We start from the raw sequence: 57,671 nt of genomic DNA on the forward strand, positions 1-57,671 counted from the left end.
TTAAAGCGGAAGCTTACATTTTGACGAAAGATGAAGGAGGTCGTCATACGCCCTTTTTCACGAATTATCGTCCTCAGTTTTACTTTCGTACCACAGATGTTACGGGTATTGTGACGCTTCCAGAAGGGACAGAAATGGTTATGCCCGGTGATAATGTTGCAATGGATGTGTCCCTGATTGTTCCGATAGCCATGGAAGAGAAGCTTCGTTTTGCTATTCGTGAAGGTGGTCGTACTGTTGGTGCCGGTATCGTTTCTAAAATCATTGAATAAATAATGCTTGTTGAAAGGTTCCCAAAGGTGTTTTAGTTTTAAGAGTTAGGGGTATAGCTCAGTTGGTAGAGCGGCGGTCTCCAAAACCGCAGGTCGCGGGTTCAAGTCCTGCTGCCCCTGCCAAAGGGGAGTGGAATTTTAAATGTTAGGGGGCGAATCTTACTGTCTTTTTCGCTTTTTTTTATCTAGGGCTTGTTTTTTTGTGAGTGAAACGCTATTGAATAAGAAGTAGAGAAATTGCATCAGTCTGGAAGTTGGCTTTTGCATTTTTTTCGTATTTATTTTTTGGATAACACACAATAGGACTATATAAAACATAATAGGACTAAAAGAGAGTGTAATAGGCTAGAGAGAGTATAGTGTGACGAAGGTATCTAAAACCAATCCAATTGCCTTTTTGAAGCAGGTTTATGCAGAAACAGTTAAAGTAAAGTGGCCTACCCGTCGCGAGACAGTTATTTCTACTGTTATGGTTTTGTTGGTGACGGCATTAGCTTCAGCTTTCTTTTTTATTGTGGATCAGGTTATGCATTTTAGTGTTTGGCGGGTTATTGATCTTCTGAAATATCTTTTTGGTTGAGAATGTAAGGAAGTGTGACTGTGGCGGCTCGTTGGTATATTGTTCAGGCATATTCAAATTTTGAAAAGAAAGTAGCGGAAGCTATTGATAAGGAGTCGAAGCAAAAAGGGCTTGATCATCTATTTGAAAAGATTTTTGTTCCAACGGAGCGTGTTGTAGAAGTTCGTCGTGGACGCAAAGTTGATACTGAACGGAAATTTTTTCCTGGTTATGTTCTTGTTCGTGCTGAATTAACTGATGAGGTTTATCATCTTATTAAGAATACGCCTAAAGTGACAGGTTTTTTAGGATCGGATGCGCGTCCTGTTCCCATTTCTGATCGAGAGGTTGAGCAAATTCTCAAACAAGTTCAGGAAGGGGTTGAATCTCCGAAGTCTTCTGTGTTGTTTGAGGTTGGAGAGCAAGTTCGCGTTGCTGATGGTCCTTTTGTTTCGTTTAATGGAATCGTTCAAGAGGTTGAAGAAGAGCGCTCTCGTCTTAAGGTTGAGGTGCTCATTTTTGGGCGTCCTACGCCTGTTGATTTGGAATTTGGTCAGGTTGAAAAACTCTGATGAGACTTAGAGTAGTTTTAATTACTTTAAGGAAGGAGTGGGAGGTGATTTATGGCTTTTGTCGGCTTAATGACCCGAACCACATGGCTGCAGCGGGTAGCAAGCAAGATAAATTGTTAGCATCCCGGTGAATTTGAAGGCAGATTATTATGGCAAAAAAAAGTATAGGTCAACTCAAGTTGCAGGTTCCTGCAGGGGCTGCTACTCCATCTCCACCGATTGGTCCAGCTCTTGGGCAACGTGGTATTAATATCATGGAATTTTGTAAAGCGTTTAATGCGGCGACACAAGAAATGGAAAAGGGCGCACCAATTCCAGTTGTTATTACGTATTACCAAGATAAGTCTTTCACGTTTTCTCTCAAGACACCTCCTGTGTCATTCTTTTTAAAGAAAGAAGCGCAGCTGAAATCTGGTTCAAAAGAGCCTGGCAAAGTGTCTGTAGGGAGCATCTCTCGCGATAAAATTCGTTTGATTGCAGAATCAAAGATGAAAGATCTTAATGCGAATGACATTGAGGCAGCAATGCGTATGGTTGAGGGTTCTGCGCGCTCAATGGGCTTAGAAGTGGTGGGCTAATATTATGGCAAAAGTAGCAAAGAGAATAAAAAATATCCGAAAAGATATTGATTTTAATGAACTTTACGCTTTAAAAGATGCTGTTTCAATGGTTAAGGAGCGTGCCGTAGCTAAGTTTGATGAAACAATTGAAATTTCAATGAACTTGGGTGTTGATCCTCGTCATGCTGATCAGATGGTTCGAGGTGTTGCTCATTTGCCGAATGGTACGGGACGAAATATTCGTGTCGCCGTTTTTGCTCGTGGAGATAAGGCTGAGGAAGCTAAGGCTGCTGGAGCTGATATTGTAGGGGCAGAAGATTTGTTTGAAAGCATTAATGGGGGAGTGATTAACTTTGATCGTTGTATTGCAACACCAGACATGATGCCCCTCGTTGGTCGTCTTGGTAAGATTCTTGGTCCGCGGAGTTTGATGCCAAATCCAAAAGTTGGGACTGTGACACTTGATGTTGCCAGTGCTGTCAAAGCTTCTAAAGGTGGTGCTGTCGAGTTTCGCGTTGAAAAAGCTGGTATTGTGCATGCTGGTATTGGAAAGGCTTCTTTTGGCGTTGAAAAAATCGTAGAAAATATTAAAGCCTTTGCAAGTGCAGTTATAAAAGCAAAACCGCAAGGCGCAAAAGGTGAGTATATTAAGCGCGTTGCTGTTTCTTCAACGATGGGGGTTGGTGTTAAAGTTGATCCAGCAACGGTTCGTTCAGAGTCAGTATAAGCTTATTGATAATTTTTTTGAGGTAAGTGACGATCAAAATTATATTTTAGATGTCGGTTTTGTCCGGCATTTAGCCATCTAAGCTTTATAGAGCTTAGGTTGTACCGGGAGAAATTCCGGAATATCCTGTCCGAGATTGTAGGTGATGTTTTAAGCATCTTAATCAAAAAAAGCCTGCATGAGACTGGGGTAAAAAACTGAGAGTTAAAAGACTTAAAGGGTTTGAGCCAGGGTTGCCTTTGAACGCTGTGCGTGAAAAAGGGGACAGGATCCTCATCGGTAATGTAAGTATTTTATGTTATCAAAGGTAACCAACAGGTTTGTTTAAAAATAAATCTGTTAAATGGAGAGAGACAGTGAATAGAGCGGAAAAACGCGAATTTGTTACATGGCTTAACGAGGCTTTTCAAAAGTCTGGTTCTGTTGTTGTTGCACATTATTCCGGTCTGACAGTTTCACAGATGAACGATTTGCGTTCGAAAATGGGTGAAGCTGGCGGTGCCGTTAAAGTCGCCAAAAACCGTCTTGCTAAAATCGCTCTTCAGGGCACGGAATCTGAATCGATAATGGGTTTGTTTACAGGACAAACACTTATTGCTTATTCAGAAGATCCAATCACAGCACCGAAGGTTGCTGTTGATTTTGCAAAAAGCAATGACAAATTTGTCATCCTTGGCGGTTCAATGGGGGCAACAAGTTTAACTGTAGATGCTGTGAAGTCATTGGCTTCATTGCCTTCATTAAACGAGTTGCGGGCAAAACTTGTGGGTATGATTTCTACTCCTGCAACCCGTATTGCACAGGTTGTTAATGCACCTGGTGGACAAATTGCACGTGTCATTAGCGCATATGCTCAGGAGGATAAGGCGGCTTAAGGCTGTTTATTCACGTTGATGGAAGAGCTTTCATGCTTTTCTGTTTTTTTTGAATAAGTTTTAATAATGGTTTGAATCTTTTAACTAAAGGAATTTTAAAATGGCTGATCTAGCGAAGATCGTAGAAGACCTTTCTAATCTAACTCTTTTGGAAGCTGCTGAGCTTTCTAAGTTACTTGAAGAAAAGTGGGGTGTTTCGGCTGCTGCTCCTGTAGCTGTCGCAGCTGTTGCTGGTGCTGCTGCTCCAGCTGCTGAAGAAAAAACAGAATTTGATGTTATTCTTGTTGAGGGTGGCGCACAGAAGATTAATGTGATTAAGGAAGTTCGTGCTCTTACTGGACTTGGTCTTAAAGAAGCGAAAGATCTTGTTGAAGGAGCACCGAAACCTATTAAAGAAGGCGCTTCTAAAGAAGAGGCAGAAAAAATTAAATCTCAACTTGAAGCTGCTGGTGCTAAAGTTGAACTTAAATAAAGTTAATTTTATCGGCGGACATTTATGTTCGCCGATTTTCTTTCTCTAAAAAGAGAAAAAGTAATGAGTAAAAAAACCTTTTGCCAAAGGTTTAATCGCAATAGTGGGTATAGGGTTTGGCACCCATCCCTTATTATAGCGTCAAGTCGATGAAAGGCTTGTTTTGGTGGGGAAAGTTAACGATGCTCATTATTGGGTGTCAAGTGAACTGGTCTGCATATGCAGGTTAATGATATAAGGCTTTCAAGGTTGGTCTACCTTGAAGAGTAACAATCAAGGAGCGACGATGGCTCAGACTCACGCAATGATGTCTCAATTCAATGGTCGTAAGCGGGTACGCAAATTTTTTGGTAAGATTCCTGAAGTAGCAGAGATGCCGAATCTTATTGAAGTTCAAAAAGCGTCATATGATCAGTTTCTCATGGTTGAGGAACCGAAGGGTGGACGACCAGATGAAGGTTTGCAAGCTGTTTTTAAATCGGTATTTCCCATTTCCGATTTTTCTGGTACAGCTATGCTTGAGTTTGTTGGTTATGAATTTGATTTACCCAAATTTGATGTTGAAGAATGTCGTCAACGTGATTTAACTTATGCAGCTCCATTGAAGGTGATATTGCGTTTGATTGTTTTTGATGTTGATGAGGATACTGGCTCCAAAGATATCAAAGACATTAAAGAGCAGGGCGTTTATATGGGCGATATGCCTTTAATGACCGCCAACGGTACCTTTATTGTTAATGGTACGGAGCGTGTTATTGTTTCTCAGATGCATCGTTCTCCTGGTGTCTTTTTTGATCATGATAAGGGCAAATCCCATTCATCGGGAAAGCTTCTTTTTGCGGCTCGTGTTATTCCATATCGTGGTTCTTGGCTGGATATTGAATTTGATGCTAAGGACATCATCTATGCGCGTATTGATCGGCGGCGCAAGATACCTGTTACCAGTCTGTTAATGGCATTAGGTATGGATGCCTCAGATATTTTGTCGACGTTTTATGACAAAGTGACTTATGAGCGTGATGGAGAAGGATGGCGTGTTCCTTATTCTGTTGATCGCTTTAAAGGAATGAAGCTCATTTCTGACCTTATAGATGCAGATAGTGGTGAAGTTGTTGCGGAAGCTGGTAAAAAACTAACAGTTCGTACTGCGAAGTCTTTGGCAGAAAAAGGACTCAAGTCGGTTAAAGTTAATGAAGATGATTTATTAGGGTGTTATCTTGCTGAAGATATCGTCAATTACGAGACAGGTGAGATTTACCTTGAAGCCGGCGATGAAATTGACGAAAAAGTATTAAAGATTTTGCTTGATGTTAGCGCTGATCAAATCAATATCCTTGATATTGATCACATGAATATTGGTGCCTATATCCGCAATACTTTAAAAGTGGATAAAAATGAAAGTCGACAGGATGCATTGTTTGATATTTACCGAGTAATGCGTCCAGGTGAGCCCCCAACAATCGATACAGCGGAAGCAATGTTTCATTCATTGTTTTTTGACCCAGAGCGTTATGATCTTTCAGCCGTTGGACGTGTTAAGATGAATTTGCGTATGGATCTTGATTGTCCAGATACCGTTCGCGTTTTACGTCAAGAGGATATTCTTGCTGTTGTTAAGATGTTGGTTGAATTGCGTGATGGTCGTGGTGAAATTGATGATATTGATAATCTGGGTAATCGTCGTGTTCGTTCCGTTGGGGAGTTGATGGAGAATCAATATCGCATTGGTTTGCTGCGTATGGAGCGTGCGATAAAAGAGCGTATGTCATCAGTTGAAATTGATACAGTTATGCCGCAGGATTTAATCAATGCAAAACCTGCTGCTGCAGCTGTTCGCGAGTTTTTTGGGTCTTCACAATTGTCGCAATTTATGGATCAAACCAATCCATTGTCGGAAATCACCCATAAGCGCCGTCTTTCTGCTCTTGGTCCAGGGGGATTGACTCGTGAGCGTGCGGGGTTTGAAGTTCGTGACGTTCATCCTACGCATTATGGTCGTATTTGTCCGATTGAAACACCAGAAGGTCCTAATATCGGCCTCATTAACTCCTTAGCAACATTTGCGCGGGTTAACAAATATGGCTTCATTGAAAGCCCGTATCGTAAAATTATTGATGGTAAAGTCACCAAAGAGGTTATTTATCTTTCAGCGATGGAAGAAGCAAAGCATTATGTTGCTCAAGCGAATTCTTCATTAGATAGTGAAGGCCGTTTTATAGAAGAGTTTGTTGTTTGTCGTCATGCTGGTGAAGTTTTAATGGCACCGCGTGATCATGTTGATTTGATGGATGTTTCACCAAAACAGTTGGTTTCTGTGGCAGCCGCGCTTATTCCGTTTTTGGAAAATGATGATGCGAATCGTGCGCTTATGGGATCGAACATGCAGCGTCAAGCTGTTCCTCTTGTACGCGCTGAAGCGCCATTTGTTGGTACGGGAATGGAATCCGTTGTTGCACGCGATTCAGGAGCAGCGGTGAGCGCAAAACGGAGTGGTATTGTTGATCAAGTGGATGCGACCCGTATTGTTATTCGCGCAACAGAAGATTTAGATCCTTCAAAATCAGGCGTTGATATTTATCGTTTACAAAAATTTCAGCGTTCTAATCAGTCCACTTGTATTAATCAACGCCCTCTTGTGCATGTCGGTGATCGGGTAGAAAAGGGGGATATCATTGCAGATGGTCCATCCACGGATCTTGGTGATTTGGCTCTTGGGCGGAATGTTCTTGTCGCTTTTATGCCTTGGAATGGATACAACTATGAAGATTCCATTTTGTTGTCTGAGCGCATTGTTGCCGATGATGTGTTTACTTCAATTCATATTGAGGAGTTTGAAGTTGCTGCGCGTGATACAAAACTTGGGCCTGAGGAAATTACCCGCGATATTCCAAACGTTGCGGAAGAAGCCTTAAGGAATCTTGACGAAGCTGGCATTATTTATATTGGTGCTGAAGTTCAACCAGGTGATATTTTGGTTGGAAAGATTACACCAAAGGGTGAAAGCCCCATGACGCCAGAAGAAAAGCTTCTACGTGCAATTTTTGGTGAAAAGGCATCAGATGTTCGTGACACTTCTATGCGTATGCCTCCTGGGACGTTTGGTACTGTTGTTGAGGTTCGCGTTTTTAATCGCCATGGGGTGGAAAAAGATGAACGTGCTATGGCCATTGAACGTGAAGAAATTGAGCGTTTAGCAAAAGATCGTGATGATGAACAGTCGATTCTTGATCGAAATGTTTATGCGCGTCTTACCGATATGTTAACAGGTAAAGTCGCTGTAGAAGGTCCGAAAGGCTTTTCGGAGAGCAAAAAGCTTGATAGTACGGTAATGGGACGTTATCCACGTTCGCAGTGGTGGCAATTTGCTGTTGAGGATGAAAAGCTTCAAAATGAAATTGAAGCTTTGCGCAAGCAATACGATGAATCAAAAGAAGCATTACAACGTCGCTTTATGGATAAAGTTGAAAAGGTCCAAAGAGGTGATGAAATGCCTCCTGGTGTCATGAAAATGGTAAAGGTTTTTGTGGCTGTAAAACGCAAAATCCAACCCGGTGATAAGATGGCGGGACGTCATGGGAATAAGGGTGTTGTCTCACGTATTCTACCTGTAGAAGATATGCCATTTCTTGAAGATGGAACGCATGCAGATATTGTTTTAAATCCCCTTGGTGTGCCAAGTCGTATGAATGTTGGGCAAATTCTTGAGACGCACCTTGGTTGGGCATGTGCCGGAATGGGCAAAAAGATTGGTGATTTGTTAGAATTATATCAAGAGACTGGTGATATACTTCCTTTACGTCAACGTATTGAAAATCTTATGCCTGATGATAATCATAATGAACCTGTGCGTCAGTATGATAACGAAAGTCTTTACAAATTGGCACTTCAGATGAAGAAAGGAGTTTCAATTGCAACGCCTGTTTTTGATGGAGCCCATGAGTCTGATATCAATATGATGCTGGAAGATGCTGGTCTAGATAGTTCAGGGCAGGTTACGCTTTATGATGGTCGTACGGGAGAACCCTTTGATCGTCCAGTAACAGTAGGGTATATTTACATGTTGAAATTGCATCATCTTGTTGATGATAAGATTCACGCACGTTCTATTGGTCCCTACTCACTTGTTACACAGCAGCCATTGGGAGGTAAGGCACAGTTTGGTGGTCAACGTTTTGGTGAAATGGAGGTTTGGGCTCTTGAAGCTTATGGTGCTGCATATACTTTGCAGGAGATGTTGACAGTAAAATCGGATGATGTCGCTGGTCGGACGAAAGTCTATGAAGCGATTGTGCGTGGTGATGATACATTTGAAGCTGGAATACCTGAGAGCTTTAATGTGTTGGTTAAAGAAATGCGTTCACTCGCTCTTAATGTAGAGCTTGATGATGCGCGTGAACTTATTGCACAGCGTGTTTTATCTGATACGGCAGAACAATAATCCAAGGAGCGCACGAGAAAAAGGTTGCGCTCTGGTTATTTTAAGAGGCTCAATAACCTTATTTAGGGTCATACAGATCATTTTTAAAAGTAAATGTATTTTAGAGAAGATCTGTTATAAAATGAATGAGATATTACAACAGGTTCTAAGAATCTTTGAAGGAGAACAGCATGAACCACGAGGTCATGAATCTTTTCAATCCTCAAGCGCCAGCGCAAACATTTGACTCTATTCGTATTTCGATTGCGAGTCCGGAGAAAATTTTGTCTTGGTCGTATGGTGAGATTAAGAAGCCTGAGACTATTAATTATCGGACTTTTAAACCAGAGCGTGATGGTCTTTTTTGTGCACGTATATTTGGCCCGATTAAAGACTATGAATGTTTATGCGGTAAATATAAACGCATGAAATATAAGGGGATTATTTGTGAAAAATGTGGTGTGGAAGTTACTCTTTCGCGTGTACGTCGTGAACGTATGGGGCACATTGAGCTTGCAGCACCTGTTGCGCATATATGGTTCCTTAAATCGTTACCAGGCCGTATTTCTACACTCTTAGATTTAACTTTAAAAGATATTGAACGTGTTCTTTATTTTGAAAATTATATTGTAACCGAGCCAGGGTTGACATCTCTTAAACTCCATCAGCTTCTTTCTGAAGAAGAATATATGCTTGCGATTGATGAGTTTGGAGAAGATCAGTTTACAGCGATGATTGGCGCTGAAGCTATTTACGAACTTTTAGCAAGTATGGAACTCGATAAAATCGCTAATGATTTGCGTCTTGAGTTGTCTGAGACAACTTCGGAATTAAAGCAAAAAAAGTTGATTAAGCGGCTTAAGATCGTTGAGAATTTTCTTGAATCTGGGAATAAACCAGAATGGATGATTATGAAAACAATTCCGGTTATTCCACCGGATTTACGTCCATTGGTTCCGCTTGATGGTGGACGTTTTGCAACATCAGATCTCAATGATCTTTATCGGCGGGTTATCAATCGTAATAATCGTTTGAAACGGTTAATTGAATTACGTGCTCCTGGGATTATTGTACGTAATGAAAAACGTATGGTGCAAGAAGCTGTTGATGCATTGTTTGATAACGGACGACGTGGGCGTGTGATTACGGGGGCCAATAAACGTCCATTAAAATCTCTTTCAGATATGTTAAAGGGTAAGCAGGGCCGTTTCCGTCAAAACCTACTTGGAAAACGTGTTGATTACTCGGGGCGTTCTGTTATTGTGACAGGTCCTGAATTAAAATTACATCAATGTGGTTTGCCTAAAAAAATGGCCCTTGAATTATTTAAGCCCTTTATTTATGCGCGCCTTGATGCAAAAGGATATTCTTCAACTGTAAAACAAGCAAAAAAGCTTGTTGAGAAAGAACATCCAGAAGTTTGGGATATTTTGGATGAAGTTATTCGTGAACATCCTGTTTTACTCAATCGTGCGCCAACATTGCACCGTTTAGGAATTCAAGCTTTTGAACCTGTCTTGATTGAAGGCAAAGCTATTCAGCTTCATCCATTGGTATGTACTGCTTTTAATGCGGACTTTGATGGAGATCAAATGGCGGTTCACGTTCCGCTTTCTCTTGAAGCACAGCTTGAAGCTCGTGTTTTGATGATGTCAACCAATAACATTCTTCATCCAGCGAATGGTGCCCCGATTATTGTTCCCTCACAGGATATGGTTCTTGGTCTTTATTATCTTTCGATTGTTTCCGAAAAAGAACCCGGTGAAGGAATGGCTTTTTCTGATATAGGTGAGCTTCATTATGCCTTGGAAAATAAGGTCGTAACGCTTCATACGAAGATTAAAGGCCGTGTTAAGAATATTGGCAAGGATGGAAAAGAAGTTGCTAAACTTTATGATACGACACCTGGTCGCTTGATTATCGGTGAGCTTTTGCCCAAAAATCCTAATATCTCATTTGATATTGTCAATCAAGAAATGACAAAAAAGAATATTTCTAAAATGATTGATCATGTTTATCGTCACTGTGGACAAAAAGAGACGGTTATTTTTTGTGACCGTATTATGCAGCTTGGTTTTTCTTATGCTTGTCGTGCAGGAATTTCATTCGGGAAGGATGATATGGTTATTCCTGACAGTAAATCACGTTTGGTTGCAGAAACAGAAGCTTTGGCGAAGGAATACGAACAGCAATATAATGATGGTTTGATTACACAAGGTGAAAAATACAATAAGGTTGTAGATGCTTGGGGTAAATGTACAGACCGTGTTGCGGATGAAATGATGAAACGAATTCAAGCCGTCGATTTTGATCCTAAAACTGGTCGTCAACGGCCCATGAATTCAATCTATATGATGTCGCATTCTGGGGCTCGTGGCTCTGCGAACCAGATGAGACAATTGGCTGGTATGCGTGGATTAATGGCAAAACCATCGGGTGAAATTATTGAAACACCTATTATTTCAAATTTTAAAGAAGGTCTAACTGTTAACGAGTACTTTAACTCTACACATGGTGCGCGTAAAGGCCTTGCTGATACTGCGTTAAAAACGGCGAACTCTGGTTATCTCACACGGCGTCTTGTTGATGTTGCACAGGATGCTATTATTTCAGCCGTTGATTGTGGTACAGCAAAAGGGCTTACGATGCAGCCAATTGTTGATGCAGGACAAATTGTTGCTTCTCTTGGGCAAAGAATTCTTGGTCGTACAGCCCTTGTTGATATTTTACATCCTGTCTCTGGAGAGGTTATTCTTGAAGGTGGAGCGATGATTGAGGAGGCTGATGTCGCAAAGATTGAAGAAGCCGGAATTCAATCTGTTCAAATTCGTTCTGCTTTAACATGTGAAACACGTCTTGGTGTTTGTGCAAAATGCTATGGTCGTGATTTGGCGCGTGGAACACCTGTTAATCAGGGAGAAGCCGTTGGTGTTATTGCCGCTCAATCCATTGGTGAGCCAGGAACGCAGCTTACAATGCGTACTTTCCACTTAGGAGGAACAGCACAGGTTGTTGATTCATCGTATTTAGAGGCATCTTATGAAGGTACGGTGGAGATTCGTAATCGTAATGTGGTTCGTAACTCTGAAGGTCATTTGGTTGTTATGGGGCGTAATATGGCTATCCTTATCAAGGATGAGTTAGGAAAAGAACGTGTTGTGCATCGTGTTAGCTATGGTGCGCATATTTTTGTTGATGATGGTGATGTGGTTAAACGCGGACAGCGTATAGCAGAATGGGATCCTTATACACGTCCAGTTTTAACGGAAGTTGAAGGTTATGTGGGTTTTGAAGATATGGTTGATGGTTTATCAGTTACTGAAACAGCTGATGAATCTACGGGGATTACGAAACGTTTGGTGATTGATTGGCGTGCTAATCCACGTGGTGCGGAGCTCAAACCGGCTATTATTATTCACGCAGATAAAGAAGGTAAGTCCATTGCTAAGTTGTATAAGGGAGGTGAAGCCCGTTATATGATGTCAGTGGAGACTATTCTTTCTGTTGAGCTTGGTGCCCATGTTAAAGCTGGTGATGTTATTGCTCGTTTGCCAATGGAAAGTGCCAAGACAAAAGATATTACAGGTGGTTTACCACGGGTGGCAGAGCTTTTTGAAGCGCGTCGTCCAAAGGATCATGCGATTATTGCTGAAGTCAGTGGTACAATTCGCTTTGGTCGTGGTTATAAGAATAAACGCCGTATTATCATTGAACCAAATGATGAAACTCTTGAGCCAGTAGAATATTTGATCCCAAAAGGTAAGTTATTTCACTTTCAAGAAGGTGATCAAATTGAAAAAGGGGATTATATCCTTGATGGAAATCCTGCCCCTCATGATATTTTAGCGATTAAGGGTGTTGAAGCCTTGGCATCTTACCTTGTTAATGAGATTCAGGAGGTTTATCGCTTGCAGGGGGTTCTTATCAATGACAAGCATATTGAAGTGATTGTTCGTCAAATGTTGCAAAAGGTTGAAATTACTGAATCTGGAGATTCTGGTTATATTCCAGGTGATAATGTTGATCGTATTGAACTTGATGAAATCAATGATAATTTAATTGCAGAAGGAAAGAAGCCTGCATCTGGTAATCCTATTCTTCTTGGAATTACAAAAGCTTCTCTTCAAACGCCTTCTTTCATTTCGGCGGCATCATTTCAGGAAACAACACGCGTTCTTACTGAAGCGGCGGTTTCTGGCAAAATTGATACTTTACAAGGACTTAAAGAGAACGTTATTGTCGGTCGTCTTATTCCTGCTGGTACAGGTGGCACGATTTCTCAAATCCGTCGTATTGCTGCAGTTCGTGATGATTTGATTGTAGATGAGCAGCGTAAATCTAGTAATAACGAAGTGGCCAAGGCTATGTTGACAAATATGTCAGCCGAAACTATGGCTGAATAATTAAAAAAAAACCGTCACATAATATGAAAACGTCTGAATAGGAAGTTCAGACGTTTTTTTTATCTCGAAAAGTAGAAGCTACATATTTTACTGAAAATGTAATCATAAAAAAATTAAAAGATGCTTTTTTCAAGAAAAAAAGAGGATTGTCTATAATTAAAATAACAACTAGCTTAGAATTTTAAGAAAATTTTTTGATTGATATTTTCTGCAAAGATTTAAAAGGTCTTATGATGAGAATCCATGTCTTTATATTATTAGAGAGCGGGGAAGGTAGAGGATAGGGTGCTTACTAACGTTTTATAAAAACAGGTATATTTCTTATAATGATGCGGTTTATGAAAACAAAATGATAAAATGTATGAATATTATTCAATTAGAGTATTGACGTGTGGGTTTTCAATAACAGATCGGATTTTGCTTTATTATGAAGAAGAAGGTTTTTTTTATTCCTTTTCGGCGAGGAAGTATACGGCTTTATACAAACGGATTGCATAAGTTAAAAACAAATACTACCTGCTAAAAGAACTAAATTTTCATTGTTTGAAATATCTAAAATGTTGGCTATGGCTGAGATTCACCTGATGATGAGAAAAAGCTTAAGCAGTTAATTGCAGGAATTCATAAATATGAAATTTATTTCATCTATTTTTAGATAATTTTCTTTCTATTAAAAGAGATAAGTTGTGCTATCCTAACGGGTGGATGGTCTTTAACACTGCGTGAAATGTGTAAGTCATTTGAAGAAATAGAGCATGCACATACAACAGCAAATTTGTTCTTGTCGTATGTTGTCCTTGATAAGCAAAAAATATTTTTCATTAAAGAAAGTAAAGATAATGGCAATTTCTCCCATGAGTATTTTTCAATCTATTTTATCGCGAAAGTCAATTCGCGCTTTTACTGACCAGCCCGTTAGTTTGGAAACAATCCAAGAAATCTTAAAACTTGCAGCACGCGCACCATCTGGAACAAATATTCAGCCATGGCAAGTGATTGTGCTTACAGGAAGTATATTACAGAAAATAGGGCAAGATCTTTCACAGCTTGTACTTTCAGGTGTAAAAGGAGAGCGTGCATATCATTATTATCCACGTCAATGGCGTGAACCTTATCTTTCAAGGCGTCGAAAAGTTGGTTTGGACCTTTATCAGAGTCTTGGAATTCAAAAAGATGATGAAGAAAAAATGCTTCATCAAAAGGCGCGGAATTTTTTATTTTTCGATGCACCTGTAGGGCTTTTATTTACAATGGATCACGACATGGAAATGGGGAGTTGGCTTGATTTGGGTATGTTTATGCAGACTATTATGTTAGCAGCACGTGGATTTGGATTAGATACTTGCCCCCAAGCAGCTTTTGCTGATTATCATAAACAGATTCGTGCACTTTTATCGATCCCTTCTGATCGTCATATTATCTGTGGTATGGCACTTGGTTATCGCGATATGAATGCTCCCGAAAATAATTTCGAGACAGAACGAGAACCGTTAGAAAACTTTGTACGCTTCATTGAAGCGTATCCATAAAATATTTTGTGTAATTAATTATACGTTTTGAATGATTTGCGGCATTATAAGAAATATTTCCGGTAAGAATCTCACATTCTTATTAGATTCTAGTCTTGCATATTAATACTTATTTTACTACGTTTGGAAAGCTAGATGACTCTAGGAGTATTGTTCATTTTAAAGGTTGACTATGGAAAGCACTATAGAAAGAAAGTGTTGGGTGGTAGCAAGAAGAGCGACGTTTGTGTTTATTGCTGTTATTTTTTTAGTTTATCTCATAATTTGATTTTAGATAGGATAGACGTTATAAAAAGCGTATGCTCAAACCATATACAGTTTTGAGGTGATGCGTGTTTTTATCTGTTTTTGAACTTTTTAAAATTGGGATTGGTCCTTCTAGCTCACACACGATGGGCCCGATGGTGGCTGCCAATATGTTTTTGCAAAAGATTCGAGATTTTTCTCAATTATCCGATATTCAAGTTTCCCGTATACGAGTTTATCTCTACGGTTCTTTAGCTTTTACGGGTATTGGTCATGCGACAGATAGGGCTATTGTGTTAGGACTTTTAGGAGAAAAAGCTTCTACTGTTGATCCTAATAATATGGAATTTCTGTTAGAAAAAGTTATTCGTGAAAAAAAAGTGCAACCAGAAGACCATCCCGCTTATCAGTTTAATTTGCAAAGTGATCTTATTTTTGAACGAAAAGAAATCTTACCTGGACATACGAATGGACTTGCATTTGAGGGACTTGATACGGGTGGGAATATTCTGTTACGACAGATTTATTATTCTATCGGAGGTGGCTTTGTTGTGACTGAGGATGAATTAAGCCATATGAATGGTGAGACACAACCAGAAGCATTTGAGGTACCATATCCCTTTGATTCTGCTCGTACAATGCTATCAATGGCAGAAAGATCCGGACTTTCGATTGCTGAAATGAAGCGCTTAAATGAAGAAACAAAGATTGAACGTTCTTCTCTAGACGCAGGACTTGATGAAATTTTTTTAGCGATGACAAATTGCATTGATAGAGGTCTTTCACAAGAAGGTGAGCTACCTGGTGGACTACGTGTTCAAAGGCGTGCTAAAAAGCTACATAAAACGCTTTTGGAAAATCAAAAGAAGAATTTCAATTACCCACTTTGGGCAAATGATTGGCTTTCGGTATATGCTATGGCAGTCAATGAGGAAAATGCAGCCGGTGGTCGTGTTGTTACAGCTCCAACAAATGGGGCCGCTGGTGTTGTTCCTGCAGTTTTGCGTTACTATCTTCAGTTTAATGATAATTCAGATCAAGAGGGAATACATAATTTTCTATTGACGGCAGCAGCTATTGGTGGTGTTATCAAACATAATGCATCTATTTCTGGTGCAGAAGTTGGGTGTCAAGGTGAAGTTGGAACGGCATCTTCAATGGCCGCAGCGGGGTTGACCGCAGCATTAGGGGGAACGCCGGCTCAAATTGAAAATGCAGCGGAAATTGCGCTTGAGCATCATTTGGGAATGACGTGTGATCCGGTTGCGGGTCTTGTACAAGTTCCTTGTATTGAGCGTAATGCAATGGGAGCGGTTAAGGCAGTAACGGCTTCTTCTCTTGCATTATATGGTGATGGGAAACATTTTGTTTCTCTTGATGCTTGTATAGAAACAATGCGTCAAACGGGTTATGATATGAGTGAACACTATAAAGAAACAAGTAAAGGTGGTCTCGCAGTTAATGCGATATCTTGTTAAGAGCTGGGATATTTTTCAATCCATAACTGGACATGTTGGGGAAGGATCACATTTCTTACTTCCTAAGAAAGCTTATGTCTTTTGTGGCTTATAAATCAAAATTCAAATTTAATTTAGCAGTATGCTTAAGATAAATTTGAGGCGAGTTTGTGCTTTCTGAACGAGTAATAGCTTTTGCCGCAAGATTGGAAGGAAAGTATTGCTTATATCTGTTTGATTTTTCTTTGAAATGGAAAAAAAGTCTCATTAGAAAAAATAAAGAAGTGTTGAGTAAAATAAACGATCAATCTATCATTACTTTTTAGCTGGATTTTATAGTTTTTAAAAGTAGAGATCTTTTGGACAGCCGATATGGTAAAAAAACACCTTGAAAAGAAACTCTAATTTGCAATGATTAAAGGGGATCTTAGAAAATCTTATTCTCTAACTTTTATTTAAAATTTTGTACCGGAAAAAATTAAAATAAATAGTAGTATATATATTAAAAATATTTATCAAAATTGTTATGAAGAATAGAATGCAGATAATAGGACATTATCGTGTTGCTCATTCATAAATTTGTTTTAAACGAAGATTGCGATACCATTAAAGAACGCGATAAACAAAAGTGTGAGATAATGCATAATCTTCATTATTTAAAGGACACCGCTTTAGGTACTTTCATAAAGGTGTAAAGCTTAATTAAAAGAAGACAGCGAGGCTTGGGATTTAAAAATTCATATTTTTCTAAAATTAAGTTTTCTGTCTGTTTTAGAGCTTATACAAGCAGAAATATGCAATACTTTTTCTTCTATCTGGCATATAAAAGTTGCAACAGAAGAAAAAACATTAAATTACCTGAATATGTATATCAAACATGTGATTACTTTGGATTTGGATATTGATTTATAGGCAATAGAAAAAGCACAGCCTCTCTTAGGAAAACAACTCCATAAAACAGAAAATCTACTAGTAATAAATTGAAGAGAAAAGGCTGCTTTTTATAAAAAACTTTGCCTAACAACACATAACATATTTGATTTTGAGTATATTTATTTTTATAGGTATTCGTACACATTCATTGCATTATAGTTGTGATAATTAGATTGAAATTGATTTATGAATAATCCCTGTTGAAGGTGTAAAAGGTTGATGTGATGCTAAAGAAGAATTCCGTATATTTTTATCATTAGAAGCAATGAAAATAATTAAAAAGTCTGTTGCATCTCTAAAAGTAAATTAAATTTTTCATCTCATTGTCCTATTTCACTTGCTATTATATCAAGGCATATAAAAAATAAATTATCATTATAAATTAAAATCGTATAGAAATTGTACCATGATATTTAATCTGATAATTTCTTCTACATTTTTTATAGATAGTCTTTGTATTTTTAAATTTTGTTTATTGAAAGAAATAAAAGGACTTAGATTATTTTTTACAGCGTTTATGTTGTGAGAAAATCATTATTAAGAGAGATTTTCTTTATTGCACTTTTACAATAACCTTTAAAGAGTAATAAGCTTGCATCCCATGTATGGTTCATTTTTTTATCAGAAAGATATCAAGGACAATTTCTGCCACTAACTCAAAAAGCGGAAAAAATTCGGTATTCTTTGTGTCTTAAAAAAATAGTTTGATTGGAATCCTGAAGATATTAGATAATTTAAAAAGCCATCAACATAACGCCTAAAAATTAAGAAAGAAATATGTTTATCAAAGGACTTTTTAAGATTTTAGACAATGGTGCAAGAATAAAATAATTCTTTTGGAAAAGATTTGTAGAATTAAATATTTGTTGCTCCTAGACGGATTTTAATAGGTACATTACCAGTTTGACTCGCAACACGCAAATGAATGCGTACAGGAGGCATCATGAGACGACGATTGCGCATTGTTTGGCAAATGAGAAGATTAACAAGGGATTTTGTATCTAATGCAGTTGAATTATATTTTAAACCAGTAAGTTTTGCTGCAGCATCATGAAGGGAACGCAATGAAAGAAGGGATGATTGCTTCAATAATTTTTCTTTTTCATAAAATAAAGCAAAAGCATTATCTGTCATAATACTATCCTTAACGCAGAATTTAAAAACTTTTAGTAGGCTACAGTATAGCAGTTAAAATTTGCTTTCTTTAATGTAGAACAAGCATCAAATGCTGCTTTTTTTGATTGAAATCCTGTAAATCTGGCTCGGTAATAGCGCTGCCCATTTTTTTCAAACAGTTGCATATGTGAAGAGGCGTTCTTTAAAGTAGAAAAAGCTGTATCTTTTGCTTTTAAAAGAAGAGTATGTGCCTGTGCTTTACTAGGAAGAGAACCAATTTGGATAGCCCATCCGGCATTTGTGGATAAAGAGGCGTTAACAATTTTATGAGTCTCAACCGGTATAGCTTTTTGAGGGTTGGGTATTGGTACAATAACCCTATTTACAGCCGTTATTGCGACATTGGAGTTTTTAGGTTGTTCTGCAAATGCTGTCAACATAGTTGAAATTTCATCGTCAAAATCACTTGAATCAGTTTTAATGGTCGGTATAGGAGTCTTTGCGCCAGTGGGTAAGTGATAGCGTACAGAAGCTATTAAACGTTCCCCACTTTTCATTTGGCTTGCTTTGGGCAAATATTGATTTAATAAGCTGGCCATGTGCTCGTCACGTGCTGTAGATGATTTACCTCCCATAACAACAGCAACAATAGAGCGGCCCTCAAGACGCATCGAAGTTGCTAAATTAGAACCTGACATTTGTGTATACCCTGTTTTAATTCCATCGACACCTTTCATTATTTTAACGAGTTTATTGTGGCTGTTAATTGTATGTCCACGGAAATTAAAACTTTTTATTTTGAATAACTTATATTGTTTGGGAAAATGTTTACGAAGAGCTAATGACAAAGTGGCGATATCTCGTGCTGTAGAATAATTGTGTACATCTGGAAGCCCTGAAGCATTGGCAAAGTGTGTATGTTTCATGCCAAGTTTACGTGCTTTTGCGGTCATCATTCGAGCGAATTTTTTTTCACTTCCTCCAAGATATTCTGCAATGGCTGTAGCAACATCATTTGCTGATCTTGTAATGAGCGCTTTAGCGGCGGATTCTGCAGAAATTGTTTGGCCTGCTTTAAATCCAATTTTTGTTGGTGGGCGCATTGCAGCATAATGTGAAACAGGAATTGGGGTATTGGGTGTTACACGACCCATCTGCATAGCTTCAAACAGGAGGTACAATGTCATCATTTTTGTTAAAGAAGCAGGATAACGTTTCAGTGTTGCATTGGCTTGAAAGAGAGTTTTCCCGGTCGTTGCATCTATAACAATAGCGGCATACTTATCAGGATAGGCTCCTTGGGGTGTTGCTGATGCCCAATAGCAAGAAAAAGCTAATATAATAAAAGAAATTGCTATCTTTCTATAGCAGCGCATAATTTTTTGATCATTAATATACACTTGCAGTATCCTATTTCTCCATTTACTCTGAAAAACTTCTATAAAGCTTTCTTTTCTGTAACGTGTTGATGCAGTTTAGACGAATGATATTACTAATTTGTTTACAGTAGTTATTTTATGAGTGACTTAAATCTAACCATAGGAGGAAAGTCTTAATCTTATGCAAAAGAGCTATTGCAATAGTTTTGAAAGAACTTAAAATTAATGAGAAATTTGCTCTATGGAAAACAATAATGGAACAAACATTCATAATAAACTCTATATCTCATATTTTGCATAATGAAAAACTCCACATTATACATAATGAAAAAGGCAAGAATTGGGAGGAAGATAGGCATAGTGCGGTTATAATACCTAAGGCTAAGGTGAAACTGCAAAAACCTAAATTATATCGCGTTCTTTTATTGAATGATGATTACACACCTATGGATTTTGTTGTTTTCGTTTTGAAGAACTTTTTTAAAAAAAGTTTAGAAGAGGCAACGCGGATTATGTTAAATGTTCATCACAATGGGATAGGCGAATGCGGAACTTATACTTATGAAGTTGCTGAAATGAAAATCGTACAAGTGAGGGAGTGTGCACGTCAAAATGAACATCCGTTGCAATGCGTAATGGAATGGAAGTGAGGAGTTATGCCATCTTTTACACCTAGTCTTGAAGAAGTTTTGCATCGTGCATTAACAATTGCTACTCAAGCGCGACATGAATATGCAACATTAGAACATCTTCTTCTTGCGCTGTTAGATGATGCTGATGCAAATTCCGTTATTCAGGCATGCCAAGTAGATGTGGAGGAATTGCGCGAACGCTTAACCAACTATCTTCGCTCAGAATTAGATGAACAGATTAGAGCTGGTGAGGATACAAAACCTACAGCTTTTTTCCAGCGTGTTATCCAACGTGCGGTGATACATGCTCAATCTGCTGGAAAAGATGAAGTATCAGGGGCAAATGTTCTTGTTGCAATTTTTTCTGAACGTGAAAGTCATGCAGCCTATTTTCTCCAAGAGATGGGAATGACACGCTATGATGCTGTACGTTTTATTTCACATGGTATTACGCGTGATGATGGATTATCCATGTTACTTGAAGGACTTGAAGAGCAATTAGATCAGCAGATTTCAGACAATGGTGAAAGAGTAACGAGTACTTTAACGGGTTATTGTATTGATCTCAATTGTAAAGCGCGGAATGGGAAAATTGATTTATTAATTGGCCGCGAAAAAGAAATTTCACGCATGATTCAAATTTTATGTCGAAGATCAAAAAATAATCCGCTTTTGGTTGGTGATCCTGGAGTAGGGAAAACCGCTATCATTGAGGGATTAGCAAAGCGTATTGTTGATGGGCAAGTGCCTGAAGTTTTATCAAATGTAACGATATTTTCTCTTGATATGGGTGGACTTGTTGCTGGTACACGTTATCGCGGTGATTTTGAAGAACGATTAAAGCAAGTTATTAAAGAGTTTGAGCTTTATCCAGATGCTATTTTATTTATTGATGAAATTCATACCTTAATTGGAGCAGGGGCAACATTAGGGGGAAATATGGATGCAGCAAATCTTTTAAAACCTGCATTATCTTCTGGCACTATGCGATGTATTGGCTCAACAACTTACAGAGAATATCGAAAATTCTTTGAACAGGATCGTGCTTTAGAGCGCCGCTTCCAGAAGATTGATATTAATGAACCTTCTGTTCCTGATGCAATCAAGATTTTGCAGGGGATGAAGCCTTACTTTGAAGACTTTCATCAGATCAAATATACAGATCAGGCAATGAAGGCATCCGTAGAATTATCTTCACGCTATATAGTTGATCGCAGATTACCTGATAAAGCAATTGATATTATTGATGAAAGTGGAGCAGCGCAAAAGCTGTTGCCACGAAAACAGCGCAAAAAGACTATCGGTGTTAAAGAAATTGAAGCGACTATTGCTACAATTGCGAGGATTCCTCCAAAAACAGTTTCGCGGAATGATCAGAAGATATTGAGTAAGCTTGAAAGAGAACTCAAGCATGTTGTTTATGGGCAAGATCAGGCGATTTCCGTCTTAGTTTCATCTATAAAATTGGCGCGAGCAGGTTTACGCGAACCAGATAAACCAATAGGAAGTTATTTATTTTCAGGACCAACAGGGGTTGGAAAAACTGAAGTTGCAAAACAGCTTGCATCATCTTTAGGCATTGAACTCTTACGTTTTGATATGTCTGAATATATGGAACGCCATACGGTAGCGCGCTTAATCGGTGCTCCTCCAGGCTACATAGGCTTTGATCAAGGAGGGCTCCTTACAGATGCAGTTGATCAGAAGCCTCACGCCGTCCTATTGCTCGATGAAATTGAGAAAGCCCATCCAGAGTTATTTAATATATTATTGCAGGTCATGGATTATGGTCGATTAACAGACCATAACGGCAAGAAAATTGATTTTCGCAATATTATTTTGATTATGACAACCAATGCGGGTGCTTCAGATATGGCAAAATCAGCGATTGGATTTGGAAAAGTCCGCCGTGATGGTGAAGATATAGAAGCAATTAATCGGTTATTTACACCAGAATTTCGTAATCGGTTGGATGCAATTATTCCGTTTGCACCTTTATCGCACTTAACGATCAATCAGATCGTGCAAAAATTTATTTTTCAGCTTGAAGGACAATTGGCTGATCGGGGGATCTGTTTTGAATTAAGCCCTTCTGCAACTTTATGGCTTTCTAATAAAGGATATGATTCTCAGATGGGAGCACGCCCATTAGGACGTATCATACAAGAATACATTAAAAAGCCATTAGCAGATGAAATTTTATTTGGAAAATTACGCAATGGCGGCATTGTTCGTGTATCGACACAAAAATCAAATGGCGAAAAAGAAAGATTACAGCTAAAAATTTCCTCTTCCGATCTGTCTGTTGGCTCAAAAAAAAGTAAAATAAAAGATTTTACAAAAAAGCATGTAGGAAAGAAAAGCACAGCATCTTAAAAATATATTACAAGAGAGGCTATTATAGGGCCGCACGAATTTTTTTGGCATTCTCTTCAAGTATTTCTGTAGGCGTTATCTCTTCATTATGAGGGGTAAGTTCTATTCCTTCCATACGTGGTATAATATGGAAATGGAGATGATAAACGGTTTGTTGACTAGCGGCTTCATTAAATTGCATGATTGTTATGCCATCGGCTTGAAAGGCTTTTTTGACGGCATTAGCGATTTTTTGAACTGCTTTAATAACAGGAAATAATGTTTCAGTATCGGCATCAAGTAAATTCCTAGAGCCTTTTTTAGGAATAACCAGTGTATGACCTGGCGCTTGTGGCATGATATCCATGAATCCAATAACATCATCATCTTCGTAAACGCGAACAGAAGGGATTTCATTACGAATTAATTTAGCAAAAATATTGTTATTATCATAAGCTTGTTTCATAAAAATATTTCCTTTTATTGTAAGGATGGAATTTTAATGTCAAAACGGAAAAGTGCAAGGTTTATCAGAGTATAAGACAAAAAAACATTTTGACTTCAGTGATCTTTAAGGAACGCACTGCCTTTGAATAAAGATTTAGATTTCTATGATGGCTTCAACTTCTACAGGAACATCCATAGGGAGAGAAGCAACACCAATAGCAGAACGGGCGTGTTTCCCAATTTCACCAAGAATATTGACAAATAAATCAGAAGCTCCATTGGCGACAAAAGGGATATCGGTAAAATGAGAATCGACAGCCACAAAAACAGTAATTTTTACCACGCGTTTTATTTTATTGAGATCACCCAGAGTTGCTTTGAGTTGAGCAAGAATATTGAGAGCACAAGCTTCAGATGCTCGTTTGGCTTGCTCAGTATTCACAGCTGTACCAACTTTACCGATGGCTATAGGTTTTCCATTTATAAGAGGGAGCTGTCCAGAAATAAAGAGTTGATTGCCACTTTGTGAAGTTGTGATGTAATTAGCAAGGGGTTGCGTTGCTGCAGGAAGAGTGATACCGAACTTTTCTAAGTTTTTTTCAATCACATTGGTCATAATTTAAACTCCATAGCTATTCTATAAACAGATCATTGCATAACCTATTTTTTGATTGAAGGAAATGTGTGGTTAATTAAGAAATTAGCCTTTTTTGCCTTATTGTATAGTGTTATGCAACGAGAATAAAGTTTGGAAGTTAGGAATGATTAGAGCATTATTTATAATAATCTTATATATTGTTTTTTTCTGTACTGCGAAAGCTGAGGAGCCTATTTTTATTGTGCCTCATCGAGCAATTTATGATTTTCAGCTCGATAATGTTTCTCATGAAATGACAATTTCTGGGATGTCAGGGCGAATGGTTTACGAGCTTACTGGTTCCTCATGCCAAGGCTATAGCACACGTTTTCGTTTCATTAGCCGTCTTCATGTTGAAGATATGCCGGTCCGTTTAACAGATCAACAGACGACGAGTTATGAAACAGGAGATAGCCGTATGTTTCGTTTTAATGTTATCGATCAAGAAGGGGAAGAGATTGCGCATCGTTCTGAAGGGGTTGCGGAGCGAACGGGAGATGGTATTAACGTTACCTTAAAAAAGCCAAAGGAAAAAGAGTACAAGCTTGCAATGGCTGAATTCCCAATAATGCAACTAAAGAATATTATTCGCCATGCAAAAGCGGGGGATCATTTTTATAATGTTACTGTCTTTGATGGGACAAATAAAGCAGATAAAGTTATAAAAGAAAGTATCGTCATCGGAGAAAAGAAAGCACTTTTATCTGATAACGAGACGGAAAAAATGAAAAAATTGGATGAAGAAGAATATTGGCCTGTTACAATCTCTTATTTTGATGATGGTGAAAATAAAGATGGTTTGCCGGTTTATCAGAGCAGTTTTCTTTTACATGAGAATGGTATTATGCGTGATCTTCATATAGATTATGGAACTTTTTCAGTGCGTGCAAAATTGAACAGTCTTGAATTCCTTGAACTTGGAAAAGATCTTGATCAATGCGAAAATGCAAATATTAAATGATTGAAGAAAATGACTTGAAAAAGAATCAAATATTAGTATGTTTGCACTATTCCACACGCGGAGTTTGGGTGTTTGTAGATAATCTGTGAGGAAAGTCTAGCAAGCATCCGCCGGTAGTAGGTTTTCCTACTTTTTCCGCGGAGGTTGAACCGGAAAGGATAAGATTTATGGCACTACCCGATTTTACAATGCACCAGCTTTTAGAAGCAGGTGTGCATTTTGGTCACCAGACTCATCGCTGGAATCCCAAGATGACCCCCTATATTTATGGTCAGCGTAATAATATTCATATTATTGATCTTTCTCAGACCGTTCCGCTTTTGCACCAAGCGCTTAAACTTGTTTCAGACACTGTTGCGCGGGGTGGTCGTATTCTCTTTGTTGGTACGAAACGGCAGGCATCTGAAATTATCGCTGATGCAGCAAATCGTTCTGCCCAATATTATGTTAATGCACGTTGGCTTGGCGGTATGCTGACAAATTGGAAAACAATTTCCAATTCGATACATCGTTTGCGAAAGCTTGATAAAATTCTTGCTGCTGAAGCACAAGGCTTTACTAAAAAGGAACGTTTAAATCTTGAACGTGATCGTGAAAAGCTTAATCGTGCACTTGGTGGTATTAAAGATATGGGTTCTGTCCCAGACCTTATCTTTGTTATCGATACAAATAAAGAAAATATTGCACTCCAAGAAGCAAAACGTTTAAACATTCCAGTAATTGCTATTATTGATACCAATTGTGATCCTGATGATGTAACATATCCAATACCAGGGAATGATGATGCTTCACGTGCGATTTCTCTTTATTGCGATCTTTTTGCACGTGCTGCTCTTGATGGTATTGCACGCCAGCAAGGTGCCATGGGTATCGATTTAGGAGCTCAAGTTGATGCACCAGTGGAGCCTATCTTGGAAGAAAGTGCGGTTTCAGCAGTTTCTGAGTAATATAAAACGCCTAATTAAGGTACTTTTATTATCTAGAGGAAAAGTTATAGGCGTGCAGAGGAAATTTGCACGCTTTCACTGTTACAGAATGAAGAGGCAAATATGAGCGTTACTGCTGCACAAGTAAAAGAACTTCGAGAATTATCTGGCGCCGGAATGATGGACTGTAAAGCAGCGTTGGCAGAGAACAATGGTGATATGGATGCTGCTGTTGATTGGCTTCGTAAAAAAGGAATAGCGAAAGCAGATAAAAAGGCTGGTCGTACAGCCGCTGAGGGATTAATTGGAGTCGTATCAAAAGATTCACATGCAGTTTTGGTTGAGATTAATTCTGAAACAGACTTTGTTGCACGCAATGATGGATTCCAAGACATTGTGCGCAAAGTAGCAACTGCGGCTTTGGATACGCCGGGTGATGTTGAATCTGTTTCTGTTTCTCTTTACCCAGGCTCTGAGAAGACTGTAGAGCTTGCAATTAAAGATGCAATTGGTACAATCGGCGAAAATATGACGTTTCGTCGTTCTGCTAAATTGTCTGTTGAGAATGGTGTTGTTGCGACTTATATACACAATAGTGTGGCAGATGGGCTTGGAAAACTTGGTGTTTTGGTTGCAATTGAAACAACGGGAAATAAAGAAGCAGCTCTTGCTGTTGGTCGTCAGGTTGCAATGCATATTGCGGCAACCAATCCATTAGCACTTACAGCACAAGATGTTGATGCTGGCGCTATTGAGCGTGAAAAAGCAATTTTTTCAGATCAAGCACGTCAGTCTGGAAAACCTGAAAATATCATTGAAAAAATGGTGGAGGGACGTATGCGTAAGTTTTTTGAAGAGGTTGTCTTACTTTCTCAAGCTTTTGTTATGAATCCTGATATGACTGTTGAGGCTGCTTTAAAGGACGCTGAGAAATCAATTGGTGCTCCAGCAAAAATCACAGGCTTTGTTCGTTTTGCACTTGGTGAAGGTGTAGAAAAAGAGGAGTCTGATTTTGCTGCAGAGGTTGCGGCAGCAGCAAAAGGCTAGTTATTGCAAACTTTTGATAAGAGATTTAAAATCATCATTGTTTTTAGAATCTTTGCTGGAAACGATGTAGTTGCTGTGAGGGCGTCACGTGAAAAAGTGGTGCCCTTCGTGGTGTCAAAAGCAAAAAGACAATGTGCTTTTGGGAGATTATGAATGGCATTAGCACTTCCGTATAAACGTATTCTTTTAAAGGCTTCTGGTGAGGCTCTTATGGGGGGGCAGAGCTTTGGCATTGATGTTTCTGTTGTCGACCGTATTGCCGCTGATATTGCAGAAGTGCGTGCAATGGGTATAGAAGTTGCGGTTGTTATCGGTGGGGGAAATATTTTTCGTGGTGTTGCTGTTGCTTCGCGTGGTGGGGATCGCGTAACAGGTGATCATATGGGAATGCTTGCAACGGCTATTAATTCTTTAGCATTGCGAACATCATTGACAAAATTAGGGGTTGAAACTGTTGTCCTCTCTGCGATTGCGATGCCACAAATTTGTGAAAGTTTTTCACAACGTAAAGCAATAGCTTATATGAATCAGGGAAAAGTCGTTATTTTCGCGGGCGGTACGGGAAATCCATTTTTTACCACTGATTCTGCTGCGACTTTACGTGCAGCAGAAATTGGTGCAGATGTTCTTCTTAAAGGAACACAAGTCGATGGTATTTATTCAGCAGATCCCAAAATAGACCCTACAGCGAAGCGTTTTGACCAATTAACACATGTTGAAATTTTGCAATGGGGGTTATCGGTTATGGATTCAACGGCGGTCACTTTAGCCCGTGAGAACAATGTACCGATTATTGTGTATTCCATTCATGAAAAAGGCGGTTTAGCGAAGGTCTTGAATGGAACAGGGCGCTTTACAATGGTATCGGAATAAGGCTAAGCTTCAAAAGACAATTGAAGGAGACAGAAATATGAATGTTGCATCAATTATGGATGATCTGAAACGTCGCATGGATGGCGCTATTACGGCTTTTAAACATGAGTTGGGTGGCTTACGGACGGGACGGGCATCGGCGAGTTTATTAGAACCGTTGACCGTTGAATCTTATGGTTCTGTTGTACACATTAATCAGGTTGCTAATATTTCTGTTCCCGAACCGCGGATGCTTTCTGTTTCTGTATGGGATAAAACGATGGTAGGAGCTGTCGAGCGTGCTATTCGCGATTCTGGTCTTGGTTTAAATCCCATAACTGATGGCACGAATTTACGTATTCCTTTGCCTGAATTGAATGAAGAGCGTCGTAAAGAACTTGTAAAAATTGCGCATCATTATGCGGAGCAAGCGCGTGTTGCAACACGTCATGTTCGTCGTGATGGTATGGATAATTTGAAAAAGTTAGAAAAAGATGGTGAAATTGGACAAGATGAAGCCCATAGTTTATCCGAAAAAGTTCAAAAACTCACAGATGAAACCATTGCTGATATTGATAAAATTTTAGCCGTGAAAGAATCCGAGATTATGCACGTTTAAGACTTTTTTTGCTAGAAAAATACTTTATTCTCAGCCTGTAAATTATTGTTATGGATAAGAGCAGGGGGCATATGCCTTGTGATAGCAAGGTGTGATACAAAAAAGATATTTTATTGCCTTAATAGGGAAAAGATTAATTTTAAAGGGTTTATACTTTTATTCTTTAATCTGTAAGTAAAGTCTTCTCTTTACTGAAGGCGTTATGAACCGCACAATGAGAAACATTATGAGGGATAACTCAAATATTCTAAGATAGGTTTAAGGTAATATAGCACAAAAAATAATGCCTTACTCCTACCATCTATTATAAAATATGCGCGCAGGATGATGAGACAAGCGAATGTTATGGGGTGTAATTCGTTTTTTAATGATGAAGAGTTAATAGAGGGGCCTTTTTATATGAAACACACCTCTAAATTAATTTATGCAGGGCGTAGATAACCACTTGTCTCATTTTATGTTTAAGAAAATCTTTGAGAATTTATTTTAGATTAATCTAGATAAGGAAGATTTTTGATCTGTTTTCATTGATTATTCGTCGTATAAGCGCTATCTTGGTAGATTAAATCATTTATGGTAAATTATAAGAGAGATTTGCACAAGTATGAAATAAAAATACTGGGTAGGGAAGTTTTTCTTGCATCAATTTTAGAGGTTGTATTTTCTATTTTTATTGTTTGGATGTTGTCTTGTCTAATTTGGTTTATCGTGTTCTAACGGCTTTTGTATTTGGCGTTATTGCTTTGTATATAACATGGTTGGGAGGGACCACTTTTTTTCTGTTTGCATGGTGTATTGGCGGTTTTATTCTTTATGAGTGGATGAATATTACTCAAGAGAAGTGGTGTGTTTTACAAAAAATATTAGCGGGTATTTTTTATTTTCTCTTTGGCTCTTTTTTAGTGTTGAATATATCTGCTTCAGTAATTTTTTGTGTTTTAATCGTGTTGGCTGCAATATTGGCTATTATATCTATAAAAAACAGTGGTTGGGTTTTTTGTGGTTTTTTATATGCATCTTTTCCTGTTGTGGCTTTATGCTTTTTACGGGATCATGAGGTGTTGGGATTCCAAGTCGTTATTTTCTTATTTACGATAGTATGGGGAACCGATATTGGTGGATATTTTATCGGACGTGCATTAGGGGGGCCTAAATTAGCACCACAATTTTCTCCTAATAAAACATGGTCAGGAGCACTTGGTGGTACATTTGTCGGTGTTTTCGGTGGTATATGGGTTGCTTTTGGATTTTTTGATATAAATTTAGCAAGTTTTTTTGTGCCACTCCTTACACTTGTTTTATCAGTTGTTTCACAATTGAGTGATTTAGGACAATCATGGCTTAAAAGACGATTTTCTGTTAAAGACTCCGGTTCTTTATTGCCTGGACATGGTGGTTTTATGGATCGTATGGATGGATTGGTAGGAGCAACTTGTCTTCTTTATTTAATTGGTTCATTGATGTCTGATATGAATGCACCTTTTAATCTTTTTAGTATGATTTAATGGGGAGAAAATATTTTGGGACTTTTAAATCATATGGTCACTATGGGTGATCTTCTTTTAAGAAGTTTGAGTATTCTTTTCATCATTATGCTTATCATTTTTGTGCATGAACTTGGGCATTATCTCATTGGTCGGTGGTGTGGTATTAAGGCATTAGTTTTTTCCCTTGGATTTGGACCACAAATAGCCAGTTATATAGATAAGCATGGTACGAAATGGCGTTTAGCACTTATTCCTTTAGGGGGGTATGTAAAGTTTGTTGGGGAGGAGGATAAAAACGAGACGCCATTATCTCCGATTGTTGATGGTTCGTTTGCCAGTGCGCATGCTTGGAAAAAAGCAGCAACTGTTTTTGCTGGTCCCTTTTTCAATGCTCTTTTTACTATTGTTATTCTAACGTTTCTTTTCCTTATTTATGGTCGTGTCGCCATTGAACCTGTTGTTGGTTCTTTGGTAAAAGATAGCCCTGCTATTCAGTCCGGTTTGGAATTAGGGGACCGTTTTGTTGAAATGGATGGTCGACGGGTTGAAAGTTTTGAAGATTTGATGAATTATATAGCTTTTCATGGAAAAGAACCGATAGAGTTTAAAATAGAACGCATGGGGCGCGTGTTTACAACGGTCATTACTCCAAAAGTCATTGAGCGAGATGATGGATTTGGGAATCAAACACAAAGTGCTATGATTGGTGTAGGTGTTCCTGTTGATTTAAGTAATCCTGCACGTTTAGATCCAACTTATATAAAACATATTCGCTATAGTTTTGTAACAGCTATAGGAGAAGCTTTAAATCGTACTGTGTTTATTGCTACTCAAACTGTTCTTTTTATGAGTCGTTTAATCGGAGGCAAAGAAGATCATTGTCGACTAAGTGGGCCTTCTAAAACCGTAAAAATTGCTTGGAAAGTGAGCGAGACAGGTTTTATCTCTTTATTGAATTTGGCCGCTTTTCTTTCAATAAGCGTTGGGCTTATTAACCTTTTTCCGATTCTACCGCTTGATGGTGGGCATCTTTTATTTCATGTCATTGAGGTCATTACTGGGAGAAAAACCTCCACTAAAATTCAGGGAATTTTTTTTCGTTTAGGTTTTTCCCTTCTTCTTCTATTTATGATTTTTGTCTTCTTTAATGATTATTTTTGTTGGTTTAGCTAATTAAATTATGGAAAACACTTTGTAAATTGGGTAATAATAGCAAAAACAAATTGAAGGTTGTTTACCATGTCTGCAAAATATTGTGGCGTTGTACGTTATAATGAGTAATTAAGGGATGAAAAGTCTCGCTGTAAAAAGGTTGTTATGGCAGTTAGCTTTTTAAGGCATCGTGTCCAAGGAACAAGAGTAAGGTGAAAAAAGCCAATGACTACGAATTCAAAGTTTTTAAATGCAGCATCTATTTTGGTGTTAAAGATGGGGATGATTGCCCCAGCAACGGTTTTTATGTCAATTGCTGCGGTTGGAGAAATACAAGCATCTGTAGTCCGTTCTATTGAGGTTCGTGGGAATAAGTTTGTAAGTTCTCAGGCGATTCGAGACAATATGGGTATTAAGGCTGGACAAGGGATTTCCAGTGGTGATGTTGATCATGCTGTGAAGAATCTTTTCGAATTAGGTTTATTTTATGATGTTAAAATAAATCAAGTAGGTGATAAATTGGTTGTATTCGTAAAAGAATATGAGGTTGTCAATCAAATATTATTTCAGGGAAATAAATCTTTTAAAGATCCAGATCTTAAACGGTTTATTTCTTTAAAGCCAAATGAACCTTTTAATTCTGCTAAACTGTCTTCTGATATCAATACAATTCGTGAAGCTTATAAAACGCTAGGTCGTAATAATATCACTGTTAACGTTCAAACGATTAACCTTGGAAAAGGGCGTGTTAATGTAGTGTTTAATGTTGTTGAAGGACAAAAAACAAAGATTAGAGATATCACTTTTAAGGGAAATACTGTCTTCGCAAGCCGCCGGTTGCGTGATGTGATTTCAACAAAATCTTCAGGAATTTTTTCAAAGTTGTTAGGAGGCGATGTTTACAGTGAAGAGCGCCTCGCTGCTGATGAAGAAGCTTTACGGCGCTTTTATTATAATCGTGGTTATGCAGATTTTCGTGTTGTCTCTTCTAAAGCGACTTTTGATGCTGCAAGCAATGCGTATAAAATTTCTTTCGTTCTTGATGAAGGGCCGCGCTATAAAATTAGTGATATTCAGGTTGAAAGTGATGTTGATGGAATTGACGTTCAATCTGTGAAAGGCAAGCTTAAAACTCAGCCAGGTAATATTTATAGTGCAGAAGATATTGAACAGTCTGTTGCTATTATTAATAATAAGGTTGCTGATTCAGGATATGCTTTTGCTAAAGTTGAACCACGGGGAAACCGTAATTTAGCAAATCATACGATTTCAATTTTATATAATATTGAACAAGGTACACGTGCATATATTCAGCGTATTGATATACGTGGCAATGAGAAAACGCGTGATTATGTCATTCGTCGTGAGCTTGATTTAAACGAAGGAGATGCTTACAATCAAACTTTATTACAGCGGGCAAAACGTCGTCTAGAAAGTTTAGGTTTTTTCAAAGCCGTTAATATTTCAATGGTTCCCACTGAACAATCTGACCAGGTTGTTTTGGTGATAGATGTCGTTGAAGCTTCAACAGGGGATCTCTCTCTTTCTGGAGGTTATACAACGGGGGGAACAAGCCCTGGTATGTCGCTTGAAGTTTCTGTTACTGAGCGTAATCTTGGAGGACGTGGTCAGTATGTTCGTTTAGGGTTAGGAGCGGGGCAAGAAAAATCCCGTAATTATAATTTATCATTTGTTGATCCTTATTTCTTAGGGTACCGCTTATCGGCTGGCGTTGATGTTTTTCGCAGCACTTATCGTGCTGATAAAGCCTATGATGTAAGGCAGACAGGGGGATCACTACGGTTTTCGTTGCCTATTAATAATCAATTATCTGCGAATGTTGCTTATTCTTATGTGCAAGAAGAATATGATTTTGGTGGAGAGTATGATTTCAACAAAGAGAGTGATATAATAGAATTATATGGGAAATATTCTGGTGCGATTGTTCAAGCAGCTAAGCAAAGTCCTTGGAAACGTTCATCGATTAGTTATGGTTTAACCTATAATACGATTGACGATATGAGGAACCCTCATGATGGATGGTATGTGCATCTTCTTCAGGAATATGCAGGACTTGGCGGGAGTGCAAAGTTTTTGAAGACCACGGGTAAGGCGATGATGTACAAGACTCTTTCTGATCAGAGAGATATTGTTGGTTTACTTTCCTTTGGCGGCGGTTATATCCACGAAATCGGCAAAGAAGGTGTTCGTATTTTTGATATGTTTAAAGCGAATACTGATATGATCCGAGGATTTAAATACAATGGAATAGGTCCTCGTCAGGTTTCCAGTAAGGGTGAAGTTTATTTCTTAGGGGGAACGACATATATGAATGCGACTGCTGAAGTACAGTTTCCTATTCCTGTTGTGCCGGAAGGATTTGGATTGCGCGGTGCTTTATTTGCCGATGTTGCTACGCTCTATGGCAATAATTATAAAGCCGTTTTTAAGGGTGAACCGCCTGTTACCCATACTAAAAGTGCTTGGCGCTCATCTGCAGGTGTGAGTTTGATGTGGGAATCTCCGTTCGGTCCTTTGCGTTTTGATTATGCTTGGCCGATAACAAAGCAGGAGGGTGATCGTTTGCAGCAATTGAATTTTGGTATTTCTACGAAGTTCTGATTTGAGTTGTTTTAAGAAGGAAAAACTTGAAGAGAATAATTTAAGCTGGGAGAGAAAGTTTTTTGATGGCGGATACATTTTTTTTTACGCCGTCCCGGCAATTGACAGTTGCAAATGTTGCTGAGTTGACGGGTGCAAAGCTTCTTAATCCAGAGTTTTCTCATAAAGTTATTAATACTCTTTCTTCGCTTGAGAGTGCTGTGGAAGGTTCTCTTGTTTTTGTGGAGCATCGGAAATTTTCTGATGCTCTAAGAGATAGTTCTGCTGTTGCCGTTTTTTGTACGAATGATATTGTTTTTAAAGTTCCTGATACGATGGCAATTTTGGTGACATCCACACCGCAGCGTGATTTTGCTCAGGTTGGTCGTGTTTTGTTTCCTGATTCTGTCAAGCCAATGCCTTGGTTAGGACAAAAAGGGATTTCACCACATGCGCATATTCATCCAACGGTTAAGTTTGCCGATAATGTGTGTATTGAAGCGGGAGCTATTATCGGTAGAAATGTTGAGATTGGTGCAGGAACTCTCATTTCATCCACAGCTGTTATTGGTGAAAATTGCCGTATTGGATGTGACTGCTATATTGCTCCTAAAGTAACTGTTCAATGTTCCTTAATAGGGGATAGGGTTCAGCTTTATCCTGGTGTTTCTATTGGGCAAGATGGGTTTGGTTATGTTGGAGGAAAAGCTGGAATCGAGAAAATTCCACAACTTGGTCGCGTTATTATTGAGGATGGTGTGGAAATTGGTGCAAATACTACGGTTGATCGAGGAACATTTCAAGATACTGTTATTGGAGAAGGAAGTAAGATTGATAATCTTGTACAAATTGCCCACAATGTAAAAATTGGTCGTTATTGCCTTATTGCCGCTCAATGTGGAATTGCGGGGAGTACATCGATAGGGGATATGTCTCAGCTTGGCGGAGGGGTTGGAGTAGCGGATCATATCGAAATAGGTAAATGTGTTCAGATTGCTGCTCGTAGTGGCGTTATGAATGACATTCCGGATGGTGAAAAATGGGGAGGAAGCCCAGCACGACCATTTAAACAATGGTTTCGTGAAGTAGCGACGTTGCGCAGTATGGGAAAGGTTAAAAAGGAGAAAAGCTGAGATGATCAGCACTGAAAGAACGAGAGATTTAGAGGCTGTTGATATTGAAAAACTGCTCTCAATATTACCACATCGTTATCCATTTTTATTAATCGATCGTATCGTTGATATTGATGGTGAGCAAGAAGCGATTGGTATTAAAAATATAACGATTAACGAGCCGCATTTCACGGGACATTTTCCTGCAAAGCCTGTTATGCCTGGAGTTTTGATTTTAGAAGCTATGGCACAAACAGCCGGAGCAATAGCACTTTTAAATTTAGGCAACAAGCAAACAAGTTTAGTTTACCTTATGACGGTTGATAATGCAAAATTTCGTAAACCTGTTATGCCTGGTGATCAACTTAAAATTCATGTTCAGCTTTTAAAAAAGAGATCTGGTATGAGGCGTTTTTCATGTGTTGCAAAAGTAGAAGATGTCCGCGTCGCTGAAGCAGAAATTGCTGCGATGATTGTTGAAGAAGAATAAACGATATTTGATGGGAAATTAAAAATGTCCGGTACGAAAATCCATCCAACTGCTCTTGTGGAGAAGGGAGCGCAGCTTGGTGAGAATGTACGCGTTGGACCATTTTGCCATATTAGTTCAGAGGCTGTTATTGGTGATGAATGTAGTTTGACAAGTCATGTTGTAATAATGGGAAAGACAACGTTAGGAGCCAAGAGTAAAGTATTTTCTCATGCAGTTTTGGGGGAAGAGCCGCAAAATAATAAACATAAAGGGGGAGCTACGACCCTTTCTATCGGGAAGAATTGTACGATTCGTGAGGGCGTCACAATGCATAGAGGCTCAGATTCGAGCGCGGGAATGACAGTTGTTGGTGATAATTGTCAATTTTTTTGTTATGCGCATATTGCTCATGATTGTCGTGTGGGCAATCATGTAACATTTGCTAATAATGCGATGATTGCTGGTCATGTTACTGTTGGTGATTATGTGATTATCGGTGGTGGTGCTGCTGTTCACCAATTTGTTCGTGTTGGGCATCATGCATTTATTGGCGGTGTATCTGCACTAGTGGGTGATCTGATTCCTTATGGAACAGCTGTTGGTGTGCAGGCAAAACTTGCCGGGCTCAATATTATTGGCATGAAGCGTGCAGGGCTTGAGCGCCAAGATATTCACGCACTCCGTCATGCGGTTGCGATGCTTTTTGATCATAGCAAGCCCTTTAAAGAGCGTGTTAATGATGTTGCTTCTTTCTATTCTTCTTCTCAGTCGGTTGCCGACGTTGTTAATTTTATTAAGGAAGAAGGAAAGCGTTTTTATTGTACACCAAAATTTGAAGGTGATAGAATAAAAGAACATAAGGATTAAAAATGCCTATTTTGGGTGCCAGAAATTTTCTTTCCGGCCGTACTGCTATTATAGCAGGAAGTGGTGTTCTACCGATTACTGTTGCGCAGGCTCTTGAGAAGAATGGAGAGAATCCTTTTCTTGTGCTTTTGCATGGTGAGGCAGATTCTGTTCTTTATCGCTATGAGCACTGCGAGTTATCAATTGTAGAGTTAGCGCGACTCGTTAAAATCTTAAAAGAAGCTGGAGTTTATAATATTGTTTTAGCAGGTGGTGTGAAAAAACGACCACTCCTTACACAATTGCGATTGGACTGGACAACATTTTTAGCTCTTCCTAAGTTAATTGGGGCTTTGAGGAGGGGGGACGATGCGTTATTAAAAGCCTTTATACAGGTTATTGAAGCACACGGTTTTTCTGTTATTGGTGCCCACGAGATAGTTCCAGATCTTTTAGCTCCTATAGAATTTAATTTAACAGTACGGCGTGCCACACAGAAAGAAAAGAAAGATATTTTTTTAGCAGCACAAGCAGCAAAGCTTTTAGGTCAATTGGATATAGGTCAAGCCGTTGTCGTTGTTCAAGGAAGGGTGGTTGCTCTGGAGGGCGCTGAGGGAACTGATAATATGTTGTGGCGTGTTTTTGAAATGCGAGAAAGAGGGCAAATTCCCCCTAAAGGTGGTGTTCTTGTAAAATGTGCAAAGCCACAACAGGATAATCGCGTTGATTTGCCATCAATTGGGCCTGCAACAATAATGAATATTGCAAAGAGTGGTCTATCTGGTATTGCGGTGGAGGCAAATAGAAGTCTTATATTATCGGTGAAAACAACAATAGAAAAAGCTAACAAATATTCTCTATTTATAGAAACTTTTGAAAAGTTTGATCATGAATGATTGTTTCTTAAAAGTTGCTGTGGTGGCAGGTGAGGAATCTGGTGATTTGCTCGGAGCGGATTTAATTTCTTGTTTATCACAACAAATAGGAGGCAACATTCATTTGATAGGTGTTGGGGGACAGCATTTAAAGGCATTAGGTTTAAAAAGCTTTTTTGATTCTCATGATATTGCTTTAATAGGTTTAAAGGAGGTATTGAAAAAATTACCGTTGCTGCTGCTGCATATTCGCAATTTATCTAAATTTATCGCACAAGAGCAACCTGATTGCTTAATTATCATTGATAGTCCTGATTTCACGCATCGTGTTGCAAAAAAAGTACGTGCTTTAGCACCTTCTATTCCGATTATTAAATATATTGCACCAACCGTTTGGGCATGGAGGCCAGAGCGTGCAAAAGCTATGCGGGGATTTGTTGATCATGTTTTAGCGGTTTTTCCTTTTGAAGAAAAGGTTATGCAGGATTTGGGAGGTCCTGCTACCACCTATGTTGGACATCGTCTTTTGACATATCCTCCTCTTTTGAGAGTTCAGTCAGAAAAAAAACGCCAAGGTGAACAAAGAAATTTGTGTGGTCAACAAACATCATCGCCTACATTGGTTATTTTGCCAGGATCACGCAATTTAGAGATTCGTTCTTTAATGCCTATTTTTCAAGAAACAGTGGAGATTCTCGTAAAACGTATTCCTCATTTACAGATTATTTTACCAACTTTGCTCCATTTGGTGGATAAAATCCGTGACTTTGTACAGGGCTGGAAAAGCAAAGTAGAAATTGTTGTAGGTGAGGATGAAAAATGGCATGCTTTTGCACGAGCAGATGTTGCTCTTGCGGCCCATGGAACAGTTTCTCTTGAATTAGCTTTAGCAAAAATTCCTACGGCTCTTTGCTATAAACTTGATCATTTTTCTAAATTATTTATTTTTCCTAAAATGATGTTATGGAGTGCTGCTCTTCCAAATATTATTGCTGATAAGCCTATTATTCCAGAATATTTGAATGAATTGATCCGTCCTGGCATGCTAGCAAGACAGATAGAACAACTTTTATCTAATCCTTTATTACGTCAGGCTCAACTCGATGCTTTTGAGGAGGTGGAACAGAAAATGAAAACTGAAATCCCATCAGGGATTGTGGGCGCGCAAAAAATTATCACTCTTTTAAAAAGCAAGGGTAAAATTATATAAATAAAGCAATATCTTGATAATTAATGTTTAATTTTAGCAAGAAAATCACAAGCACGTTGGCTTTTAGGGTTGGTAAAGAATTTATCAGAGGATGTGTCTTCAACAATTTTTCCATTTTCTAAAAAGAGTATTCTTTCTGAGACTTTTTTTGCGAAGCTCATTTCATGGGTAACACAAAGCATTGTAATTCCAGTATCGGCCAATTGAGCGATCACTTCTAAAACTTCTCCCACACTTTCTGGATCAAGAGCAGAAGTGGGTTCATCAAAAAGCATAACTTCAGGTTCCATACAAAGCGCACGAGCAATTGCAACACGTTGTTGTTGTCCACCAGAAAGTTGTAAAGGATATTTTTCACAGTGCTTTTCAATACCGACATGCGTTAAGTAACGAATTGCCCGTTCTTTTGCTTGTTGTTTGGAAAGTCCTTGAACTGTCATTGGGGCTAAAATACAATTTTGTATAACGCTCATGTGAGGAAATAAATTAAAGTTCTGAAAAACCATCCCTATCTTTCTCAGAACATTTTTTTGCTGTTGTATAGGAGCAGTATTGATATCAATGTTATGAATACAGATTGAACCTTTTTGTGCTTGTTCTAATTGGTTAATACAACGAATTAATGTTGATTTTCCTGATCCGGATGGTCCACAGATAACAATATGTTCACCAGCTTGAACATCAAAGTTGATATCATGGAGGACCTGAAAGTTTCCATACCATTTATTGAGATTTCGAATGGAAATCACAGGGTTCTGATTGGAAGAGATTGATTGATTATTTTTTAAATTCATCTTGTTTTATTCTTTCATTGATGAATAAATTGATTAATTCAACATTTTAGTTTGGTAAAGTTTTTTTTATGATCATTCTATTTTACCGTAAATATCGCGTGAGATGATATTCTATAAAAACAATAAAACGATGAATGAGCTCAACAATAAAAAGATAGATAAGTGTGGCCCAAACGTAAACTTGAAAATCGAATGTACGTGAATAAGTGAGTTTAGCAATACCCATTAAATCATAAACAGTAACCAGTGAGGCAATGGCACTTGATTTAATCATTAAAATCAACTCATTTCCTAAGGGGCGTAATGCTACAATCATTGCCTGTGGGAGAATAACTCTAAAAAATGTGACAGAATTACTCAGACCTAAAGCTTTTGATGCTTCACGTTGTCCAGTGGTTATGGATAGAAAACTTCCTTTAAAGATCTCAGATTGATAAGCAGCAGAATTGAGTGTGAAAATAAAAAGACAACAATACCATGCGTTTTGAAAAAACCACCATAGACCAACCTGTTGCCAAAAACTGTTCATTGAACCAAGCCCATAATAAAAAAGGAAGAGTTGTGCTAACAAAGGAGAGCCGCGGAAAAAATAGACATAACCATTTGCAAAATATTGTAAAAACCTATTCTTTGATAAACGTGCAAAAGTGATAAGCATACCAAGAAAAAAACCAAGAGAACAAGAGATAGAAACAAGCTCGACAGTAACAATTAAGCCATCAATAAATTTGGGCCCATAACGGCTTAAAAGATCAGGATTAAAAAGGAAATAAAGCCACTCAGGAATCATTGATTTGGTACCTTTTTATAGCCTATTTGAGTGTATGTTTCCAAATGACGTAAAATTGCGCCAAAAAACGCTGAAAATAATAAATAGAGTAAGCATGCTACAAGATAAAATAGCATGGGTTTATTGGTCGCAGCGACAGCTAAATTCGTTTGTCGCATGAGATCAACAAGTGCGATGGTTGAAACGAGGGATGTATCTTTCAGTAAAGTAAGCCAATTATTAGAAAGTCCTGGCAAGGCATTTCGGATGAGCTGAGGGAAGACAATGCGAAAGAATGTGGTTGAGCGTGAAAGCCCTAAAGCTTTAGCAGCCTCATATTGTCCTTTATCAAAAATATTGAATGCTCCAAGCCAAACTTCACAAGAGAAAGCAGCAAGAACCATACTCAGAGCAAGAACACCAGCAACAAAAGCATTAATACTGAACATGACTTCAAGATTAAAATAGTCAAAGATATTTTGAATAAGGCTTTGTAACCCGTAGTACACTAAAAACAAGGTTAAAAGCTCTGGTAACCCACGAAATACCGTTGAAAAGAGACGTGCTATAACTTTCGCCATTTTAATATTAGATCGAATCATCACTGCATTTAGAAGTCCTAGAGGCAGTCCTAGAAAGCCGCAACATAGCGCCAATGACAGTGTCATTCCTGCGCTAGAAAGTATAACTGTTCCCCATCCACCACTGCTAAATGATAGCAATGCTAAATTTTCAATCATTCTCACGTTCCTCATGAAAGAGTTAGATATTTTCTTAGAAGTAAACAGTAGGTCTTATTTAAAGATCATAGTGATATTTAATAAACATCGTTTGTAAAATATTTTCTCATAATTTTCTCATAAGTTCCATCCAAACGGATTTCTTTTATTGCTTTATTGAACTTATTTTTAAGATCATTATTATTTTGACGCAGCGCAATTGCAACAGGAAATTTAGTTTCTTCCAAAGTTCCTAGGAGGAGACAGCAATCTTTTCCTTCATTTTTAAGCCAATTTAATGCTTGTAATTTATCAACAATAATCAGATCAAGTCGATGATTTAAAAGGTCACGATTCACTTCTATTGTAGAAGGATAGAGTTTGATTTTTACCTCTTCAGAGGCATAATGATCTTCCGCATAAACAGCTTGTGTTGTATTCGATTGCACACCAAGATTTTTGCCTCTAAAGCTTTGTGCCGAAATATCTTTAATTCCTGAAGCTTTGGTAACAATGATAGCCAGTGCGGTATCATAGTAAGGATCTGTAAAGTCAATTTTCTGTAAACGCTCTTGTGTATGAGAAAGAGAAGCAACAATAGCATCATATTTTTTTGCAATAAGTCCAGGGATCATTCCCTCAAAATCTTGCGTGACAATGGTACATTCAACATTCATTTTTTTACAAAGGGCATAAGATATATCAATATCAAATCCTTTAAGCTCATTATTTGAGTCAATATAACTAAAGGGAGGATAAGTGCCTTCACTGGCAATTTTTAATGTTTTCGCATCAGCCAATGAGGTAAATAGCGCAGCGCTTATTATAAGAGCTCCTGCTAATAGTTTCATGATATTCTCCTATTGGATAAGCGGAAAAATATGAAGTTATCACGTTTTTATAATCTGTAAGTTTTTCGAGAGCAATGCAAAAATTTATCAGTATTTATTTTAGATTATGATACTAGACATTATTACCAAAAAATTATCTTTTTTATTGATTGAAAGAAGAATAAATATCTTATTGCTTGTATAATAGCTTAACTTTCCTGAAACAATTAATTTTCATCATTGCAAGAGCAATAAAGATTGGAGATTGTTTTTTTAAATAAGACTATCTAATTTTAACATAAAAAATTTAGATTTTAATAAGATAAAAATAAAATCTCATTGTTATCATTAGATGCCGTAAATGTTCAACAATCGAGAAATAATTAGAGAATTATTATCTTTGATAAATCCAAACCTTTTCAAAACACTGAATTTCTAATTATACTTGCACGTTCAACAAAGAGTTAAAAAACTTTCTTAAAGAAATTAATTTTAATCCATCGTGATATTTAATTGAGATCAAATGTAAAATATTTTCTCATAATTTTTTCATAGGTTCCATCAGCATGAATTTCTTGTATTGCTTTATTAAAGCTATTTTTAAGATCATTATTATGTTGACGGATTGCAATTGCGACAGGAAATTTTGTTTCTTCTAAAGTTCCTAGAAGCTTACAGCAATCCTTTCCTTCATTTTCAAGCCAATTTAATGCCTTTACTTTATCAAAGATGATGATATCAAGCCGATGGCTTAAAAGGTCACGATTCACTTCTATTGTAGAAGGGTAAAGTTTGATATTCACACCTTCAGAAGCATAGTGGTCTTCTACATAAGCAGATTGTGTTGTATTTGATTGTACACCAAGATTTTTACCTCTAAAGGCTTGTGCCGAGATTTCTTTAATTTCTGAATCCTTGGTAACAATAACTGCCAGTACTGTGTTGTAGTAAGGATCTGTAAAATCAACTTTTTGTAAGCGTTCTTTTGTAGGAGAAAGGGAAGAAACAATCGCATCGTATTTTTTTGCCAAAAGACCAGGAATCATCCCCTCGAAATCTTGCGTGACAATGGTACATTCAATATTCATTTTTTCACAAAGAGCATAAGATATATCAATATCAAACCCTTTAAGCTCATTATTTGAGTCAATATAACTAAAAGGGGGATAAGAAGCATCACTTGCAATTTTTAAAGTTTGAGAATTAGCTGGTAGGGTAAAGAGTGTTGCGCTTATTATAAGAGCTCTTATTAATAACTTCATAATGTTCTCCTATTCAATAAGCTGACAAATACGAAACCATGAGGGCCCCTTATAATCTGTAAGCTTTTCTAGGGCAATGTAAAAATTTACCTGTCCCCATTTTGTTACTATTATTACACTGGATCACAGTCAAAAAAATGATTTATTTGATCAACAAGTATGAGGGAGAAACACGGGGAAAGAAGGAAAGCTATTGTTAATGATGAGGTGAATTGTAATAATTTCATTTAAAATCAATTAATCATCATTGTAAAAAACTTTAAAGGGTAATTTTTACTCATTTATAATATAATAAAGCTTCAGTTTACTGAAGCTTTATTGATTTATTTCTTTAATTAACACGTTTATCTATAGGAACATAGTCACGCATAGCATAGCCTGTATAGAGTTGTCGAGGTCGACCAATTTTTTGTGCAGGATCTTCAATCATTTCTTTCCATTGTGCCACCCACCCGACACTGCGTGCTAATGCAAAAAGAACAGTAAACATTTCGGTTGGAAAGCCTAAAGCTTTTAATGTAATACCTGAATAAAAATCAACATTGGGATAAAGCTTTTTCTCAATAAAATATTCATCACTTAAAGCAATTTTTTCCAGTTCTATTGCAATATCAAGAAGTGGATCGTCTTGAATATTGAGCTCTTTTAAAACTTCATGACAAGTTTTTTGCATGATTTTTGCACGTGGGTCATAATTTTTATAGACGCGGTGTCCAAAGCCCATAAGGCGGAAAGGATCATTTTTATCTTTTGCACGCGCAATAAATTCAGGAATTCTTTTAATAGAACCTATTTCCTGGAGCATTTTTAGACATGCTTCATTGGCACCACCATGTGCTGGTCCCCAAAGGCATGCAACACCTGCTGCAATACAAGCAAACGGATTAGCACCTGATGACCCAGCAAGACGTACCGTAGATGTAGAAGCATTTTGTTCATGATCGGCATGAAGGATAAAGATTTTATCCATCGCCCGAGAAAGTACAGGGTTTGTGTTATATTCTTCACAAGGAACAGCAAAGCACATACGGAGGAAATTTGCAGCATAACTAAGATCATTGCGTGGATAAACAAATGCTTGTCCAATACTATATTTATAAGCCATAGCAGCAAGTGTTGGAACTTTTGAGATAAGACGAACAGAAGCAATCATTCTTTGGTGAGGATCTGTAATATCAATAGAGTCGTGATAGAAAGCAGACATAGCGCCAAGGCAGGCAACCATGACAGCCATAGGATGAGAGTCACGACGAAAGCCGTGGAAGAAGCGTGAAAATTGTTCGTGGACCATTGTATGCTGCATGATACATCGATCAAAGTCATTTTTTTCTTGCTGTGTTGGGAGCTCCCCATAAAGGAGAAGATAACAACTTTCGAGAAAGTCACCTTTTTCAGCTAATTGGTCGATAGGATATCCACGATAAAGCAATATTCCTTTATCGCCATCAATATAAGTAATTTTTGATTCACAAGAAGCTGTTGAAGTAAAACCAGGATCATAGGTAAAAATATTGGTTTTTTTGTAGAGAGAAGCGATTTCAATGACTTCGGGTCCACTCGTGCCTTTACGCAGGGGAAGCTCTACTTTTTTATCGTTCACAATAATATGTGCGTTATTCTCAGACATTCGGTATTCCTTTCAGATCCTTCTCTTCTAAAAATTAAGACTCTGCTTCATGAGAGTGTGAGATATTATAATAACTGAAGCTTTTCTTACTTGTATTGAGGGTAGATTGCCTCTAAAAATGAGGACATGCAATCTAAAAATGTTTCCTTATGGATCATTATTACTCAATAAAAACTGTATTTCAATGATATAAGATAAAAAAACTCTTTTTAAATTACGTTGAAGTATCTACATGAGATACTCATTGGAGAAGATATACCTACTATACATCATGAATTTATTGTTGTGATAAGTTGGTCATTAATGCGATCAAGAGATTCATCGCGTCCCAGTAAAGTCAGGATATCCAAAACACCTGGCGATGTGGTAGATCCTGTAAGTGCTGCACGAAGGGGTTGAGCAATAGATCCAAATTTGAGATTCTGTGTTTGGATATAAGAACGAAGAGTTTCATCGAGGGTTTTTGTATCCCAAGAGGGACAAGCTTTTAAGGCAAGATAAAGATCGTTTAAAATGGCTCGTCCATTTTTATCTAAAAGCATTTGTGCTTTTTCGTTAAGCTGTAGGGGTCTCTGCGTAAAAATGAAGGAGGCATTTTCAATCAGTTCACACAGTGTTTTTGAACGCTCTTTCAAATGTGGGATTGCTTTTAAAAATTGAGCACGACGTTGTTCATCAAGTCTTTCAATAATTTGTGCTCCTCCATCAGTTTCTGGTAGAATGTCAAGAGCGGCATCAAAAAGCTCTTGATCATTACTCATGCGCATATAATATCCGTTGATAGAATCGAGCTTTTTGAGATCAAAACGAGCAGCACCTTTGTTAATATCTTCAATATCAAACCAAGAAATCATATCTTTAAGTGACATAAGTTCGTCATCACCATGGCTCCACCCTAAACGGACAAGATAGTTGCGCAAAGCAGCAGGAAGGTATCCCATTGTTTTATAAGCATCAACACCCAGTGCACCATGCCTCTTTGATAATTTTGCACCATTTTCACCATGGATAAGAGGAATATGAGCCATAACAGGAATATCCCATCCCATAGCTTTAAAGATGATCGTTTGTCGGGCTGCATTGGTTAGATGATCATCACCCCGTATAATATGTGTGACACCCATATCGTGATCATCAACAACAACAGCGTGCATATAGGTAGGCGAACCATCAGAACGCAAAATAATAAAGTCATCTAAATCTTTATTAGGGAAATAAACATCACCTTGAACACGGTCGTGTACAACTGTTTCTCCTTCTTCAGGGGCTTTGATGCGAATAACAGGTTTAACACCTTGCGGCGCTTCAGAAATATCTCGATTACGCCAACGTCCATCATAACGAGGGGGGCGTCCTTCTGCACGGGCTTTTTCACGCATTTCAGCTAACTCTTCAGGCGAGGCATAACAATAATATGCTTTGCCATTTTTGACCAACTGTTCGGCAACTTGGCGGTGACGTTCTGCACGTTCGAATTGCGAAATAGGGGGACCATCATAACTAAGTCCCATCCAGTGCAAGCCATCTATAATGGCTTTTACAGCTGCTTCTGTTGAGCGTTCTCGATCTGTATCTTCAATGCGTAGAAGCATTTTTCCACCGGTATGTTTTGCATAAAGCCAATTAAAAAGAGCAGTACGAGCACCACCAATATGAAGGAATCCTGTGGGAGAGGGGGCAAAACGAGTAATAACAGACACGAATATTTTCCTTTAAATTGAGATATTACTTATGGAACTTTATAGAAAGGTTATGTTAGCATAGGTGACGGGGTGTGCAATAGCCACATTGCGAGTTAAAGTGGGGAGCGGATGTTTAATCAAAATAAAGTTAAAGAGGGTTTATTTGCAAAATCTGTTATAGAAAGAAAAAATGCATGTCAAATAGGGCAGGATGTTTTTTCTCGCTATGATGATGCAAAGAATGGCAGTTATAACCAACAAAAACTTTTTTTATTAACGCTCTTAAAAAAAACAATCATCGTTATTAGAAAATGGTTAGTGGATTGTATCGAGAAAGAAGTTTCTTTTGGTATTCTTTTTTCACTGATTTTAGTCTTTTTTTCTTTAGGAATCATTTTTTATTTTCATTTAGAACTGGAGCCAAGTTGGGGACAATTGGGGGTATTGGTTAGCATCTTTGGGGGAATATTCTATATTGCACGTTTTTACCGGAAAATATGGATTCTCGTGGGATTTTTATTTTGTATCGTATTGGGGGCTTTGGCAGCAAAAATAGAAACGTGGCGTATTGCAACACCCATGTTAAGCAGTGATATTATCACCACATTGACGGGAAGAATTATTTCTGTTGAGTCAGTTCCCAAAAGGGGATTTCGCTTAGTTTTGGATGTTGTGAGTACAGAAAAGCCCATATTACACCATAGTCTTCATCGTGTTCGTGTGTCAGCAAGATATTTGCCATCTGGATTAGCAATTGGTGATGGTCTGTATGGGAGAGTTAAGATTCGCGCATTCTCTGGAGCGGTGCGTCCAGGAGGCTACGATTTTAGTTTTCATAATTACTTTAAAGGGATTGGGGCGCAAGGCGTTTATTTAGGAAAACCAACAAAAATATCCGTTTCGCAGCCTGATGGAATATTTTCTATCATGCTACAGAAAATTGAAAATTTACGCATGAAGATGACACAAAGAATCCGTCTAGCCCTCGAAGGAGAAAAGGGAAGTGTTGCGGCAGCTCTCATAACAGGACAGCGTGCTGGTATTTCAAATGAGACAAACGAGGCACTGCGTACGGCTGGATTAGCACATATTTTATCTATATCAGGTTTACATATGGCTTTGTTGAGCGGCCTAGTTCTTTTGAGCATCCGTAGTTTTTTAGCATTTTTTCCAATTTTTTCTTCCTATTATTCCAGTAAAAAATTTGCTGCTATCGTTGCATTTATGATAACGGCTTTTTATTTGCTCTTATCGGGTTTAGCAATATCAGCACAAAGAAGTTTTGTGATGATTGCTGTTATGTTGGTTGCTATATTATGTAATCGCTCTGCTATAACAATGCGTAATTTTTCTATTGCGGGGTTGATAACTCTAGCGATTAGGCCCCATGAGATATTAGGCCCCAGCTTTCAAATGTCTTTTTCTGCGACGGCTGCTTTGATTGCTTTTTTTGATTGGTGGAGTAGAAGGTCACTTTTTCGTACAAGAAAAACAACCTCCTCTTATGTTGGAGAAAGAGTGATAAATTTTTCTTTTTTATCAATATGTTCAACATGTGCGTCTTCATTTGTAGCAGGAAGTGCAAGTGGAATTTATGCTGCTTATCATTTTTCTAATATGGCATCTTTAAGCATTATCAGTAATGCTTTTGCTTTGCCTATCATCTCAATTTTAGTTATCCCTTTTGGATTAATCGCAGTTCTTGCAATGTTAGGAGGATTCGAATGGCTTCCTCTTCAAATTATGGGGTTTGGTGTTAATCTTGTGATAAAGATTGCACACGCTATCAAAGCTATTTCTCCTGATTTGAATCCTGGTTTTATACCATTATCTGCATTAGTTTTATTGAGTATAGGCTTGGTAGGATTAACTTTTTTCAAAACACCTATCAGGCTCTTTTTTAGTCTTTTTATCTTGGCTGGTATTTCTATTTGTATAATGCATTCACCTGTACAATTGATTATAGCAGATAATATGCGTCTCGTGGGTGTTATTCATGATAAAAAATTATATATTGATCGTTATCATCATTCTAAGTTCACAACAGCTATCTGGAAAAAGTCATTTCGTTTGAACGAAACGATTAAACCAACAAAGTATGGTCCTTCGTTTCAGGAACAATTTATTTGTGATCATTATGTATGTAGATCCTTATTAGAGGATGGATTAAAAGTCATCATTTTACGTGAAAGAATAGATCACTGTATAGAGGCAGATATTCTTATTCAGACATTTGTAATGCATAATCCAACATGTCATAAGAAGGCAAAAATAATATTTACTCCCCAGCAATTGTTATTAAGAGGAAGCGTTATGATAAGTAAAGGTGGGAATATTATTTGGTCTTCTCTAGGTTTTTATAGACCCTGGAATATGCACAGAAAGTATTCACAAAAAAATATATAATTTGCGCATTTTTTCATATCTGGACAATTAACAAAACAAAAAACAACAGAAGATATTTCTGATACATGATTACGTTTTTTTAATTGATCTGCTTATCAATTTCATTGTGAATGAGGAAAAGCCTCTAATTTTCTCGAGGAAATAAAAAGATAATTGTTGATTATCCTATTTTATTCTTATCATATATTTCTATAACGAGTAACATCTTTTCAAGAAAAAGATAGTGGTTAAATTTAGATAGAGTGAATAAAGAGGCTGCCTTTTATTATCATTATTATTGGTAGTAATATTGGTGATAAATGTTGTTTGCGGATAATAAGGTAAAATCATTCATGGATGTTCAGCAGTTAAAAAAAAGGGCAGCTGTTAAAGCGCTTGAATTTATTGAAGATGATATGCGGCTTGGGATCGGATCTGGTTCAACTGTTAATGAATTTATTCGTCTTCTTGGTGAGCGTGTTGCGGAGGGGCTGCGGGTGACCGGTGTTGCGACTTCACGATATTCTGAACAACTCTGTCATAAATTTGGAGTACCTGTTCGCACTTTAGAACAGATCCCTGAACTGGATCTTGATATTGATGGAGCAGATGAAATTGGTCCTGAAATGATGCTCATTAAAGGGGGTGGGGGGGCATTGTTATATGAAAAAATTGTTGCATCGGCATCTCGTACAATGCTTGTTATTGCTGATGAAACAAAGGTGGTCAAAAGACTTGGTACTTTTGCACTACCGATTGAAGTGAATCCATTTGGTATCCATACAACACGCAAAGCCATCGAAAAAGTCGCTGATGATTTAGGACTTTCTGGAGAAATTGCATTGCGAATGAATGGAAAGAATCCTTTTAAAACAGATGGTGGTCATTTTATTCTTGATGCATTTTGGGGATGCATTTTGCAGCCAAAATTATTATCGGATGCGCTTCTTTCCATTCCTGGTGTTGTTGAGCATGGTCTTTTTTTGGGGCTGGCTTCACGTGCAATTGTCGCTATGGCTGATGGTCAAATAAAAATTTTAGAACCATTTGATTTTTAGAAAAGACATTTACATGCTGATATGTTAGCACAATAAAAAAGATTTTGGGTAGAGTAACGAATTTAAATTATAATTAGCGATTGGGGTAATCATTAAATGAGAATAATATTTTCTTTTCAGCGTTTTTTTGTGTATTTTGTTGCAATTGCTGTTTTTTTTGTGAATATTGGAATGGCTTATGCACAGGGTGTGAGTGATCAACATTTAGATTCAGCCCGAAAGGCGATTAGGGCCATCCATGCAACGGATCAATTTGATAGTTTTTTACCAAATGCAGTTCATGATTTCAAAAATGAATTGATCAGTGATGATCCGAATTTGGCAACAGCTATTTCTGATATCGTTGATAAGCAGGCGCTTGCTTTAATTAAAAGGCGCTCTGATCTAGAAAAAGAGATTGCTCATGTGTATGCAAAATATTTTACGCAAAAAGAGCTTGATGCAATCACAGCATTTTATAATTCTGATACCGGTAAAAAGTTTTTGACAGAAGTTCCCAATATTGCACGTGATTCCTATTCTGCATTTGATGTATGGCGTTCTGCTCTTATGCAGGATCTTGTAGAAAATGTGAAAAAAGAAATGTCTGAAACACTTAACTTAAATAATTCTACGATGCCTATAAAGTCAGAAGCTCCAGAAAATAAAAAATAACTTGATTGATATCATGATAGAAATCAGAGATTTCTTGTTTTTTAAAAGCGGCGTTTTTTCGCCGTTTTTAATATTTTATTAAGAGTCTACTCTTTTAGACTATTGGTTCATAGAAAAATATTTTTTTAAAGAAAAAAGACTTTCATTTAACAATAAATAACCTTAGCCTATCGTCGTAAATACTTATCGTTGTAAATATATGAGAAGGAATAGTTTGTGGGCTCTTTTGATTTTGATTTATTTGTTATTGGAAGTGGTTCTGGTGGGGTGCGTGCAGCAAGGCTTGCTGGAGGTCTTGGTAAGCGTGTCGCTATAGCAGAAGAATATCGTATAGGGGGAACTTGTGTTATTCGTGGTTGTGTTCCCAAAAAGCTTTATGTTTATGCTTCACAATATGCAAACGAATTTAAGAAAAGCACTGGTTTTGGATGGAAATATGCGGATCCAATTTTTAGCTGGGAAAAGTTGGTTGCAGCTAAGAATAAAGAAATATCAAGATTAGAAGGGCTATATCGTCAGGGATTAGAAAATAACAATGTGCATATTTATGAAAGTCGTGCTACTTTTATTGATGATCACACATTAGAGCTTTCTGCTACGGGTGAGCGGGTAACTGCGGAAAAAATTTTGATTGCAACGGGGGCAAAAGTTGCCCCAAATATGACTATAGAAGGCGCTGATTTTTGCTTAACGTCTAATGAGATTTTTGATCTTGATGAACTTCCAAAATCAATAGTCATTGTTGGTGGAGGGTATATTGGTGTTGAATTTGCTAATATTTTTCATGGGTTAGGTGTAAAGACGACACTCCTTCATCGTGGTGATTTAATTCTTCGTGGTTTTGATCACGATTTGCGGCAATTGCTCAATGATGCAATGATTGAAAAAGGGATTTCTATTCTCTATAAAGTGACAGTTTCTAAAGTACAGGCGGCAGAAAATAGTTATAATATTCTTTTATCAAATGGGCAAACGATCAACGCGGATCAAGTTATGTTAGCCACGGGGCGTATGCCCAATACAGTGGGATTAGGACTTGAAAGGGCAGGTATAGAAGTTAATGCATCTGGTGGTGTTATTGTTGATGAGAAAATGACGACAAATATCCCCCATATTGGGGCTGTAGGGGATGTAACGGGTCATATTCAATTAACACCTGTTGCGATACATGATGCAATGTGTTTCGTTAAGACAGCATTTGAAAATATTCCCACAAAACCTAATTATGACTTAATTACAACAGCGGTTTTTTCACAGCCTGAGATTGGAACGGTAGGTCTTTCAGAAGAAGAGGCGATACAGCATTATAAGCGTCTTGAAATTTATCGGACAGTTTTTCGTCCTATGCGTAATGTTCTTTCCGGTAGTTCAGAAAAAATGTTTATGAAGCTCATTGTTGATGGTGAAAGCCGTATTGTTGTAGGCGCTCATATTTTAGGAGAAAATGCTGGTGAGATGGCACAACTTATGGGAATATCTCTCAAGGGTAAGCTGACAAAGGATATTTTTGATGAAACGATGGCGGTGCATCCAACGATGGCAGAAGAATTAGTAACGATGTATAAACCAAGTTATCTATATGAAAATGGGAAGAAAATAGAAAATTAAACAATACCCCATAGTGTGATAAAAAGTTTTTGATATGCTAAGCTGGAAGCTTAATTTTTTAGAGAGAGTGTAATGATAAAAGAATGGGCGCCTGACTCTTGGAGGAAAAGGCCAATTAAACAAGTTCCAACTTATCCGGATAAGTCTATGTTAGAAGATGTCGAACAAAGGCTGAGAAGATATCCTCCTTTGGTTTTTGCCGGTGAAGCACGTGATCTAAAAAATGAATTAGCAGCTGTTGCAAGGGGGCAGGCTTTTTTATTGCAAGGTGGTGATTGTGCTGAAAGTTTTGCAGAACATGAAGCTGATAATATCCGTGATTTTTTTCGTGTATTTTTGCAAATGGCGATTGTTTTAACCTTTGGAAATTCTAAGCCCGTTGTTAAAATTGGTCGTATTGCTGGTCAATTTGCAAAACCCCGCTCTTCTGATATTGAAAGCAAAGAGGGAGTGGAGCTTCCTTCTTATCGGGGGGATATTATCAATGGCATTGAGTTTGGAGCCAATTCTCGTATTCCAGATCCGCAACGGATGTCTATGGCTTATCGCCAATCTGCGGCAACACTTAACTTGTTGCGTGCTTTTTCACAAGGGGGGTATGCTAATTTAGAAAATGTTCACACATGGATGTTGAGTTTCGTTTCTAACAGTCCACAGGGGGAACGTTATGAATTATTGGCAGAGCGTATTTCTGAAGCAATTGATTTTATGCGTTCCATAGGGATTACATCCAAAACGCATTCTTCATTGCGTGAAACATCCTTTTATACTAGCCATGAAGCACTTTTGCTTGGTTATGAAGAGGCTTTGACTCGGATTGATTCAACTTCAGGAAATTGGTACGCAACATCTGGCCATATGTTATGGATTGGTGACCGCACACGTCAAATTGATCATGCTCATGTTGAATATTGTCGGGGTATTAAAAATCCTATAGGATTAAAGTGTGGTCCTTCCATGGAGTCTGATGAGCTTTTAAAATTAATTGATATTTTAAATCCTGAAAACGAACCAGGGCGGCTTACTCTTATTACGCGTTTTGGTTATGATAAGGTTGAGAGTTATCTTCCTAAACTCATCCGTGCCGTTGAGCGTGAGAAACGTGAGGTGATATGGTCATGTGATCCAATGCATGGCAATACAATTACTGCCAATGGTTATAAGACGCGCCCCTTTGATTATGTTTTAAAAGAAGTAGAGAATTTTTTTGCAGTGCATCGTGCAGAGGGAACCTATCCAGGTGGTATTCATATTGAGATGACAGGTCGTGATGTAACGGAATGTACAGGTGGGGCACATGCTATTTCTGTAGATGATTTATCTGATCGTTATCATACGCAATGTGATCCACGATTAAATGCAGATCAAGCGTTAGAATTAGCTTTTCTTGTTGCTGAACTCCTTAAAAAAAATCGTACAACTGATCCGTTAGCACTTTCTGCTGGTAGGTAGGTAAAAATTTGTCTGACATTTTTATTTTAGATTGTTATGGACGAAAAGAATTTTAAAAAATAATATTTCTGATGGTGAAGAATAAAGTTGTAGTTACCAAACTGATGAAGCGATATAAAGACTTATGAAAGATGACTTTCGGATAGCAGTTGCTCAATTAAATCCTATTGTTGGTGATATTGGGAGGAATTTTTCTTTAGCTGTCATGGCGCATCAAAAGGCTAAAGAAGAGGGGGCTGATCTTGTTCTATTCACAGAGCTTTTTATAAGTGCTTATCCACCGGAAGATCTTATTTTAAAGCCTGCTTTTACAAAAACGTGTGAAGAGGCTGTTGGGAAATTAGCAAAAATAACCGTAGGCGGACCAGGAATTGTCATTGGTCTTCCATTAAGACGTAATAGCAATATTTACAACGGCGTTATGCTTCTTGATGAAGGGCGAGTTATTGCAGAAAGCTTTAAGTTTGATTTACCTAATTATGCTGAGTTTGATGAAAAGCGTCTATTTTCTTCCGGATCACGTCCTGAGCCTATTGTTTATCATGGGATAAAGTTAGGAGTAGTGATTTGTGAAGATATTTGGAATGATTTCTCTCTTAGTGCAGAGCTTAAAGATAAAGGAGCTGAGTTGATTTTGGTCCTTAATGGATCTCCCTACTATCGTAATAAAACCTTAAAACGTATAGACGTTGTTCATACGCACGCACTTCAATCTGGAGTGCCAATTATCTATGCTAATCAAGTTGGTGGTCAAGATGAACTGGTTTTTGATGGGGGATCTTTTGCTTTGAATGGACAAGGTAAAAAGGTGTTTCAAATGAAACACTTTGACAGCCATCTTGCTTTGAGCCATTGGCAACGAACAACGAGCGGATGGCACTGTGTTTCAGGGCCTAATGAAAGTCTTTTCAATGGATTAGCCGCTGATTATCAAGCTTGTATTTTAGGTTTGAAAGATTACGTTAATAAAAACGGTTTTAAGGATGTTATTCTTGGTCTTTCAGGAGGAATTGATTCAGCACTATGTACGGCAATGGCGGTGGATGCTCTTGGTGCTGAGAAGGTTCGCACCCTTATGATGCCCTATCATTATACTTCGCAAGAATCATTAAACGATGCCAAAGAATGTGCCGATCTTTTGGGATGTCACTATGAAATCATACCGATTGAGCAAGCTGTTGAGGCTTTTTTGAATATACTATCGCCTCTTTTTTTAGGCTTCCCCTCTGATGTAACAGAAGAAAATCTTCAAAGTCGTATACGCGGTACACTTTTAATGGCTCTTTCAAATAAATTCGGCTCAATGGTGGTAACGACAGGCAATAAGTCAGAAATGGCTGTGGGATATGCAACATTATATGGTGATATGAATGGCGGATTTAATCCTCTTAAAGATATTTATAAAATGCAGGTTTATGCATTAGCTGAGTGGCGCAATAAAAATTATTTGCATCATTTTAAGGGACCAGAAGGAATTGTCATTCCACCCAATATTATAGAAAAAGCGCCTTCTGCAGAATTGCGGGAAAATCAAAAAGATGAAGATTCTCTCCCCCCTTATCCTATTCTAGATGATATTTTGCAATCTCTTGTAGAAAATGACATGAGTATTTGTGATATTGTTCAACGCGGGCATATACGAGAAACTGTTGAGAAAATTGAACAGCTTCTTTATGGTGCTGAATATAAAAGGCGACAATCTGCACCCGGTGTAAAAATTAGTTACAAGAATTTCGGACGCGATCGTCGTTATCCTATTGTCAATCATTTTCGCGATAAAAATTGAGTATTTTTTATGGTTAAAGTTCGTTTTGCTCCCTCTCCAACAGGTTATATTCATATTGGTAATATTCGTAGTGCGCTTTTCAATTGGCTTTATGCGCGGGCCCATAAAGGAAAGTTTATTTTGCGTTATGATGACACAGATATTGAACGTTCTAAACAGGAATATATTGATGCTATTGCTGTTGACCTTGAATGGCTTGGAATTCAACCTGATGCAATTTATTATCAATCTAAGCGATTTAATCGATATAATGAAGTGGCGGAAATTCTCAAACAACGTGGTTTGCTTTATCCTTGTTATGAAACAGCGGAAGAATTAGAGCGACGTCGTAAAATTCAGCTTTCTCGTAAATTGCCTCCTATTTATGATCGTTTTGCATTGAAGTTGACAGCAGAAGAGAAAAAAAGTTTTGAATCGCAAGGTCGTAAACCCCATTGGCGTTTTCTTCTTCCTAATTTTGAAAATAATCCTTTACAAACAAAGCGAACAGAAGTTTGCTGGAATGATGCCGTAAAGGGAAAGCAGACGATAGATTTGGCTTCTCTTTCAGATCCTGTTCTTATTCGTGAAGATGGAACCTATCTTTATACATTACCCTCTGTTGTGGATGATGTAGATATGGCCATTACACATATTATTCGTGGAGATGATCATGTTACAAATACAGGCGCTCAGATTGCTCTTTTTAAAGCTCTGGGTGCAGAATTACCGGTTTTTGGTCATTTCAATTTATTGGCGACAGTCTTAGGAAAAGGATTTTCAAAACGTAACAATGATCTTTCTATTCGTTCTCTACGGGAAGAAGGATTTGAATCGATAGCTGTTCAGTGTCTTGCTGTTTTGATTGGGACATCGCAAAATGTGCATCCCTATCCCCATCAAGTAGCGCTTTTAGAACATTTTAATTTACAAAATACATCAAAATCGGTTGCAAAATTTGATATTACTGATCTTTACACTTTGAATAGTCATCTTGTTCATGAACTAAGTTATGAGGACGTCAAAACGCGCCTTCAAAGTCTTTCTATTGAAGGAGAAAAGGCGGAATATTTCTGGAATACGGTAAGAAGTAATATTGATAAAGTCAATGATGCTGTCTTGTGGTGGAAAATTATTCATGATGAAAAGAGTTTTGATACCGTGGCACCAGAGGATCGTGCTTTCGTACAGCAGTCACTCAATTTTTTACCTGAAGGTGTGTTGAAGGATGAAAGTTGGCAAGTTTGGACGAGAGCATTAAAAGAACAAACGGGGCGGAAAGGGAAGTCTTTATTTATGCCATTACGTCAAGCACTTACGGGCATGGACCATGGACCTGAAATGGGAAAGCTTTTGCAGCTTTTAGGGCGCGAAAAGGTAATAGAAAGACTCTCTAAAAAATAAGAAAAATTTCTTAAAAGCATTTTTTATTTATTGTACGCTTAGAGAGAGTAAAGTACGAATCTATTTACGCGTTTTTATGAGCATGAATGCCGGAATATCATCACCGAATCCAAGGGGAGCGTAATTCTTATTTTTTCGTGAGTGTTGTTGCTCAGATGGATTTTCTTTACGCTTCATATTTTTGATATAATCTATTTTATTCTCTTTTACAGTTTTTTGTGTGGGGGAGAGAGCGTCTTTGGCAGCAGTTTTCTTTGATGATTGTGAAGGTTTTTTCTTTACAACAATATCTTCTGTTTGATCATCGGTTATTAAAGTCGAGAGATCTCCATTGAGCCATTCAATTTTTTCATTGCTTATTTCTTCAATAGCGTTGATATATTTTTGATCATCTTTCGTGACGATTGTAAAAGCTTTTCCACGACGATTTGCACGCCCTGTACGACCAATTCGATGGATATAGTCTTCAGCATGTGTAGGAACATCATAATTAAACACATGACTTACCGCAGGGATATCGAGTCCACGGGCTGCAACATCAGAAGCAACCAGAAGCGTAAGTTTATTATTTTTAAAATCAGCTAAAGTATTCATGCGTGAATATTGATCCATATCCCCATGAAGTGCGCCTACATTAAAGTTATGTTTGATGAGCGATCTAAACAGTTCAGAGATGTCTCTCTTTCGATTACAGAAAATAATAGCATTTTGAAGTTTAGAACCTTCATTTTGGATAAGCTCTCGTAAAACCGCTCTTTTATCCCATGATTTATTTCCAGATTTGACAAGCCGTTGTGTAATTGTGGTTGCTGTTGAGGAGGCTTTTGTAACTTCAACGGATACAGGAGAATGTAAAAATTGTTTCGTCAGCTTTGTAATTTCTGGCGCCATTGTAGCAGAAAAGAACAAAGTTTGACGTGTGAAAGGGGTTAGTTTACAGATACGTTCAATATCAGGGATAAAGCCCATATCTAACATGCGATCAGCTTCATCAATAACAAGGATTTCAACACCCATTAGGAGTAATTTACCCCGCTCGAAATGATCAAGAAGTCGCCCTGGTGTTGCGATAAGAACATCCGCTCCTCGTTCAAGTTTACGATCTTGGTGTTCAAAAGAAACACCACCAATCAAAAGAGCAACATTTAAACGGTGATTTATTCCGTATTTATCGAAATTTTCTTCAACTTGAGCTGCGATTTCTCGTGTTGGTTCTAGGATGAGTGTTCTGGGCATCCGTGCTCTTGCACGACCTTTTTCAAGGAGAGTGAGCATAGGCAATACGAAAGAGGCGGTTTTACCCGTTCCTGTTTGAGCGATTCCTAAGACATCTTTTCTTTGAAGGACATGAGGAATTGTTTCACTTTGAATAGGCGTTGGAACTGTATATCCTGCTAGCTTTACAGCATTAATAACCTTTGTGGAAAGACCTAAATCATCAAAACTATTCAAAGATGGTATCATTTCTTTTATCAATTGCTCTGTACTTTTAACTTCGCACTCTCAATGATATGTACAACTAATATTTTTCATTCTTAAAGAGTGTTAAGATGCTTTCACAAAAAAGCCAACTATAACAATCATATACATATAAAACGCATAATACAATCATTAATAGCGAAATTGTTCTGATAAAATACGCTCATCCCATGAATGACTTGAGTCAAAAAGGATTGAAGCTGTTACTTCTGTTGCCATTGAAATAGTCACTGAATGGACAGATTTAACCTCAACATTATCCGCAGCAGCATTGACAGGGCGTTTATCAGGTTCGAGCATATCAAAACGCACCGTTACTGTATTAGGGAGCAATGCGCCATGCCAACGTCTTGGGCGAAAAGGGCTAACAGGGGTGAGAGCCATAAGAGGGGCCATAAGAGGGAGAATAGGTCCTTGTGCGGATAAATTATAGGC

The 57,671-nt window shown here is 37.9% G+C and carries 46 protein-coding genes and 1 tRNA gene (1 of these 47 running past the window's edge); 34 read left to right on the forward strand and 13 right to left on the reverse strand.

All coding sequences use genetic code 11. The annotated features are described in order from the left end of the window. The 12 genes from FS875_RS04660 to FS875_RS04725 form a co-directional block, all read left to right on the forward strand. Positions 1-272 (forward strand): EF-Tu C-terminal domain-related protein (locus FS875_RS04660; protein ID WP_483977068.1); only part of this gene is annotated, 272 nt, incomplete at its 5' end. Positions 273-319: 47 nt separating this feature from the next. Then, positions 320-395, forward strand: a tRNA-Trp gene (locus FS875_RS04665). Between the two features lie 238 nt (positions 396-633). After that, a complete protein-coding gene (secE, locus tag FS875_RS04670) occupies positions 634-852 on the forward strand; it encodes a preprotein translocase subunit SecE (protein WP_144753714.1) in 219 nt (72 codons plus the stop codon). A gap of 20 nt (positions 853-872) precedes the next feature. Then, on the forward strand, positions 873-1,403 hold the full coding sequence (gene nusG / locus FS875_RS04675; protein ID WP_144753717.1) for a transcription termination/antitermination protein NusG: 531 nt from the start codon (positions 873-875) through the stop codon (positions 1,401-1,403). Between the two features lie 149 nt (positions 1,404-1,552). Then, on the forward strand, positions 1,553-1,981 hold the full coding sequence (rplK, locus tag FS875_RS04680; protein WP_120122041.1) for a 50S ribosomal protein L11: 429 nt from the start codon (positions 1,553-1,555) through the stop codon (positions 1,979-1,981). Positions 1,982-1,985: 4 nt separating this feature from the next. Beyond that, positions 1,986-2,690 carry a 50S ribosomal protein L1 gene (gene rplA / locus FS875_RS04685; protein WP_144753720.1) on the forward strand — a complete coding sequence of 235 codons (705 nt, stop codon included), beginning with the start codon at positions 1,986-1,988 and terminating at the stop codon, positions 2,688-2,690. A gap of 356 nt (positions 2,691-3,046) precedes the next feature. Beyond that, positions 3,047-3,565: a 50S ribosomal protein L10 gene (rplJ, locus tag FS875_RS04690; protein WP_144753723.1), complete on the forward strand. Its 519-nt coding sequence runs from the start codon at positions 3,047-3,049 to the stop codon at positions 3,563-3,565. Positions 3,566-3,665: 100 nt separating this feature from the next. Continuing rightward, positions 3,666-4,037, forward strand: a complete 372-nt coding sequence (gene rplL / locus FS875_RS04695; protein WP_012231477.1) for a 50S ribosomal protein L7/L12 — start codon at positions 3,666-3,668, stop codon at positions 4,035-4,037. Positions 4,038-4,323: 286 nt separating this feature from the next. Beyond that, positions 4,324-8,475, forward strand: a complete 4,152-nt coding sequence (rpoB, locus tag FS875_RS04705) for a DNA-directed RNA polymerase subunit beta (protein WP_144753726.1) — start codon at positions 4,324-4,326, stop codon at positions 8,473-8,475. A 170-nt stretch (positions 8,476-8,645) separates the two neighbouring features. Continuing rightward, positions 8,646-12,857 (forward strand): DNA-directed RNA polymerase subunit beta', encoded by a 4,212-nt coding sequence (gene rpoC, locus FS875_RS04710; RefSeq protein ID WP_144753729.1) that lies wholly within the window; start codon positions 8,646-8,648, stop codon positions 12,855-12,857. Positions 12,858-13,696: 839 nt separating this feature from the next. Continuing rightward, positions 13,697-14,386 carry a nitroreductase gene (locus FS875_RS04720; protein ID WP_144753733.1) on the forward strand — a complete coding sequence of 230 codons (690 nt, stop codon included), beginning with the start codon at positions 13,697-13,699 and terminating at the stop codon, positions 14,384-14,386. 332 nt (positions 14,387-14,718) lie between these two features. After that, complete coding sequence (locus FS875_RS04725; protein WP_144753737.1) at positions 14,719-16,110, forward strand: L-serine ammonia-lyase; 1,392 nt, start codon at positions 14,719-14,721, stop codon at positions 16,108-16,110. Positions 16,111-17,877: 1,767 nt separating this feature from the next. Here the strand turns inward: FS875_RS04725 and FS875_RS04735 are convergent. Next, positions 17,878-18,156, reverse strand: a complete 279-nt coding sequence (locus FS875_RS04735; RefSeq protein ID WP_144753740.1) for a hypothetical protein — start codon at positions 18,154-18,156, stop codon at positions 17,878-17,880. Between the two features lie 32 nt (positions 18,157-18,188). After that, positions 18,189-19,538 carry a D-alanyl-D-alanine carboxypeptidase gene (locus FS875_RS04740; RefSeq protein WP_144753743.1) on the reverse strand — a complete coding sequence of 450 codons (1,350 nt, stop codon included), beginning with the start codon at positions 19,536-19,538 and terminating at the stop codon, positions 18,189-18,191. 233 nt (positions 19,539-19,771) lie between these two features. Here FS875_RS04740 and clpS point away from each other — a divergent pair, with 233 nt between their 5' ends. Beyond that, entirely contained in the window at positions 19,772-20,167 is a 396-nt protein-coding gene (gene clpS / locus FS875_RS04745; RefSeq protein ID WP_144753746.1) for an ATP-dependent Clp protease adapter ClpS, read from the forward strand. Positions 20,168-20,173: 6 nt separating this feature from the next. Continuing rightward, a complete protein-coding gene (gene clpA / locus FS875_RS04750) occupies positions 20,174-22,525 on the forward strand; it encodes an ATP-dependent Clp protease ATP-binding subunit ClpA (protein WP_144753749.1) in 2,352 nt (783 codons plus the stop codon). Between the two features lie 22 nt (positions 22,526-22,547). Here clpA and FS875_RS04755 read toward each other — a convergent pair whose 3' ends face one another. Beyond that, a complete protein-coding gene (locus FS875_RS04755; RefSeq protein WP_144753752.1) occupies positions 22,548-22,970 on the reverse strand; it encodes an HIT family protein in 423 nt (140 codons plus the stop codon). Positions 22,971-23,105: 135 nt separating this feature from the next. Then, the gene (locus FS875_RS04760) at positions 23,106-23,567 is read right to left on the reverse strand and encodes a RidA family protein (protein WP_144753755.1); all 462 of its coding nucleotides are present in this window, start codon (positions 23,565-23,567) and stop codon (positions 23,106-23,108) included. A gap of 145 nt (positions 23,568-23,712) precedes the next feature. On the opposite strand from FS875_RS04760, the gene FS875_RS04765 reads away from it, so the two are divergent. The 13 genes from FS875_RS04765 (at position 23,713) to lpxB (ending at position 37,748) form a co-directional block, all read left to right on the forward strand. After that, positions 23,713-24,549, forward strand: coding sequence for a cell envelope integrity EipB family protein (locus FS875_RS04765; RefSeq protein WP_144753757.1), 837 nt, complete (start codon positions 23,713-23,715; stop codon positions 24,547-24,549). 167 nt (positions 24,550-24,716) lie between these two features. After that, positions 24,717-25,496 (forward strand): 30S ribosomal protein S2, encoded by a 780-nt coding sequence (rpsB, locus tag FS875_RS04770; protein ID WP_144753760.1) that lies wholly within the window; start codon positions 24,717-24,719, stop codon positions 25,494-25,496. A 102-nt stretch (positions 25,497-25,598) separates the two neighbouring features. Continuing rightward, positions 25,599-26,522: a translation elongation factor Ts gene (tsf, locus tag FS875_RS04775; RefSeq protein WP_144753763.1), complete on the forward strand. Its 924-nt coding sequence runs from the start codon at positions 25,599-25,601 to the stop codon at positions 26,520-26,522. 153 nt (positions 26,523-26,675) lie between these two features. Continuing rightward, entirely contained in the window at positions 26,676-27,395 is a 720-nt protein-coding gene (gene pyrH, locus FS875_RS04780; RefSeq protein ID WP_144753766.1) for a UMP kinase, read from the forward strand. A 37-nt stretch (positions 27,396-27,432) separates the two neighbouring features. Further along, positions 27,433-27,993 carry a ribosome recycling factor gene (frr, locus tag FS875_RS04785; protein ID WP_139413154.1) on the forward strand — a complete coding sequence of 187 codons (561 nt, stop codon included), beginning with the start codon at positions 27,433-27,435 and terminating at the stop codon, positions 27,991-27,993. Positions 27,994-28,682: 689 nt separating this feature from the next. After that, on the forward strand, positions 28,683-29,498 hold the full coding sequence (locus FS875_RS04790) for a phosphatidate cytidylyltransferase (protein ID WP_144753769.1): 816 nt from the start codon (positions 28,683-28,685) through the stop codon (positions 29,496-29,498). Between the two features lie 15 nt (positions 29,499-29,513). Further along, complete coding sequence (locus tag FS875_RS04795; protein ID WP_144753772.1) at positions 29,514-30,653, forward strand: M50 family metallopeptidase; 1,140 nt, start codon at positions 29,514-29,516, stop codon at positions 30,651-30,653. Positions 30,654-30,857: 204 nt separating this feature from the next. After that, the gene (gene bamA, locus FS875_RS04800) at positions 30,858-33,254 is read left to right on the forward strand and encodes an outer membrane protein assembly factor BamA (RefSeq protein WP_144753775.1); all 2,397 of its coding nucleotides are present in this window, start codon (positions 30,858-30,860) and stop codon (positions 33,252-33,254) included. A 65-nt stretch (positions 33,255-33,319) separates the two neighbouring features. Further along, positions 33,320-34,366, forward strand: a complete 1,047-nt coding sequence (gene lpxD / locus FS875_RS04805) for a UDP-3-O-(3-hydroxymyristoyl)glucosamine N-acyltransferase (RefSeq protein WP_144753778.1) — start codon at positions 33,320-33,322, stop codon at positions 34,364-34,366. 1 nt (position 34,367) lies between these two features. Beyond that, the gene (gene fabZ / locus FS875_RS04810) at positions 34,368-34,835 is read left to right on the forward strand and encodes a 3-hydroxyacyl-ACP dehydratase FabZ (protein WP_144753781.1); all 468 of its coding nucleotides are present in this window, start codon (positions 34,368-34,370) and stop codon (positions 34,833-34,835) included. A gap of 24 nt (positions 34,836-34,859) precedes the next feature. Next, positions 34,860-35,684, forward strand: coding sequence for an acyl-ACP--UDP-N-acetylglucosamine O-acyltransferase (gene lpxA, locus FS875_RS04815; RefSeq protein ID WP_144753784.1), 825 nt, complete (start codon positions 34,860-34,862; stop codon positions 35,682-35,684). Positions 35,685-35,686: 2 nt separating this feature from the next. Further along, a complete protein-coding gene (locus FS875_RS04820; RefSeq protein WP_144753787.1) occupies positions 35,687-36,559 on the forward strand; it encodes an LpxI family protein in 873 nt (290 codons plus the stop codon). Further along, entirely contained in the window at positions 36,552-37,748 is a 1,197-nt protein-coding gene (lpxB, locus tag FS875_RS04825; RefSeq protein ID WP_144753790.1) for a lipid-A-disaccharide synthase, read from the forward strand. Before FS875_RS04820 ends, lpxB begins: the two co-directional genes overlap by 8 nt. Positions 37,749-37,768: 20 nt before the next feature. On the opposite strand, the gene FS875_RS04830 is transcribed toward lpxB, so the two are convergent. The 7 genes from FS875_RS04830 to gltX (FS875_RS04860) all read right to left on the reverse strand — a co-directional run bounded on the left by FS875_RS04830 (position 37,769) and on the right by gltX (FS875_RS04860) (position 45,449). Next, entirely contained in the window at positions 37,769-38,542 is a 774-nt protein-coding gene (locus FS875_RS04830) for an amino acid ABC transporter ATP-binding protein (RefSeq protein ID WP_144753793.1), read from the reverse strand. Between the two features lie 82 nt (positions 38,543-38,624). Next, positions 38,625-39,332 carry an ABC transporter permease gene (locus FS875_RS04835; protein ID WP_144753796.1) on the reverse strand — a complete coding sequence of 236 codons (708 nt, stop codon included), beginning with the start codon at positions 39,330-39,332 and terminating at the stop codon, positions 38,625-38,627. Then, complete coding sequence (locus FS875_RS04840) at positions 39,329-40,051, reverse strand: ABC transporter permease (RefSeq protein WP_144753799.1); 723 nt, start codon at positions 40,049-40,051, stop codon at positions 39,329-39,331. The genes FS875_RS04835 and FS875_RS04840 overlap by 4 nt, the downstream gene beginning before the upstream one ends. A 77-nt stretch (positions 40,052-40,128) precedes the next feature. Beyond that, on the reverse strand, positions 40,129-40,881 hold the full coding sequence (locus FS875_RS04845; protein WP_144753802.1) for a transporter substrate-binding domain-containing protein: 753 nt from the start codon (positions 40,879-40,881) through the stop codon (positions 40,129-40,131). A gap of 488 nt (positions 40,882-41,369) precedes the next feature. Beyond that, on the reverse strand, positions 41,370-42,122 hold the full coding sequence (locus FS875_RS04850) for a transporter substrate-binding domain-containing protein (protein WP_144753805.1): 753 nt from the start codon (positions 42,120-42,122) through the stop codon (positions 41,370-41,372). Positions 42,123-42,453: 331 nt separating this feature from the next. Beyond that, positions 42,454-43,749 (reverse strand): citrate synthase, encoded by a 1,296-nt coding sequence (gltA, locus tag FS875_RS04855; protein ID WP_144753809.1) that lies wholly within the window; start codon positions 43,747-43,749, stop codon positions 42,454-42,456. 269 nt (positions 43,750-44,018) lie between these two features. Then, positions 44,019-45,449 carry a glutamate--tRNA ligase gene (gene gltX, locus FS875_RS04860; protein ID WP_144753813.1) on the reverse strand — a complete coding sequence of 477 codons (1,431 nt, stop codon included), beginning with the start codon at positions 45,447-45,449 and terminating at the stop codon, positions 44,019-44,021. A gap of 111 nt (positions 45,450-45,560) precedes the next feature. Here gltX (FS875_RS04860) and FS875_RS04865 point away from each other — a divergent pair, with 111 nt between their 5' ends. The 7 genes from FS875_RS04865 (at position 45,561) to gltX (FS875_RS04895) (ending at position 55,757) form a co-directional block, all read left to right on the forward strand. Continuing rightward, on the forward strand, positions 45,561-47,837 hold the full coding sequence (locus FS875_RS04865; protein ID WP_144753816.1) for a ComEC/Rec2 family competence protein: 2,277 nt from the start codon (positions 45,561-45,563) through the stop codon (positions 47,835-47,837). Positions 47,838-48,169: 332 nt separating this feature from the next. Next, on the forward strand, positions 48,170-48,874 hold the full coding sequence (gene rpiA / locus FS875_RS04870) for a ribose-5-phosphate isomerase RpiA (RefSeq protein ID WP_144753818.1): 705 nt from the start codon (positions 48,170-48,172) through the stop codon (positions 48,872-48,874). A 96-nt stretch (positions 48,875-48,970) separates the two neighbouring features. After that, on the forward strand, positions 48,971-49,528 hold the full coding sequence (locus FS875_RS04875; RefSeq protein WP_144753821.1) for a DUF2059 domain-containing protein: 558 nt from the start codon (positions 48,971-48,973) through the stop codon (positions 49,526-49,528). A 216-nt stretch (positions 49,529-49,744) separates the two neighbouring features. Next, positions 49,745-51,136, forward strand: a complete 1,392-nt coding sequence (gor, locus tag FS875_RS04880) for a glutathione-disulfide reductase (RefSeq protein ID WP_144753824.1) — start codon at positions 49,745-49,747, stop codon at positions 51,134-51,136. Positions 51,137-51,208: 72 nt separating this feature from the next. Next, positions 51,209-52,588 carry a class II 3-deoxy-7-phosphoheptulonate synthase gene (locus FS875_RS04885; protein WP_144753827.1) on the forward strand — a complete coding sequence of 460 codons (1,380 nt, stop codon included), beginning with the start codon at positions 51,209-51,211 and terminating at the stop codon, positions 52,586-52,588. 124 nt (positions 52,589-52,712) lie between these two features. Beyond that, positions 52,713-54,374, forward strand: coding sequence for an NAD+ synthase (locus FS875_RS04890; RefSeq protein WP_144753830.1), 1,662 nt, complete (start codon positions 52,713-52,715; stop codon positions 54,372-54,374). A 9-nt stretch (positions 54,375-54,383) separates the two neighbouring features. Then, entirely contained in the window at positions 54,384-55,757 is a 1,374-nt protein-coding gene (gene gltX / locus FS875_RS04895) for a glutamate--tRNA ligase (protein ID WP_144753833.1), read from the forward strand. A 60-nt stretch (positions 55,758-55,817) separates the two neighbouring features. Here gltX (FS875_RS04895) and FS875_RS04900 read toward each other — a convergent pair whose 3' ends face one another. Further along, positions 55,818-57,221, reverse strand: a complete 1,404-nt coding sequence (locus tag FS875_RS04900) for a DEAD/DEAH box helicase (protein ID WP_144753836.1) — start codon at positions 57,219-57,221, stop codon at positions 55,818-55,820. 147 nt (positions 57,222-57,368) lie between these two features. Then, positions 57,369-57,671, reverse strand: partial view of an NAD kinase gene (locus FS875_RS04905; RefSeq protein WP_144753839.1) — the end only. It continues 471 nt past the right edge of the window; 303 of the gene's 774 nt are visible here — the last part of the coding sequence; the start codon falls outside the window, past its right edge — the gene reads right to left on this strand; the stop codon is at positions 57,369-57,371.

The organism is Bartonella saheliensis, from assembly GCF_902162175.1.

What these genes read in the sequence shown, in the direction of transcription:
- FS875_RS04765 (WP_144753757.1), top strand. Translation starts at nt 23,713, where the DNA reads ATGATTAGAGCATTATTTATAATAATCTTATATATTGTTTTTTTCTGT.
- clpS (WP_144753746.1), top strand. Translation starts at nt 19,772, where the DNA reads ATGGAACAAACATTCATAATAAACTCTATATCTCATATTTTGCATAAT.
- rpoC (WP_144753729.1), top strand. Translation starts at nt 8,646, where the DNA reads ATGAACCACGAGGTCATGAATCTTTTCAATCCTCAAGCGCCAGCGCAA.
- FS875_RS04720 (WP_144753733.1), top strand. Translation starts at nt 13,697, where the DNA reads ATGGCAATTTCTCCCATGAGTATTTTTCAATCTATTTTATCGCGAAAG.
- FS875_RS04830 (WP_144753793.1), bottom strand. Translation starts at nt 38,542, where the DNA reads ATGAATTTAAAAAATAATCAATCAATCTCTTCCAATCAGAACCCTGTG.
- FS875_RS04875 (WP_144753821.1), top strand. Translation starts at nt 48,971, where the DNA reads ATGAGAATAATATTTTCTTTTCAGCGTTTTTTTGTGTATTTTGTTGCA.
- bamA (WP_144753775.1), top strand. Translation starts at nt 30,858, where the DNA reads ATGACTACGAATTCAAAGTTTTTAAATGCAGCATCTATTTTGGTGTTA.
- FS875_RS04760 (WP_144753755.1), bottom strand. Translation starts at nt 23,567, where the DNA reads ATGACCAATGTGATTGAAAAAAACTTAGAAAAGTTCGGTATCACTCTT.
- lpxD (WP_144753778.1), top strand. Translation starts at nt 33,320, where the DNA reads ATGGCGGATACATTTTTTTTTACGCCGTCCCGGCAATTGACAGTTGCA.
- FS875_RS04835 (WP_144753796.1), bottom strand. Translation starts at nt 39,332, where the DNA reads ATGATTCCTGAGTGGCTTTATTTCCTTTTTAATCCTGATCTTTTAAGC.
- FS875_RS04755 (WP_144753752.1), bottom strand. Translation starts at nt 22,970, where the DNA reads ATGAAACAAGCTTATGATAATAACAATATTTTTGCTAAATTAATTCGT.
- rplK (WP_120122041.1), top strand. Translation starts at nt 1,553, where the DNA reads ATGGCAAAAAAAAGTATAGGTCAACTCAAGTTGCAGGTTCCTGCAGGG.
- rplA (WP_144753720.1), top strand. Translation starts at nt 1,986, where the DNA reads ATGGCAAAAGTAGCAAAGAGAATAAAAAATATCCGAAAAGATATTGAT.
- fabZ (WP_144753781.1), top strand. Translation starts at nt 34,368, where the DNA reads ATGATCAGCACTGAAAGAACGAGAGATTTAGAGGCTGTTGATATTGAA.
- gltA (WP_144753809.1), bottom strand. Translation starts at nt 43,749, where the DNA reads ATGTCTGAGAATAACGCACATATTATTGTGAACGATAAAAAAGTAGAG.
- FS875_RS04885 (WP_144753827.1), top strand. Translation starts at nt 51,209, where the DNA reads ATGATAAAAGAATGGGCGCCTGACTCTTGGAGGAAAAGGCCAATTAAA.
- tsf (WP_144753763.1), top strand. Translation starts at nt 25,599, where the DNA reads ATGAGCGTTACTGCTGCACAAGTAAAAGAACTTCGAGAATTATCTGGC.
- clpA (WP_144753749.1), top strand. Translation starts at nt 20,174, where the DNA reads ATGCCATCTTTTACACCTAGTCTTGAAGAAGTTTTGCATCGTGCATTA.
- FS875_RS04900 (WP_144753836.1), bottom strand. Translation starts at nt 57,221, where the DNA reads ATGATACCATCTTTGAATAGTTTTGATGATTTAGGTCTTTCCACAAAG.
- rpoB (WP_144753726.1), top strand. Translation starts at nt 4,324, where the DNA reads ATGGCTCAGACTCACGCAATGATGTCTCAATTCAATGGTCGTAAGCGG.
- lpxA (WP_144753784.1), top strand. Translation starts at nt 34,860, where the DNA reads ATGTCCGGTACGAAAATCCATCCAACTGCTCTTGTGGAGAAGGGAGCG.
- pyrH (WP_144753766.1), top strand. Translation starts at nt 26,676, where the DNA reads ATGGCATTAGCACTTCCGTATAAACGTATTCTTTTAAAGGCTTCTGGT.
- FS875_RS04845 (WP_144753802.1), bottom strand. Translation starts at nt 40,881, where the DNA reads ATGAAACTATTAGCAGGAGCTCTTATAATAAGCGCTGCGCTATTTACC.
- rplL (WP_012231477.1), top strand. Translation starts at nt 3,666, where the DNA reads ATGGCTGATCTAGCGAAGATCGTAGAAGACCTTTCTAATCTAACTCTT.
- FS875_RS04840 (WP_144753799.1), bottom strand. Translation starts at nt 40,051, where the DNA reads ATGATTGAAAATTTAGCATTGCTATCATTTAGCAGTGGTGGATGGGGA.
- FS875_RS04820 (WP_144753787.1), top strand. Translation starts at nt 35,687, where the DNA reads ATGCCTATTTTGGGTGCCAGAAATTTTCTTTCCGGCCGTACTGCTATT.
- lpxB (WP_144753790.1), top strand. Translation starts at nt 36,552, where the DNA reads ATGAATGATTGTTTCTTAAAAGTTGCTGTGGTGGCAGGTGAGGAATCT.
- FS875_RS04865 (WP_144753816.1), top strand. Translation starts at nt 45,561, where the DNA reads ATGTTTAATCAAAATAAAGTTAAAGAGGGTTTATTTGCAAAATCTGTT.
- frr (WP_139413154.1), top strand. Translation starts at nt 27,433, where the DNA reads ATGAATGTTGCATCAATTATGGATGATCTGAAACGTCGCATGGATGGC.
- rpsB (WP_144753760.1), top strand. Translation starts at nt 24,717, where the DNA reads ATGGCACTACCCGATTTTACAATGCACCAGCTTTTAGAAGCAGGTGTG.
- FS875_RS04735 (WP_144753740.1), bottom strand. Translation starts at nt 18,156, where the DNA reads ATGACAGATAATGCTTTTGCTTTATTTTATGAAAAAGAAAAATTATTG.
- FS875_RS04890 (WP_144753830.1), top strand. Translation starts at nt 52,713, where the DNA reads ATGAAAGATGACTTTCGGATAGCAGTTGCTCAATTAAATCCTATTGTT.
- FS875_RS04850 (WP_144753805.1), bottom strand. Translation starts at nt 42,122, where the DNA reads ATGAAGTTATTAATAAGAGCTCTTATAATAAGCGCAACACTCTTTACC.
- gltX (WP_144753833.1), top strand. Translation starts at nt 54,384, where the DNA reads ATGGTTAAAGTTCGTTTTGCTCCCTCTCCAACAGGTTATATTCATATT.
- rpiA (WP_144753818.1), top strand. Translation starts at nt 48,170, where the DNA reads ATGGATGTTCAGCAGTTAAAAAAAAGGGCAGCTGTTAAAGCGCTTGAA.